The organism is Vibrio sp. HI00D65, assembly GCF_001635455.1.
GTDB lineage: Bacteria > Pseudomonadota > Gammaproteobacteria > Enterobacterales > Vibrionaceae > Vibrio.
Map to the genome: position 1 here is coordinate 230,687 of NZ_LWEH01000123.1, position 50,663 is coordinate 281,349.

36 protein-coding genes, 2 tRNA genes, 1 rRNA gene and 1 riboswitch (1 of these 40 cut by a window edge) are annotated in these 50,663 nt (G+C 44.4%); of the genes, 7 read left to right on the forward strand and 32 right to left on the reverse strand.

From position 1 onward, the window contains the following. Positions 1-1,855, reverse strand: partial view of an RNA polymerase-associated protein RapA gene (gene rapA, locus A3712_RS11155; RefSeq protein WP_063523482.1) — the 5' portion only. It extends 1,055 nt beyond the left edge of the window; only the first 1,855 of its 2,910 coding nucleotides appear in the window; its start codon is at positions 1,853-1,855; its stop codon lies off the left edge, out of view. 464 nt (positions 1,856-2,319) lie between these two features. On the opposite strand from rapA, the gene A3712_RS11160 reads away from it, so the two are divergent. Continuing rightward, positions 2,320-3,699, forward strand: a complete 1,380-nt coding sequence (locus tag A3712_RS11160) for a PhoH family protein (RefSeq protein ID WP_063523483.1) — start codon at positions 2,320-2,322, stop codon at positions 3,697-3,699. A gap of 103 nt (positions 3,700-3,802) precedes the next feature. On the opposite strand, the gene tldD is transcribed toward A3712_RS11160, so the two are convergent. The 26 genes from tldD to A3712_RS11290 all read right to left on the reverse strand — a co-directional run bounded on the left by tldD (position 3,803) and on the right by A3712_RS11290 (position 34,363). Further along, positions 3,803-5,248, reverse strand: coding sequence for a metalloprotease TldD (gene tldD, locus A3712_RS11165; protein WP_063523484.1), 1,446 nt, complete (start codon positions 5,246-5,248; stop codon positions 3,803-3,805). A 19-nt stretch (positions 5,249-5,267) separates the two neighbouring features. Beyond that, positions 5,268-6,080, reverse strand: a complete 813-nt coding sequence (locus A3712_RS11170; protein WP_063523485.1) for a carbon-nitrogen hydrolase family protein — start codon at positions 6,078-6,080, stop codon at positions 5,268-5,270. 65 nt (positions 6,081-6,145) lie between these two features. Continuing rightward, positions 6,146-10,018 (reverse strand): YhdP family protein, encoded by a 3,873-nt coding sequence (locus A3712_RS11175; protein WP_063523486.1) that lies wholly within the window; start codon positions 10,016-10,018, stop codon positions 6,146-6,148. A 10-nt stretch (positions 10,019-10,028) separates the two neighbouring features. Continuing rightward, positions 10,029-11,498, reverse strand: a complete 1,470-nt coding sequence (gene rng / locus A3712_RS11180) for a ribonuclease G (RefSeq protein WP_063523487.1) — start codon at positions 11,496-11,498, stop codon at positions 10,029-10,031. Positions 11,499-11,518: 20 nt separating this feature from the next. Further along, the gene (locus A3712_RS11185; RefSeq protein WP_063523488.1) at positions 11,519-12,121 is read right to left on the reverse strand and encodes a Maf family protein; all 603 of its coding nucleotides are present in this window, start codon (positions 12,119-12,121) and stop codon (positions 11,519-11,521) included. 7 nt (positions 12,122-12,128) lie between these two features. Beyond that, a complete protein-coding gene (gene mreD, locus A3712_RS11190) occupies positions 12,129-12,617 on the reverse strand; it encodes a rod shape-determining protein MreD (RefSeq protein WP_032498535.1) in 489 nt (162 codons plus the stop codon). After that, the gene (gene mreC, locus A3712_RS11195) at positions 12,607-13,494 is read right to left on the reverse strand and encodes a rod shape-determining protein MreC (protein ID WP_063523489.1); all 888 of its coding nucleotides are present in this window, start codon (positions 13,492-13,494) and stop codon (positions 12,607-12,609) included. The genes mreD and mreC overlap by 11 nt, the downstream gene beginning before the upstream one ends. A 94-nt stretch (positions 13,495-13,588) precedes the next feature. Beyond that, positions 13,589-14,632, reverse strand: coding sequence for a rod shape-determining protein (locus tag A3712_RS11200; protein WP_004740843.1), 1,044 nt, complete (start codon positions 14,630-14,632; stop codon positions 13,589-13,591). Positions 14,633-14,782: 150 nt separating this feature from the next. Beyond that, positions 14,783-18,508, reverse strand: coding sequence for a DUF6701 domain-containing protein (locus A3712_RS11205; protein WP_231891798.1), 3,726 nt, complete (start codon positions 18,506-18,508; stop codon positions 14,783-14,785). A gap of 58 nt (positions 18,509-18,566) precedes the next feature. Next, the gene (locus tag A3712_RS11210) at positions 18,567-18,995 is read right to left on the reverse strand and encodes a hypothetical protein (protein ID WP_063523491.1); all 429 of its coding nucleotides are present in this window, start codon (positions 18,993-18,995) and stop codon (positions 18,567-18,569) included. Continuing rightward, positions 18,985-19,725, reverse strand: coding sequence for a prepilin-type N-terminal cleavage/methylation domain-containing protein (locus A3712_RS11215; RefSeq protein ID WP_063523492.1), 741 nt, complete (start codon positions 19,723-19,725; stop codon positions 18,985-18,987). The genes A3712_RS11210 and A3712_RS11215 overlap by 11 nt, the downstream gene beginning before the upstream one ends. Continuing rightward, entirely contained in the window at positions 19,725-20,294 is a 570-nt protein-coding gene (locus tag A3712_RS11220) for a type IV pilus modification PilV family protein (protein WP_063523493.1), read from the reverse strand. The genes A3712_RS11215 and A3712_RS11220 overlap by 1 nt, the downstream gene beginning before the upstream one ends. Next, on the reverse strand, positions 20,291-20,782 hold the full coding sequence (locus A3712_RS11225) for a prepilin-type N-terminal cleavage/methylation domain-containing protein (protein ID WP_063523494.1): 492 nt from the start codon (positions 20,780-20,782) through the stop codon (positions 20,291-20,293). The genes A3712_RS11220 and A3712_RS11225 overlap by 4 nt, the downstream gene beginning before the upstream one ends. Before the next feature lie 143 nt (positions 20,783-20,925). Next, positions 20,926-21,402 carry a prepilin-type N-terminal cleavage/methylation domain-containing protein gene (locus tag A3712_RS11230; RefSeq protein ID WP_063523495.1) on the reverse strand — a complete coding sequence of 159 codons (477 nt, stop codon included), beginning with the start codon at positions 21,400-21,402 and terminating at the stop codon, positions 20,926-20,928. Positions 21,403-21,437: 35 nt separating this feature from the next. Further along, positions 21,438-22,013, reverse strand: coding sequence for a prepilin-type N-terminal cleavage/methylation domain-containing protein (locus A3712_RS11235; RefSeq protein WP_063523496.1), 576 nt, complete (start codon positions 22,011-22,013; stop codon positions 21,438-21,440). Between the two features lie 77 nt (positions 22,014-22,090). Further along, the gene (locus tag A3712_RS11240; protein WP_063523497.1) at positions 22,091-22,546 is read right to left on the reverse strand and encodes a hypothetical protein; all 456 of its coding nucleotides are present in this window, start codon (positions 22,544-22,546) and stop codon (positions 22,091-22,093) included. Between the two features lie 3 nt (positions 22,547-22,549). Then, positions 22,550-23,773 carry a type II secretion system F family protein gene (locus A3712_RS11245; RefSeq protein ID WP_063523498.1) on the reverse strand — a complete coding sequence of 408 codons (1,224 nt, stop codon included), beginning with the start codon at positions 23,771-23,773 and terminating at the stop codon, positions 22,550-22,552. A gap of 12 nt (positions 23,774-23,785) precedes the next feature. Continuing rightward, on the reverse strand, positions 23,786-25,510 hold the full coding sequence (locus A3712_RS11250) for a GspE/PulE family protein (RefSeq protein WP_063523499.1): 1,725 nt from the start codon (positions 25,508-25,510) through the stop codon (positions 23,786-23,788). After that, positions 25,500-26,645, reverse strand: coding sequence for a tetratricopeptide repeat protein (locus A3712_RS11255; protein ID WP_063523500.1), 1,146 nt, complete (start codon positions 26,643-26,645; stop codon positions 25,500-25,502). The genes A3712_RS11250 and A3712_RS11255 overlap by 11 nt, the downstream gene beginning before the upstream one ends. A gap of 2 nt (positions 26,646-26,647) precedes the next feature. After that, positions 26,648-27,487, reverse strand: a complete 840-nt coding sequence (locus A3712_RS11260) for an ExeA family protein (RefSeq protein ID WP_063523501.1) — start codon at positions 27,485-27,487, stop codon at positions 26,648-26,650. A 47-nt stretch (positions 27,488-27,534) separates the two neighbouring features. Further along, positions 27,535-29,202: a pilus (MSHA type) biogenesis protein MshL gene (gene mshL, locus A3712_RS11265; protein WP_063523502.1), complete on the reverse strand. Its 1,668-nt coding sequence runs from the start codon at positions 29,200-29,202 to the stop codon at positions 27,535-27,537. Positions 29,203-29,217: 15 nt separating this feature from the next. Continuing rightward, a complete protein-coding gene (locus tag A3712_RS11270; RefSeq protein ID WP_063523503.1) occupies positions 29,218-29,550 on the reverse strand; it encodes a hypothetical protein in 333 nt (110 codons plus the stop codon). Beyond that, the gene (pilO, locus tag A3712_RS11275; protein ID WP_063523504.1) at positions 29,543-30,190 is read right to left on the reverse strand and encodes a type 4a pilus biogenesis protein PilO; all 648 of its coding nucleotides are present in this window, start codon (positions 30,188-30,190) and stop codon (positions 29,543-29,545) included. Before pilO ends, A3712_RS11270 begins: the two co-directional genes overlap by 8 nt. Next, entirely contained in the window at positions 30,190-31,632 is a 1,443-nt protein-coding gene (locus A3712_RS11280; protein WP_063523505.1) for a hypothetical protein, read from the reverse strand. The genes pilO and A3712_RS11280 overlap by 1 nt, the downstream gene beginning before the upstream one ends. Positions 31,633-31,634: 2 nt before the next feature. Beyond that, the gene (csrD, locus tag A3712_RS11285; protein ID WP_063523506.1) at positions 31,635-33,650 is read right to left on the reverse strand and encodes an RNase E specificity factor CsrD; all 2,016 of its coding nucleotides are present in this window, start codon (positions 33,648-33,650) and stop codon (positions 31,635-31,637) included. Positions 33,651-33,811: 161 nt separating this feature from the next. After that, the gene (locus A3712_RS11290) at positions 33,812-34,363 is read right to left on the reverse strand and encodes a single-stranded DNA-binding protein (RefSeq protein ID WP_004740861.1); all 552 of its coding nucleotides are present in this window, start codon (positions 34,361-34,363) and stop codon (positions 33,812-33,814) included. A gap of 279 nt (positions 34,364-34,642) precedes the next feature. Here A3712_RS11290 and A3712_RS11295 point away from each other — a divergent pair, with 279 nt between their 5' ends. From A3712_RS11295 to A3712_RS11310, 4 genes are all read left to right on the forward strand, one after another. Continuing rightward, entirely contained in the window at positions 34,643-35,290 is a 648-nt protein-coding gene (locus A3712_RS11295) for a LuxR C-terminal-related transcriptional regulator (protein WP_063523507.1), read from the forward strand. A gap of 157 nt (positions 35,291-35,447) precedes the next feature. Next, positions 35,448-36,320 carry a UTP--glucose-1-phosphate uridylyltransferase GalU gene (gene galU / locus A3712_RS11300; protein ID WP_063523508.1) on the forward strand — a complete coding sequence of 291 codons (873 nt, stop codon included), beginning with the start codon at positions 35,448-35,450 and terminating at the stop codon, positions 36,318-36,320. A 149-nt stretch (positions 36,321-36,469) separates the two neighbouring features. Further along, positions 36,470-39,301, forward strand: coding sequence for an excinuclease ABC subunit UvrA (uvrA, locus tag A3712_RS11305; RefSeq protein ID WP_063523509.1), 2,832 nt, complete (start codon positions 36,470-36,472; stop codon positions 39,299-39,301). A gap of 95 nt (positions 39,302-39,396) precedes the next feature. After that, positions 39,397-41,160: a PglL family O-oligosaccharyltransferase gene (locus tag A3712_RS11310; protein WP_063523510.1), complete on the forward strand. Its 1,764-nt coding sequence runs from the start codon at positions 39,397-39,399 to the stop codon at positions 41,158-41,160. Between the two features lie 101 nt (positions 41,161-41,261). On the opposite strand, the gene A3712_RS11315 is transcribed toward A3712_RS11310, so the two are convergent. Then, positions 41,262-42,401 (reverse strand): pyridoxal-phosphate-dependent aminotransferase family protein, encoded by a 1,140-nt coding sequence (locus A3712_RS11315; protein WP_063523511.1) that lies wholly within the window; start codon positions 42,399-42,401, stop codon positions 41,262-41,264. Positions 42,402-42,579: 178 nt separating this feature from the next. Further along, positions 42,580-42,757: riboswitch (Lysine riboswitch) on the forward strand. A 108-nt stretch (positions 42,758-42,865) separates the two neighbouring features. Here A3712_RS11315 and lysC point away from each other — a divergent pair. Then, complete coding sequence (gene lysC, locus A3712_RS11320; RefSeq protein WP_063523512.1) at positions 42,866-44,233, forward strand: lysine-sensitive aspartokinase 3; 1,368 nt, start codon at positions 42,866-42,868, stop codon at positions 44,231-44,233. Positions 44,234-44,344: 111 nt separating this feature from the next. On the opposite strand, the gene metH is transcribed toward lysC, so the two are convergent. Continuing rightward, positions 44,345-48,022: a methionine synthase gene (metH, locus tag A3712_RS11325; RefSeq protein ID WP_063523513.1), complete on the reverse strand. Its 3,678-nt coding sequence runs from the start codon at positions 48,020-48,022 to the stop codon at positions 44,345-44,347. A gap of 168 nt (positions 48,023-48,190) precedes the next feature. Between metH and A3712_RS11330 the strand changes: the two genes are divergently transcribed. After that, a complete protein-coding gene (locus tag A3712_RS11330; RefSeq protein WP_063523514.1) occupies positions 48,191-49,471 on the forward strand; it encodes a cation:proton antiporter in 1,281 nt (426 codons plus the stop codon). Between the two features lie 801 nt (positions 49,472-50,272). On the opposite strand, the gene A3712_RS11335 is transcribed toward A3712_RS11330, so the two are convergent. From A3712_RS11335 to rrf, 3 genes are all read right to left on the reverse strand, one after another. Continuing rightward, positions 50,273-50,349, reverse strand: a tRNA-Trp gene (locus tag A3712_RS11335). 59 nt (positions 50,350-50,408) lie between these two features. Then, positions 50,409-50,485: transfer RNA gene (locus A3712_RS11340), tRNA-Asp, on the reverse strand. Positions 50,486-50,565: 80 nt separating this feature from the next. Continuing rightward, positions 50,566-50,663, reverse strand: a 5S ribosomal RNA gene (rrf, locus tag A3712_RS11345); the annotation flags it as partial.

Genomic DNA, 50,663 nt, shown 5'->3' on the forward strand with positions numbered 1-50,663 from the left:
ATGTGCCTTTCAGATAAGGAACATGAATATCGATATCACGCTGTTGACCAATACGATCTAAACGACCAATACGTTGCTCAAGCAAGTCTGGGTTGAATGGAAGGTCAAACATCACTAATTGGTTAGCAAACTGGAAGTTACGACCCTCAGAGCCGATTTCACTACAGATAAGAACCTGAGCGCCGCCCTCTTCTTGAGCAAAATAAGCCGCCGCTTTATCACGCTCTAGAATCGACATGCCTTCGTGGAATACAGTTGCACGCACACCTTCACGCTCACGCAGTGCCTGTTCTAATTGAAGAGCAGTACTTGCACGCGATGCGATCACCAGTATCTTTTCGCTACGCTTGTCTTGGATCTTTTCAATCAGCCAGTTAACACGCGAATCGAACTGCCACCAGCTTGAATCTTCACCTTCAAACTCTTGGAAGATCTCTTCAGGGTAAAGCATCTTCATCGCACGAGCTTCTGGTGCCATCTTGCCACCGATCATGCCTGATACACGCATCGATGTGGTGTACTGCGTTGGAATGTCCATCGGCAGTAAGTTAACGTTACGCTTAGGGAAGCCTTTGATAGCGGCACGTGTGTTTCTAAATAGAACACGACCAGTACCATGGCGATCCATAAGGTTATCAATCAGTTCTTGGCGAGCTAATGCTTGCTCTTCTTCGCTGCTATCACCTTCGATAACACGGAACAAAGGCTCAACATCTTGTTCAGAAAGCAGCTCTGTAATCTGATTCTTCGCGCTGTCTTCAAGTTTCACGCCTGAGAATAGTGCGGTAACAGCATCAGCGACCGGTGCGTATTGATCTTCTTCTTCAACAAACGCTTCGTAATCGTAGAAGCGGTCAGGATCCAATAGGCGCAGACGTGCAAAGTGACTCTCACGGCCCAGTTGCTCTGGAGTCGCAGTCAGTAAAAGCACGCCAGGAGTATTTTCTGCCAAGCCTTCTACCACTTGGTATTCACGGCTTGGTTTGTCCAGGCTCCACTCAAGGTGGTGCGCTTCATCGACAACCAATAGATCCCACTCACCTTCAAGTGCTTGCTCATAGCGCTTGCGGCTCTTACGTAAGAAATCTAACGAACACAGAACGTATTGCTGGGTATCAAATGGGTTATCTGATTCTGCAAAGGCTTCAATACAACGCTCTTCATCAAAGATAGAAAAGTGCAGATTGAAACGGCGCATCATCTCAACTAACCATTGGTGTTGTAGTGTTTCCGGTACCACGATCAGAATACGTTCAGCGCGGCCAGACAACACCTGTTGGTGAATGATCATACCCGCTTCGATGGTTTTACCTAGACCAACTTCATCAGCTAATAAAACACGTGGCGCATGACGACGCCCCACTTCATGAGCGATGTACAACTGGTGAGGTATTAGGCCTGCACGCATACCACACAAGCCACGCATTGGGCTCTTGTGCTGTTGGTATTGATTGCTTAGAGCGCGGTAACGCAACACAAAATTATCCATACGGTCGATTTGACCTGCGTACAGTTTGTCTTGTGGCTTGTTAAAACGAATCTGATTGCTTAAGAAGATTTCACGCAGAGTCACTTCTGATTCTTGAGTATCTTCACGTGTACCTAGGTAGGTCAGTAGCCCTTTATCTTCGATTATTTCTTCGACAGATAGAGACCAACCTTCTTGGCATTCGATGACATCGCCTACATTAAATGTTACTCGGGTTACGGGAGCATCCGTACGTGCATACACACGGTTTTCTTCTGATGCTGCAAACATTAGTGTCACTGTGCGAGCATCCATTGCTACAACGGTACCTAAACCTAAATCGCTCTCCGTATCGCTTATCCAGCGTTGCCCCAAAGCAAATGTCATGAATCGACTACCTCAATCTTATAGTTGGAATTTGGTCTTTTTAACTGATATTTGAAACAAGAACCTTACCGCTCTTGAACTAAAAATATAGCCAAAAATGCCTAGTTTGCAGCCACTTTTTAAGTGCGCTCTAGATAATAAATATCTCGAGAAAATGGTGCAGAAAAAGGTCGCTAATCTTACTCGATGCTGTGATTTAGGTCACGTCTAAAGGCGAGGATTTCATACTTTTTTTCGGTTTTCGCCAATGCAATCAAACTGTCAAAAAAACATGGTTAACCTATTGCTAGTAGATTACTGGCATTAGTAAACATGCCATATTCACCGATCACAATATGGCAATATTTATCTCGTTGAACTTTAGGTGAGCAGTTGACTATCACCAGAGTGAGAGACTAACCTTTAAGTGAGCTTAATCTACGTTCAATCGATGCAAAGCAAGCCGTACGCGGCAAGGAGATGCTATGGGCGAGACCAACCGGAAGCTATTTGTTTTAGACACCAATATCCTACTTCACGAACCCTTCGCTATATTTTCTTTCCAAGAGCACGATGTCGTTATCCCTATGACAGTGCTAGAAGAACTAGACAGAATCAAAGACAGTAAGAGGGACGTTGCAAGAGATGCGAGAATTGCGATTCGAACTCTCGAAGATTTATTCAGGGAAGCCACACCAGACCAAATATCGGAAGGCATTCCGTTCACCAAAGACATTAAGGCCTCAGGCAGTATCTCAATACTCGCCGATTACGAACTTCAAGAAAGCATCAAAGCCTTTGCCGACGACAAGGCAGGCGATAACCGAATCCTCAACGCTGTACTCTACCTTCAAAATAAACGCGCGCCACGTGAAGTGGTTCTCATCACCAAAGACATCAACATGCGTTTACGTGCAAAAGGCGCTGGCGTACGCTTCGTTGAAGATTATCAAACCGACCAACTCATCGATGATATCCAATACCTCACCAAAGGCTTCCAACAGCTCAAGGGGGCATTTTGGGATGGTATCGACAATGTGGAAAGTAAAACCTTAGCTGGCAAAACCTTCCATACGCTAGCAAGAGAGCCTTTCGAGCCTACCTTCCTCAACCAATATGTGATTGATGAAGAGAGCGACTTTGCAGCAAGAGTTGAAGAGATTAATACCGAAACCGTCACACTCAGAGACTTAAGCCGTGAACGTTTAATGAATCGCAGAGCCTGGGACATTACACCAAAGAATATTTATCAGGGAATGGCGATTGATGCGCTACTCGACCCGGATATAGACTTGGTGATCCTAACTGGCGCGGCAGGTAGTGGTAAAACACTGCTCGCAATGGCCACAGCACTTGAGCAAACCATTGAGCGTAAACAGTTCGATAAGATCATCGTCACCCGAAACACGCCTGACATTGGTGAGTCTATTGGTTTCCTTCCAGGTACCGAAGAAGAGAAGATGCTGCCTTGGTTGGCTGCCGTGACCGATACACTGGAAGCGCTGCACAAAAACGACCACTGCACCGAAGGGTCACTGAAGTACATCTGTGATAAAGCCAATATCCAGTTCAAATCGATCAACTTCATGCGTGGCCGTTCTATCCAAAATGCGTTTGTGCTTCTCGATGAGTGTCAAAACCTGACGGCTTCACAAATCAAAACCATCATCACCCGTTGTGGTGAAGGCACCAAGATTGTCTGCTCAGGTAACCTAGCGCAGATAGATTCGTCTTACTTAACCCCTGTGACTTCAGGTTTAACATACATGGTTGAGCGTTTTAAAAACTTCGAAGGCAGTGCAAATATCCACCTCAATGGCGTGGTACGTAGCCGACTGGCAGAGTTTGCCGAAGAGAACATGTAATCGATTTTTACTACTAACTCTACTTCAGAAACAAAAAAGCGCCTCACAATGGAGGCGCTTTTCAATTCTATCTTTATGCTAACGTTGCTGCAGCGGGCCTGATTTACTCAGTACCACCAACCGTTAACGAATCTAGTTTCAATGTTGGTTGACCAACACCTACTGGCACGCTTTGACCAGCCTTGCCACATACACCAACACCACGGTCGATGCTTAGATCATTACCCACCATAGACACCTGCTGCATCGCTTCGATACCAGAGCCAATCAACGTTGCGCCCTTCACTGGGTAAGTGATCTTACCGTTTTCAATCATATACGCTTCAGAAGCTGAGAACACAAACTTACCGGACGTAATATCAACCTGACCACCACCGAAGTTTGGTGCGTAGATACCTTTATCTACTGTCGCGATGATCTCTTCTGGTGTGTGCTCACCCGGCAGCATGTAGGTGTTAGTCATGCGTGGCATTGGAAGGTGCGCATAAGACTCACGACGACCGTTACCTGTAGGAGCTACACCCATTATACGAGCATTCAGCTTGTCTTGCATGTAACCTTTTAAGATGCCGTTTTCAATCAACGTGTTGTACTGACCGTTAACACCTTCATCATCGACGTTCAATGAACCACGAAGATCAGTCAATGTACCGTCATCGACAATCGTACACAGACTTGAAGTCACTTGTTCGCCAACTTTACCAGAGAATACTGAAGACTCTTTACGGTTGAAGTCGCCTTCTAAACCGTGACCTACCGCTTCGTGCAGTAGAACGCCCGGCCAACCAGAACCAAGAACCACAGGCATTGCACCAGCAGGCGCAGCAACGGCTTCAAGGTTAACAAGCGCTTGGCGAATCGCTTCATCCGCAAACTGATAAGCAACTTGAGTACCTTTGTCATCGCTTAGGAAGAAGTCGTAACCAAAACGGCCACCGCCACCAGCACCACCACGCTCACGGCGATCGCCCTTCTGAGCAAGAACACTGATTGATAGACGAACCAACGGACGAATATCGCCAGCATACGTGCCATCTGTCGCGGCAACCAGCATCTGCTCATGTACACCGCTTAGGCTCACTGATACTTCAGTCACCATAGGTTCTTTAGTACGAATGTAAGCGTCCAATGACTTAAGAAGTTCTGTTTTTTGCTGTTTTTCCCAGCTTGCTAGCGGGTTAACTGCATCATAGTAAGTTTGATTGGAGTTACGCTTGAAGGCTTGCACCTTGCCGTTTTGACCTTGCTTCGCGATACCACGAGCTGCAATCGCGCTTTGCTTTAGACCATCGAGTTGGATTTGGTCAGAGTAAGCAAAGCCAGTCTTTTCGCCAGATACTGCACGAACACCCACACCGCAATCGATATTGAAAGAGCCGTCTTTGATGATGCTGTCTTCTAGCACTAAAGATTCGTGCCAGCTTGACTGAAAGTAGATATCAGCATAATCAATTTGGCGGGTAGCAATGCTCGCCAATGTATCTGCGATATTTTGCTCCGTAAGCCCTGTTGGGTTCAGTAGCGCTTCTTCAATTTGATTAATGCTCATAGATGGCTCTTGTTTGTAATTAAAATTGATTGGTAAATCGAGTATGCTGTGTGATGGGCATATTTTGCCTAATGGATTCACAACTGGACTTGTCTATCTCGACCACCATACTTTTAGGATCTTGGTCTAACTGTGCGACCACTCTTCCCCAGGGATCAACCACCATAGAGTGTCCCCATGTTTCTCTTTGGCAAGGGTGCTTACCGCCTTGCCCTACCGCAACAATCCACGATTGTGTTTCGATTGCCCGGCATCTTAACAGTGCTTCCCAGTGCGCCTGACCGGTTACCGCAGTAAACGCAGCTGGTACCACGATGATCTGCGCGCCTTGCTTGCGTAACTCTGAATACAAGTGAGGAAAGCGCACATCATAGCAAATACTGAAACCTAAGTGACCAAAAGGCGTTTCCGTTGTCACAACTCGGTCACCTGGAGTAAAAATATCGGACTCTCGATAGCACTTATGGGCATCAGCGACGTCCACATCGAACATATGTAGCTTGTCATAGTGAGCCACTAAGCTGCCAAAATCATCAATCACCAGAGTCGTTGTAGTGACACCCTTCGCTGTACTTATCGGCATACTGCCCACAATGATCCAAATGCGATGAAGCCTAGCTAACTCAGCCAGTTTTGTCTGTAATGGGCCACTATTCAATGGCTCGGCATACTGGTGATAATCCGCTTTGCTACCGAATACCAATGCATTCTCTGGACACACGACCCATTTAGCCCCTAACGCTTTACACTTAGCTACCTCTTTGGCGAGATAATCAAGGTTACTGTCAGGGTCAGGGCCCGAAGTCATTTGAATCAAACCAACACAATCCATGTGTACTGCTCCTCCATTCATTATGATTCAGAAATCACTATTTATCTGTATATTAGGCCTTACTTTTACTCTGCCAACTTTCTTAGATTTTCTGGAAGTTGGAACTCACCAGAGCTACGAGAAAGCTCACTTACCGTTGGTGAATCCAGAGGCCCTTTCACCGAGTAATTAACCTGAGTAAAGACCTCAACAACCGGAGAAATCACAGTAGTTACCGCTAACACATACAACGCTGTTTGAGGCGTTACCGCAAACGCTGTCAGTACAGGAATACCCGATGTGATATCTGGCGTAAAGTTTACTTCTGCATCTACCTGACGAGTATTTAGGTTAGCGATGCCTTTGATTTTCATCTCACCCGCCACGGCATCCATGTTCAGGTCATTGGTCAAGAAGATACCATTTTGAATCTCGCCAGTGCCTGTAATGCTGTTAAATGCCATGCCTTTATCAAACACATCAGAGAAATCGAGCTGCATCTTACGAATGATCGAATCTAAGCTAAACAAGCCAAGTAAGCGAGCTGCCCCGCTCACATCTGAGATCATGCCTTTACCAAACTTGGTTTTTACGTCGCCATCCAGAGTATCCATCTTGATACCCCAAGGTGAACCGTCCCAGTCAAGTTGAGCTTCCAGCTCAAATGGTGCTTTTTGAATGCCCGACGTGATACCAAAGCGCTCCATCAACTCACTATTGTTTTCACCTTCAACGTCCACTTTCAGCGATGAATGACTCTTGTCACCATTCAATTCCCACCAGCCACTGACATCCGCTTTGTTGCCGCCGCTACGTACCTGAATTTTCTTCCACGCAAGGCGGTTTTCTTCTCTCGCTAGCTCAACATCCACCTTGCCAACTTTATAGCCTTGTAGCCAGAAGTCGTTCAGGGTTAGCTTGAGGTTCGGCATCACATCGTGAATCTTTCTATCCAACTCAGAGATCAGCGGTGCTTCTTGCTCTTTGCGTTGCAGCAATGATTCTTGCTTTGATTTGTCGCTCCATTCAGGAACAAACAGGTGCAAGCGATCCAACGACACGGTTAAATCATAAGGAGGCAGATAATTAATATCCCCTTCTAACTCTTGGCTCGATACTTCCATTTGCCAAGCTTGTTTATTCTTGCGTGCACTAAAGTCAACATCATTCCAAGAAATACCACCAAGAATCAGCTCTTTACTTTCAAAAGTCACACGACTTGGAGCCGGAATAGTTGGTGTGTTCATTTGGTTTAGAACAGCCGTTGATGGCTCTACTGGCTCCATGATCACCGAAAGCCAATCATCAGCATTAAACTTATCAGTACGAATCAATGCATGGTGCCCAACCACAGGGCTAATCTTATAGCCGCCTCGACCTAATACTAGGTTGGTCGCGGTTAGTTCAGGCACATCACCCGTGATATCAATTTCAGCTTGGAACTTAGTATTCGGCAACTGCAAACGTGCAGTAATCGCTTCTTGGTTACCCGATGCTTGTAGCCTCGCAGAGCCACTCTCTAATGACTTCTTCGCCAATGGATATGGATAGTCACTTGCCAGATACTTAAGATCAGACTGTAAATCCAATTGGTAAGTAAAGCCGATGTCATTCAATTGGATATCTATCTGGCTTTGCCATTGTGCATGACCAGATAAGCGACTCAGCCACTGCTCACCAATGTAAGGCTCTAAAGGCTTCACATCCCAGTCGCCTAGCACATCGATATCAACAGCGTAGCCAGGACCATCATTCTGCCCTTTGAAATCAATAGAGATGCCTTGTTTAAGTAAGTCTGCCGCTAAACCATTTGCAGTCACCACATCATTATCAAACTCTATCCGACCCGTGGTGTTTTCTAACACCATTGGTGGGGCTTCAATTTCAACATGGTTGCCGCTTAGGTCAGCGTAACCCCACGCTCTGGCTTCTTTATCAGAGTCGAATGGGATATTAAGCTGGAATTCAGAAGAGACATCACCGCTCACTTGAAGTGCGGTTAACGCAGCGCCCACCGAGTCAACCAGTGGCGAAGCTGTCATGTAATCACGCACCGCATTACCTGACGCGGTGGCCTTAGCTTCTATCTCGATATGACCGCCTTCACCCAAGTAAGGAATACGACCTGTGATTCGATCGGCAGTCACATCCATTAATTGTGCAGACCGAGAATCGAGATACATCGCATCATTCTCAAACAATAGGTCAAGTTGTAGGTCTGTAATCAGCGGCCACGCGGTATCAAAGCTAAATTTAGCGTCATCTAATCTAGCCCAAACTTGAAAAATACCATCGTGATTGGTGTACGGATAGTTATCCAATTGACCGTACCACAGCAACTTCACAGTATCAGCCTTACCCGCCTGAATCGCGGTGGAAAGGTAATCCGTCAACTCTTGTCCAAGTGCTAAGGTCGGTAGATAACGCCATGTTTCACCGACGTTATAAGCATCGACTTCACCGTAAAATGATAAGTAAGGGCTTGAATCTTTAGGAAAATCTAAGCGAAATGCACCGAGCACCTGTAAATCTGGCGTGGCTGCCGTGACTTTATCAGACCAAAGCTTCCAGCCGTTCTCATCTTGCTGCCATACAATATCAACCTGACCTTGCTTGATGTTTAAAGGGGCTTGGAAAACGTCGCCATACGGGAATACATCGTCAATAATATATAAACTGGCTTTTGCTTCTGTCATAGAGCCGAACACGCTACCAGAAACTTGGCTAAAGCCCGGTACTAAATCCCACTGCTCGACCGCAAAATCAGAAAAACTAGCCGAGTAACGTAAGCTCTCAATACCAGACTCCATCGATAGACGAATATCAGACACCGTACCGCCCGGAGACAGCACATTTATCATTTTGGTTGACTCTTCTGAGTCTGGCAGCAGCTTAATCAGCGGTGTAACTGTAGAAACATCGAGCTCGGAGACGTTAAGCTGCCAAGGACCTTGTTGCCACTTAAATACCACATCGAGTTCAGGCCACGGCGTGTCATCGGTTCTTAAATTAAGTGAGTGACCATTAACTTGCCAGCCTTCATCAATCGGAGACAACTTAAAAACGCCAGATTCAAACATCAGGTCATGCTTACCATCTTCGTTCCAGGTCAATTCTGAAGGCAGCACTTCGACATAGGCGCTGACTGGCTTGCTATTCCGTAGCGTAAGCCAGCTATTTAAGCTTATGGTCCCCTTTTCAATACCAGACTCAGCCTGTATGTAACGGGTTAACCAAGGTTTAATGGAGATGCTATCAGCGCTGACATAAAACTCACCCGTAACATCCGTCAGTGAGCCACCATCAATAAAGTTAGCACTTACTGATAAAGAATTGAGGTTAGCATCTTTTATACTTACTACGCCTTCTGCCTGGTGGTGTTTACCTGAGTTCTGCCACTTTAAAGTTTCGATATCAAGCTGACGCTCTTCATCAGAGACAGCACGATAAAAGATAGTAGAATCTTTCGCGGTGAAATCGACCAGTGTTTTTAGCAGCAGGTTATCCAGCTCTTTCATTACTCGCTTAGAGGAGCCAGAACCTTTAGGTTTATCTGTCTCGTTTTGCCCAGCAAATAGGTCAATAGATCGGATATCAAGATACATCTGGTTCATAACCAGATCAGCTACAACCGGACGCATTTGAATGAGTGATTGAATCAAGTCGAACTCGACTTCAACACGCTCAACAGAGAAGGTCACATCTTCTGCATTAGGAAGGCTAGCTTTTACACCTTGCAGCGCGATGGAGGGGTGAGTGTTACGCCAAAAACCACCCACGTCTTGAATAGAAAACTCAAAACCAGAATGTTGATTTACCCAAAGCTCAATTTCAGATTGATACTTATTTAAATTGGGTAAGGCTACACGTAGTGTAGTAACAGCAATGGCTAGCGTTACTAAGAGAGTAACCACTAACCATAAGCATGCACGTAGAATCAGAGTAACGCTTGAGCTCACAAAATTTCCATTACATCATAACGACATCAAACTGCTCTTGTATGTACAGAGGCTCAGCCTGGATTTTAACTTGTTTACCAATAAACACTTCAAGCTCAGCAAGCGCATGAGACTCATCGCCTTCTAGCGCTTCAGCAACCGCTGCAGCAGCATAAACCACAAACTTGTCAGCGTCGTAGGCACGGTTGACACGAGTGATCTCTCGAAGTATCTCGTAACAAACGGTTTCAACTGTCTTCACTCTGCCACGACCTTCACAAGCAGGACAACTCGAACACAGAATATGCTCAATGCTTTCACGAGTGCGCTTACGCGTCATCTCTACTAAACCAAGCTGTGTGAAGCCATTAATGTTGGTCTTCACACGATCTTTGTCTAGCGCACTTTCAAGGGAAGTTAGTACTCGCTTACGATGGTCTTCCGATAGCATATCAATAAAGTCGATAATGATGATGCCACCTAAATTACGCAAACGCAGTTGACGAGCAATCGCTTGTGTCGCCTCTACATTGGTGTTGAAAATCGTCTCTTCTAGGTTACGACGACCAACAAACGCGCCAGTGTTAATATCAACCGTAGTCATTGCTTCCGTTTGGTCGATGATAAGATAGCCACCAGACTTGAGCTCGACTTTACGATCCAGAGAGCGCTGAATTTCGTTCTCAGTGTCGTACATATCAAAGATAGGCTTATCACCTTCATACAGCTCAAGCTTATCAGTCAGCTCTGGCACGTATTCAGAAGTAAACTCTTTAAGGTTTTCATACTCAAGGCGAGAATCGACCTGAATCTTGCTCAGTTCCGTTCCCACAAAATCACGCAAGATACGCTGACTTAAACACAACTCACCGTACAAACGAGTACGTGCTTTATGCTTGCCACGACGTTCCAATACCTTTAGCCATAAGCGCTTCAAGAATGCCGCATCTTGTGCCAGCTCGTTCGAATCAGCGCCTTCTGCAGCAGTACGGATAATAAAGCCACCATGCTCATCACAGTAATGAGAGACGACCTTCTTGAGACGATTACGCTCGGATTCGCTATCGATACGTTGAGAAACACCAACGTGACTCGCTCCCGGCATAAACACGAGGTAACGAGATGGCAGAGTGATATCAGTGGTTAGGCGGGCACCCTTGGTACCAAGGGGGTCTTTTACGACTTGAACCACAATGTCTTGCCCTTGACGAACAAGCTCTGAAATATCGCGAACCTGAAATTGCTTCTTTTCATTTTCAGCGACACATTCAGTGTGTGGGACAATATCAGAGGCGTGTAGAAAAGCTGCTTTCTCAAGACCGATATCCACAAACGCAGCCTGCATTCCCGGAAGAACACGACTAACGCGACCTTTATAGATATTTCCTACGATTCCGCGTCGAGCGTCTCGTTCGATGTGGATCTCTTGAAGAGTTCCCCCTTCAATCATGGCCACGCGAGTTTCACTCGGGGTCACGTTCAGCAACAATTCAGCACTCATGGTGCACCTCAGATTAGTAATTATAAGAATTCTTGCAGTAGCTGGTCCGTTTCAAATAAAGGTAAGCCGACAACGGCGTAATAACTACCTTCGATTCGGGTGACAAAACGCCCACCCAAACCTTGGATCCCATAGCTACCGGCTTTATCGCATGGCTCCCCTGTTTGCCAGTATTGTTCTATTTCTTTTTCACTGAGGGGTTTAAACCATACGTCGGTAATAACGATTTCTGTTTTTTGTTTTTCTTTTGAAACCACTGAAACAGCCGTCATCACTTGGTGACGTCCATTCGCTAATTGAGTCAGCATACGCTTAGAGTCAGAAAAATCAGCAGGTTTCTCGAGCACTTGCCCTTGGCTTACCACTACAGTGTCAGAGCCAAGCACTACAGTATCAGAACCAGAAGCTACATGCTGCTTTTCAGAAGGATTCGTTGTTAATAAAGACAGCGCAGCTAGAGCTTTATCTAAAGATAGTCGCTTAACGTACTCTTCAGCGGTTTCTTGAGTGTGTTTACACTCTTCAACATCGGTGACTAAGACAGAAAACTCATAACCGAGTTGAGATAGTAATTCTTTACGACGCGGCGAACCGGATGCCAAAACTAAATGTTTCTTTTCCATCGTCTCGTTACCTCACATGCCAATGGCGACGTACGCGTCTCATCAACAAGAACATCCAAGGCCAAAGTATACAGTTTATCAATGCACTCCATAACGATAATGGATTGAAGACAACATCTTGAATCAAATATTCACCGAAGAATATCAGCACTTCAAACAATACAGTTAACGCCGCAATGATCATGGCTTGTTGCCACAGCGCCATATTACGAATGACGAGGAAGTTTAACGCAACAATGTACATCACTATTGCCATCATCATGCCTCGAATACCTAATGTCGAACCAATCAAAAGGTCCCACAAAAGGCCCAGAATCAAAGCACTACCTACGTTAACACGATGAGGTAAAGCCAGAACCCAGTAACAAGTAACCAGCAGTAACCAAGACGGCCTGAACAGGTCTAAACTACCCGGCCATGGAATAGTCTGCAGAATAAGCGCGATCAATAATGAACAGCCAATTACTGTCTTGCTTCTTAAAACGCTATTGGCCATTTTCATCCTCTAACATTGCTTGCTCTATGCTGGATTGATCGGTCTGTTTCTGTTTGTTTTCGTCAGGCCACACAAGCAGCAGATACCTAAGCTTATCAAACTCAACCACAGGTTCCGCTTTGATTAACGCAAACTCGCGTTTCGGATCGTAATCAACCTTAGAAACGTAAGCGACTGGGTAACCCTCTGGATAAACACCACCAAGGCCTGACGTTACCAAGAGATCTTCTTCCTGAATGTCAGTACTGGTTGGAATATGCTCTAGCTGGATTTCATCAATCATGCCATTACCAGAAGCAATCACACGGATATCGTTACGGATAACCTGAACGGGAATCGCATTGTTTGCATCCGTCAGTAGCAAGACTCGGCTATTGTGAGCCGCAACAAAAGTCACTTGACCAACAATACCTTTCTCGTTGATCACCGGCTGTCCTTCATACACCCCATCAATCTGACCTTTATCGATCACGACTTGATGACGGTATGGAGAGGTATCAACAGCCATAACTTCAGTAACGACTTTCTTTTCATCGCGGATAAACGGAGAGCCTAATAGCTTACGAAGGCGCTTATTTTCTTCTTGATATTGCTCAAGCAAAATAAGCTCGCTCTTCAGTCGCAAGACTTCTCGCTTCATATTATGGTTTGATTCGATCAGTCCTTTACGAGTGCTAAAACGGTCATATACACCGTCAAACATCGTACGAGGTAGGTTAGCTGCATATTGAATTGGGGCAACCATGCTGTTCAATAGATAGCGGACATTTGAGAAAGCATCTAAACGACTATCAGCCAGCATAAGGCTGGCTGATAAAATTACAGCAAAAAACAGGCGCAATTGTAGAGAGGGACCTCTACCAAAAATTGGCTTCATTCTATATTTGATCCTAGATCTACATTTGATCCTATAGACAAGGTCCTAGGCTCTTTACATAAAACTAGATAATAAAAGAGCCTAACACTAGATATTATTCTTCGCTAAACAGATCGCCGCCGTGCATGTCGATCATCTCTAGGGCTTTACCGCCACCTAGAGCAACACACGTTAGTGGCTCTTCTGCAACAACAACAGGAATACCTGTCTCTTCTGTTAGCAGGCGATCAAGGTCTTTAAGCAGCGCACCACCACCTGTTAGTACCATACCGTTTTCTGAGATATCAGAAGCAAGCTCTGGTGGACACTGTTCAAGTGCAACCATTACTGCAGATACGATACCAGATAGAGGCTCTTGAAGTGCTTCAAGGATCTCATTTGAATTCAGGCTAAAGCTACGAGGCACGCCTTCAGCAAGGTTACGACCACGTACTTCGATCTCTTCTACTTCATCACCAGGGTAAGCTGAACCGATTTCGTGTTTGATTTTCTCTGCCGTCGCTTCACCGATCAAGCTGCCGTAATTACGACGAACGTAGTTGATGATCGCTTCATCAAAACGGTCACCACCGATACGTACAGAAGATGAGTAAACCACACCGTTTAGAGAGATAACCGCAACTTCAGTAGTACCACCACCGATATCTACAACCATTGAACCCGTTGGTTCGGATACGCGTAGGCCAGCACCAATCGCTGCCGCCATTGGCTCATCGATTAGGTAAACTTCACGAGCACCAGCACCCAGTGCAGATTCACGGATAGCACGACGTTCAACTTGCGTTGAACCACAAGGTACACAAACCAAAACGCGAGGACTTGGTTTAAGTACACTGTTGTCATGCACTTGTTTAATGAAGTGCTGAAGCATTTTTTCCGTTACGTAGAAATCAGCAATTACGCCATCTTTCATTGGACGGATCGCTGAGATATTACCAGGCGTACGACCAAGCATTTGCTTAGCAGCGTGGCCAACAGCAGCGACACTTTTTGCAGAACCCACACGATCTTGGCGAATAGCTACAACTGAAGGCTCATCAAGAACAATGCCTTGGCCTTTGACATATATAAGGGTATTGGCAGTACCTAAATCAATCGATAGGTCGTTTGAAAACATGCCACGAAGTTTTTTAAACATATTCTTCGCTCATCCTGCAAGAATTAGAAGACAAAAATTGCACTAAATGTACCAATGCCTTGCTGTCACGGCAAGGCATTGAAGTATAAACATGGACTGAAATCCGTAATTTCTTACAGATTCCTAACTTAACCATCAAAAATTATATTATTACTGACCTGTTAAGCCAGTTTCACCTCGGTAGATCACTCGATCGTTACCACGGTAGATGCCGAATGTGACGACGGTTGAGGGATCTTCATCGCCTAACTGACGCCAATTGTATTGCAACCAAGGTTGATCTTCGTAATCTGTCGAACATGATATCTCATTTTCGCCCGTCTTCTTGCTTGGCTTCGAGTTGCCCATTCTTGACCATAAACGCACTTGCTCGCGCGGTGTATCTTTACCAGCAGGCGTATTTTGATCCGCGGTGACCTCTTCTTCACCATTATCGACGCTGCCACTGCCGTTAAGCGAAGCTAACGTGGTTATCGCCCCGTCACTGTGCCAAATCACTTGTTTACAAGCTTTTGAACCATCAAAGGCGCTGCGACTATCATCTTCATTAGCAACAAACTCACTGCCATCCCAGAACTCAGCTCGCAATGGAATAGTTAATGTAGTACCTGAGTTTCCACCAATATCATCTAGGGCCATTCGACCATAACGAGCGGGAGGCTGAACCGGAAACTCAACTGTATTTTTCAAAATATCAGAATCAGTAAATGACACAGGATCAACGCCGTCTACCGTTAAGCCAAAATGTGTGACTGTAGAATTAGAATCCGATGTATTAAAAGGATTATCCTTGCGGCTAACGCTATCAGAATCCGTAACTCGCTTAAGAACAGCAGCACCATCGTTCAACAACCAATGCTTGCGATCAGTAGACCAAGTACCTGCCCCTGTATCCAGTAAGAACTCGTTATCGATAGCGGTATCATCTAAAACACCAAATTTCGCCTGTAAGTCTGAATGAAAGAAACGATAATTGTTAAGCGCACTACCAACACTGCTTTCCCCAGATGCCATTGGATACACTTGATGAACAGTTGAGTCGTAAGTTTGACCTAAGTAAGCAATGTCGTTTTGATTAGCGACATGCCATTCTGGGTTCTCTTGCAAGAAGTATTTCGGATAGAAACGGCCAATGGCTAAGCGGCCATCCTCAATCTTAAATGCCTGACTGCCCAAATACACTGACTTACCAATGTCCCCACTACCAAATTGGCGTGCAATCGGAGCTTGGACAGTCAACTCAAAAGCACCCACTTCTGATACGGCCTGAGGTACTTTAATCTCTCCCTCCTTCCAAACAGCTCCTTCCGGAAGTGTCGTATTTAACAACTGTCCATCAACGCCTTGCACAGGGTATAAAACATGGTTACCCATCAACAGATCACTTTCTTGGTAATTTCTCGCAACTGAATTATCGTATTGATAAGCAACTACCGTTGTTTCAAACACCTCCCCTGCCGCGACAAATCCTCTAGAACACTGCTCAGTTGTATCCGAGCAATCCCCCTTGGTTCCCGCATGATTGTAAGCACTTAATCTGAGGCCAGCAGGAAAACTTACAAAACTCTTAAAGCCTGAAGAATCATCAATATCAGCCACACGTGCTTTAAGTTTAATTTTCCCTACTTCAGCGTATCTTATTTTAAACGCAGCGCTTCCTTTGTTATCAAAATACACATCCTTTAGCTTTGTATTACTCGTATTCAACTCGAAAGGTTGGCTCCAAAATAGCTCTCCACTCTTGCGTTTTTTCTGATAGATAAACGAAACAGGTTTTGAACGATCAACAGGTGCTACTTCATACTCGATCGACATATTAACGTCTCTTGAGAGCCCTTCTTGACTGGTGTTTTGACTACAAAATGACAAATAATTATCACCAGGACTCTGTTTGCTCGCCACAATATCCTTAACTTTTACAGCTAGAACATGACTTGAGAAAGTGACTTCACAATTGGCAACAGATAACGGTCCTCCGTTAATACGGCATCGTGCTTCATCAAAACCAGATTGAGGGATTGAACTTTTGGCAATACCCAATTTGACTTTACCAGCTCGCTCTCCTTTCAATTTAAGACGAACTTCATTATCGAATCTAACTGATGTTCCTCCTTCCCAGTTTGCGACATCACTCCCTTGCGCAGGCAACAAGTCAACCGAAAGAGCAGGCAGAGAACCATCGTTATATGCATCTCGAGGATACAGTTTAGAACAACTCTCATTTAAACAAGCCCTCAAAGTAATATCTGAGCTTTGGCAGGTACTGCCCGACCCCGCGTAGTCAAACTCAAAATGATGGATACCTTCTGTGATTTTTTGGTGCTTGTCGGCACAGACTTGAAAGTTGTCGAGATCATGGACATTGGTCAACGACCCAGTTGAAGCCGTAATAGATACACGAAAGTTTTCCGGTATGACGGATTGACCATAACGCTGCATTACATCGAATCGAGGGATCACTGTTTGCCAGAGGTTAGTATCTCCAACCATGCGCTTTACTGTCACGAACACTTTCCCAGAGTCTCGGGAATCAATGATCATTTTATAGCGATGTGCTTGCCCTTTACGCCCATCTAAATTGCCCAGGCTATGATTACCTTTTATATAACGATACCCAGCGACCCAATTACCAGCTGCATCCTGTCGCCCAGAACCTCGTAGCGCGACATTATTGGGGGTAAAACCAGGACCTATATCGGTTCCACCCGAGCGAGCATAGTTACCATACTCATCAATACCCAAGCCAAGCCACCCCCCAGCAAAGCCCTGAATCCCGGGTTTGAGCCCGTAACCCAAAGGGCCGCCAAAAGCCCCCGTTTGCGGTGGAACACTCGCATCAGAAAGTACCAACGCTAGGCCATCGGCACCGCTACCAGAGTGAGCATAATGATCAAATTCCACTTCCAAATAGTTATCGTCTGATGGAAACAGATAGTTATAAACAGCGGCCGTAGCTTGATCGTACCTCAATGAATTCATTCTAAAGCGACCATTTTCCACATGCGGTTTAATGCTATTTTTATAAGCAACGATCGACCAATTGTCGGTATTACTCGAGCTGAATGTTTCTTTTGGCAAATATTCACAACGAGCAGGCTGTATTTCTTGGTCTTCAATCACACTCTGATCACTGACGGTCAACATTTGAGTATTCACCCTGCCACTGATCACAGAGCCATTATTGAGGCTTACATAAGACTTGGCGTATACATACCCTGATATTTTTGACTGTTGCTGAGATGACCAACTGTAATTTAACTCAACACCATTTCGAGAAACCAATATCAGTTGAGCTTTAGAATCTGCATACTCAATCTGTGAGCCATTTAACTGGGCTGTTTTTTTCACGTGGATTTTGACATGGCCGTGTATGATGATCCGCGAGCCGTCATGCATACCTAGATCTTCAATCCAATGCTCACCATCAAAAAAATGAATCACAGAAGCTTCATGAAGCACTAAGCTTTTTATTTTATGCTCAGAAGCCATAAAAGCAGCATGACACCCCTTAAAACCTGTAAAGAATTTCACGTCTGGTGAATAAATGTTTTGCGGAGCAGTACAACTAACACTGTCACGACCACTGGCCTTTTGAAATGGCTTTAATTGCAATGCTGGGTATTGCGTATAACTTATCGAACAAGCTCTACGGCCGCCATATTGATCGTCGCATGAGGTAGAGGGCATATAGTTAAAGCCACGACAGAAATGCAAATCGAGGCCTTTTGTTCCTTTGATGGTGGCATCATTGTAGACAAAAAGCTGACTCGCATTTCTTGATAAACTACACTGTATACCTCTATTCGCATGTCCCTGCACAACATTTGGAAAGTGCTCAATACCGATTTCATCGTAAGCGTACGAAGGTGTAGCCACACCTAATACCACAACACACAAAAAGAAAAAAATCACCGAGGGAAAGCGAATGAATATACTAATCACGAAGCCATACCTCTTGAATACGCTGCACTTGGTTGATACCCGACCCACAGATTGCTGTGGATTCAATTTTGAAAAAGCCTACCCCATCTAACATACCGATCTCTCGACAAGTTAATTGTTCGATAGAACAGATGGTCGACATACCACTACTCACTTGATTAGCATTTAAGCTACTGCACACTGTACTTACACTCGTTGAGACTGCAGGCGAAACGATTAATGGATAGACTTGAGTAAGTGCCCACTCATTTGCTGAGTGTGCTAAGAACCAAGCCTGGTTTCCAAGCTGCTTGCGCGTCAATGTATCGTGATTTGACCATTGAACTTGCATCAGAGAAGTCGCAAGAAAGCCCATCACCACAATAACAAATACTGCGACGACCAAAACACTGCCTTGTTGAGTTGATTTTCTATGGTGCATTGAGTACCTGCACATCTTGTTGGTAAACACTTACTTCACTGTTTTGTTCAAGAACAAGATCGATGTGTATAACACCGCCTCTTTGCAAACTTGGCTCTTCATAACGAAAATTACTTTGAGCATAATTAATACTGTCTGCAACAGTGACTCCATTACGTTGAATTAAGCCTTGATTTTGAATAGTGTCATTCACTAAACAGTAGCTAACTGCAGCATTACCATCATAAATATAATGGCGTTGAGCAATAGATCGACTGCTAAGACTAACACCGGAAGCAGTAAACACATTATTAGCGGAAGCTAAACCGGAGACTGCAATTCGCTTAGTTGAACCAGCTCCCAGTTCAGAATTGGTGGTTGGATTAATAATTAGGAAATCGTTTGTATCAAGTATTGGCCTGTCTTGTCCGATAATAAAATTCAGCTCATCAGACGCTTCATCAAAGTGATAAAAGCCCGAATACTTAATAGCGTAAAAAGTGAGGCATTTCTGAGCAAAAGCCGAAGCAGGCATAATGCTCGTATCAAAACTGTTAGGAACTGCGTGGCTTATCTCGCGCGACATTTTCTCTACAACAAACTGCCCTTTTACTTGCACCTTTTGTCGTTCGATAGTGTCGACATACCCTTTCATTCCGTATTCAACAAAACCAGCAATCGCTAGCCCAATCACGGCAACTACAACGATCGTTACTATCATCTCTATTAGAGTGAAACCACGTTGCTTCATTAGTAGTTCCCCTTGTAAGCAATAACACTGTAGCGATTGTTACCACCAAATATCTGTATCTCAACACGCTTCATCGTGCCAATCGTATTGTCATCAATTCCATCCATATTGGCATCGTAAAAAACAGACACTTCGACCCGAAAATTGGCATAGCTGCCCTCAATATTTTCATCTAGGATATTAGCAAGCGGATATTTTACAAGGGAAATACAAGCTGACTCTGTGGTATCTGTATACCAACATCCAATATAGTCATCGACGTCATTAAAAGCAGCAGGTGTTGCTTCAGAACCATCAACGCCGAGCTCCCCCGGAGCAGAGCAAGCTACTGCACCCGCATCACCACAACGTATGATTCCACCATCAAAATCACTATTTTCATCAAAACTACGAGCCAATATTTGATTCATCAAACTTTGCCCTAACGCGACTGAGCGGTTTTGATACTGTTGGTCAGCTGAGCTTGCCACTTGTGGTGTTAAAAAGCTGGTAATTGTGACCATCGCAATACCTAGGACGATAATCACAACAATACTTTCAATCAGAGTAAATCCACGTGAGCGAATCATAGACAGGCTCCTTCACGCACATAGCCTTGAGAATTAATACAGACTTGGACGCTATTGCTCGAAGTGATTGAGTTAATCGTAATATTTACCCCAGCGCTTACTGAAGGATTCCCTAATAGGTCAAAATCGATAATCGTATTGGCAGGAGAAAATGTAATATCCGACTCTCGAACATAATCACTGCGCGCATCGGCTTGTGATTTTTGAGCGCTATTCGATAAATTTAAACTGCATGCCGAAAGCGAACCTAAGCAGTCACTATTGATCGCAAGACGGAAACTATCATTAGCAGAAGAAACGTTTGATTGCATTCGATTAACTTGAATTTGACGAATGACGGAAATGGCTTGCTCTTGCGCAGAAAAAGTAGAAAAGCTAGAAGTACCAACGAAGCGACTTGCGGCAAAAGTGGAAACAATACCGAGAATAATAATAACGATTATCAGCTCTACCAGAGTAAAGCCTTTAGGTATGGGACTGCTATCCATCATTAGCCTCTAACTGCCTAGCGAATACCAATTATATAAGATAACGAAGTTTACGATCTTATGTATATGAATAGTTTTAACACTTATGTGTTTTGGATAGAAAAAAGGCCAGCAGGTGCTGGCCTTTACATTCTAAAATAAAATTAACACGCGTTAGTATCAGGAGAAGTAATTACCGGAGCTCCTGTAGCACCTTGAGTCGTATAAGTGACAACACAAGTTGAATTTGTCGCAGTGTCACCAGCAAAACCATACACAACAGTTGCAGCAGCTTGACTGACATGACTAGGGATTAAGTTGAAATCCCCACCAACAGCCAATCCATCAACAGCGCGACCAATACCATCAGCTGAAGCTTCTGGGTAACCAAATACTAGGTTAACACCACTTGCACTTGAAGCAGCAGTTACAGTCGGTTGAGTTTCTTGACCATTGATAGCAGCAGTGCCATATACTATGCCAGCAGCTCCAGCCATAGCGCCTTTTAAACCTTGAAGTGATGCTGAACGGGCATCTGATTGAAGGTTAAGGAAACGTGGTGCTGCAGTTACAGCAAGAATACCCAGAATAACAATTACCACCACGAGTTCGATTAGGGTGAAACCGCCTTGTCTTTTCATAGTTAAGCTCTCTCTATGTTTTATTTTACGCAGACTTACTGCAAAGTTACGGTCACACGACCAGTTTTAATTTCGTAAACAAATTCATGCTCGGTACTACCCTCTAATTGAACGTAGGTACAGGTTGCATCACCAGAATTTGCTTGCGCTGAATACTTGTAGTTTGAGTTGTTCGCGATATCTACAATAGGACCTACTTTCGGTGGGTTTTGCAGCAAATTTTCCATCAACTCAGAGCATGCTTTATCTGAAATAGTTTGTGGAGCTGTGCCCGATTTATTATTCAGAGTCCATGGGTATCCGTCTCGGAAGCCAGTCTCAAGATTGCTACTGTTCTTCGAACGGGTTAACCAAAAATCAACACCATCGTAATTAACGGTGTTGTACCTTTCGGAACCGATCGTCTCTGAGGGTCTAGCTTGTGCTTCCCACTGTGCTCTCGCCGACAAAACGGCGGTTGCAAAACCACCGGCTACACCTTCAATACTGGATTTCTTGGCTTCATCCGTCACATCGAGAAAACGAGGCAACGCAGCGACCGCCAATAGCCCCACTACAACGATCACGATCACTAACTCAACAAGGGAGAAACCCCTTTGATTTTTAAGCATTTCTACCGACTCGCCTTATTATTAATTTGCATTATACATCCACCGATTTCTAACACCAGATAAATACGTCAAATTATCTACAAAGCCAAAATATTGGCTGTAATATTGAATCTTTCGTTCTTGAGTAGGATATCTATATGATATTTATCGCCATAATGATAAACACAATGAAACTGCATGTTATCACTTTGGTCTTCAACCCTCGGCGAGTTTAACCCCAGAATGCTCTTCGGTGGATATAATTGATCTAGCCAATAATGACAGTCTACCTTCGAGCCCTGAATCGGTATTACCCACCCTGTTCTGCTGTAGTTTTTGGAGGGTTCCGAGTCGCTTTCTTGCTCTACACCTTTTAACAAATATTGTTGTTTGAACAGATTTGCTTGCTCAAGGATGCGCTTACTCGCCACGATTAATGCCGTATTAGTCGCTTCTTCTTCTACTGACTCCCATGCAGAAAGCAGCCCTATAATTAGAAAAAGAATCACCACAGTCCAAATAACAAAACGTGAACGTTGTAGGTTATTTAGCATTCCTTAGCCTTTGATCGCATCGAGCATTCCCCACATCGGTAAGAAAATACCGAGAGCAAGAATCAACACCATGCCCGCCACTATGGTTAGCAAGATCGGTTCAATTCTGGCGGTTAAAGTTTTCAGATCATAATCGACTTCTCGATCATAATAGTCAGCCACTTCAAGCAATAGCTCATCGATACGACCAGTTTCTTCACCCACCGAGATCATTTGTATCACCAACGGTGTGAAAATTTCGCTGTTAATCGCCGTCGATGAAACCGTACTACCCGCTTCGATAGCCGATTTCATCGCTTGCACCCGCAGCTCTAAAAAGCGATTATCCAGGGCTTCAGCCGATAGCGCTAAAGATTGGTTGAGCGGCACACCTGCTTTCAGCATCAACGCAAAGGTACGCGAAAAGCGTGAAAGCAATGCTCGGTTCACGACACCACCGATGACAGGTATCTTTAAGCGAACTCTGTCCCACTTCTCTAGGCCTTTATCCGTCTTTACCCAGGCTTTAAACGCAAAGATAAGACCAAAAATCACGCCGAGCATGATTCCCCAGTAATTCACAAAGAACTCAGACATACCGATTAAGATACGAGTCGGCAGTGGCAAATCGACACCAAACCGTGCAAACATACTGGAGAACTGTGGAATCACCTTGATGTTAAGTATGAATATCGCGATCAAAATAAAGCTAATCACGAAGGTTGGGTAGCGCATCGCGGTCTTGATTCGCTTTCGAGTCTCGACTTCTTGTTCGTAGTAACCCACTAATTGCAGCAAGGCTTGATCAAGACGACCTGTATTTTCACCAACCCCTATCATAGAGACAAACAGCGGGCTAAACACTTTAGGGTGCATCTGCATCGATGCCGCCAGTCCACGACCATTGGTTAACTCTGCAACCACCTCTTCAAGCGCAGCTTTCAACTGCTTATTCTCACAGTTTTGGGTCAGGCCTTTCATCGACCTTAATAGCGGAACCCCTGCTTTGGTTAAGCTGTATAACTGACGGCAGAACAGCACTAGGACCTCAAGTGGTACACGCGGCGAGAATAGAGCCGATACATCCATATCCAATACGGAACCGCCACTTTTACCAAGCTTAAGCGAGGTTGGGATTATCCCCTTACTCATCAAGCTTTCAGCGGCAAGATCTTCGTTATTCGCGTCTAATTGGCCACTTACTTGGCTGCCATCAGAGCTGCGACCTACATAACGATACGTTGGCATAGCGCTCTACCCCTACAGATAAATTGGGTCAGTTGAACCAGACGCGTCACCTTCGCCGAGGTTCATTATCTCGTCGAGGCTCACGACACCTTGCAAAGCCAACTCCATCGCAGATGCTAATAGTGGTTTGTAGTTTTCAGACTGTCTTGCGGTTTGAGCAAAACCTACCGCATCGTTAGCTCTCAAAGCATCCATCATGTTGTGCTCAAGCTCCAACATCTCGAATACACCGATACGCCCACGATAACCGGTTAAGTTGCAATTCTGACAACCACGACCTTTCATGAAAGGCACGTCGACCTGATTAGGGAAACGAACACTCAGCCATTGTTTGCGCGCTTCGTCCAACTCATCATCAACTTTACAGTCGGTACACACTTTACGAACCAATCGCTGTGCCACGACCGCACGAACCGCACTCGCGACTAAGTAGCCTGGCGCGCCCATATCCATCATACGCAATGCACTGTCTACCGCATCATTGGTGTGAAGTGTACTTAGCACTAAGTGACCAGTAAGGGCTGCTCTCAAACCAATCTGAACGGTTTCTTGGTCACGCATCTCACCAATAAGGATGATATCAGGATCCTGTCGAAGGAAAGTTCTGAGGATAGTAGAGAAGTCGAGATTGATTTTAGGGTTTACCTGAACTTGGTTCACACGAGGGAGGCGATATTCCACAGGGTCTTCCGCGGTAATGATCTTTTTAGCCGGCTCGTTCAATTCACTTAACGCGCCATAAAGAGTGGTTGTTTTACCTGAGCCCGTAGGGCCAGTAACTAGTATCATTCCGTGAGGGCGACGCAATTGTTTACGCAGACGAACCAGCAGATCATTCGGTATGCCCGACGCTTCCAATTTACGTAAGCCGACAGATTGATTGAGCAGACGCATAACCACAGATTCACCGTGCTGTACTGGCATGGTCGACATACGAATATCAACAGATTGACCTTTGGCTCTAATATTGAAGCGACCATCTTGAGGAAGACGTTTCTCTGAGATATCCAGGTTTGCCATCAGCTTTAAACGCAATACCAGCGCTGGTGCGATATTGACTTCGTTTAAAAGAGTTTCATGCAGCACGCCATCAATACGTTGGCGAATACGCAATACATTGGTCTCCGGCTCTATATGGATATCGGAAGCATCAACTTGAATCGCATCTTCAAACAGTGAGTTAATCAGCTTCACCACTGTCACTTCATCACTGTCGTCCTCTGCAATATCAAAATCAAAGGCTTCACTAACTTGGTGCTCAGCATGAAGCTGCTCAGCAAATGAGGCGATCTCTTTCGTCCTACGATAGTAGCGATCAAACCCATCGACCAGTTGTTTTTCAGGCGCGATAACAAACTCAAGTACGTAATCGCCTAATTGACCAAGCAGCGATTCTTGGGCAAACAGATCCGCAGGGTCACTCATCGCCACACGTAGAGTCTCATCTTGACGACCAATGACTAAAGCTCGAAGGCGGCGAGCATGTACTTCAGGTAAGAGCTGTACCGCTTCAATATCAACGTTCGCTCGGCTTAAATCAATAAGAGGAATAGCAAGCTGTTGCGATAGAAAGCTCAACATTTGCTGCTCAGATAAGAAACCAAGTTCGATCAATGTATCACCGAGCTTACGACCACTACTCTTTTGAGAGGCAAGTGCTTGATCAACATGGGCCTCGGTGATGATGCCTTCCTCAACAAGCAAATCACCAAGCCTTTTTCTTAATCTAATCTGCATGGCTGCTCTCCTCTAAAACAGTGATTATTTTCAATCGGTCACGAACAAAGCTTTGTGATTGTGATGAGATACCGACTCGAGTTAACGCACCTTGGTATGATTGTTTTGCTGCAGTAAAATCTAGCTGTCGCTCTTGCTGTATCGCTAAACCTAACCACCAGCGAGCGTTCTCAGAGTCAATCTCGACCAGCTTTTGGTAACTCTCCAGTGCAACCTCTTCTTGCTGTGACTTTTGGCTCAGCGCAGCACGCATTGCTAAGTATGCTTGGGTTGGATGTGGAGGCATGTGTATCAGAGGGCTTAACGCTGCTTCTGTTTGGTCCACTTTCACCAACAATTTAGATAAGCCTAAACGTAACTTTTCACTATTAATGTTGAGCTTAATGCCCGACTGAAGAAGCTCGTAAGCTTTACGACTATCACCTTTACCGAAATAGAGAATAGCGAGCTTTTGACGAACATCCTCATTTCTTGGTGTATAACGAAGTGCTTCGTTATATCCCTTCAATGCACCAGTAAGATCATTGGCATCCAGCGCTTTCTGAGCTCGCCCTTGAGCATTTACAGAAAGTTGCTCTGGGGTCAGTTCTACTTGCTCTATCAGTATTCCACTATTTTCTGAGTCTTTGGGTTCATCAGAAATAGAAGCAGGGCTGCTCTTCGCAACACTCGCAATCAGGGTAGGCTCAAGCGCTTGTGGCGTATTTGCTTTTGTTGTTATTAAAGGTTTAGCTTGCGCCTGAGGTTTTGTTATTTGTGGTGTTTTAACCGCTGAATCCACAACTGGTGCCTGATTTCGAGAGCTTGTTTCTGGGCTTACTTGAGTTAGATAAGAAGAATCGACAGTCACTAACTTCTTCGTTGGCGATGACGGAGCTTGAGTAACAATTGCTGGCACTTCTGCCAAGCTATCTACAACAGAAACCTGAACCTGCCTAACTCGAGTAGAAATTGAGTTATCGACCGTTGGGCCCTGTGATATCGCCCAACCGCCCATGGCCAAGCTCAGAGTAAAACCTGCAGCGACCCACACCAATGGTGAACGCGTTTTTACCTTAGGCACGACCGCGGCTTCTATTGCTATCGCTGATTTTTTCTTGGCCAATTCAGACAAGGCGTTATTAATGGCGCTCATAGTTAATTCCAACCCCAAAATATTGGCTTTTTAAATTTAGGCTTACATACATCGTATGTTTCGTGCATAGCAGCAAATAGATGTTGGTTTTCAACCGTTTTTTTATCTTCGCCAAATGAAAGTAATAAGGCTTTATGGCACAACTGATTAATCAACCTTGGAACCCCTAGAGAAGAGCGCCAGATTGCTTTTTTATGATTCAAACTAAATAGATTTTGATTGCCACCCGATTTAGCTATTCGGTTATCGATATAAGCCACCGCTTCGTCAAGGTTAAGCGGTCTTAGTGTTGAGCCAAACGTGATTCTTTGACGAAACTGCCTAAAATGATAGGCTTCTAAGCGGGTATCCAATTCAGGCTGTCCGAGTAACACTATCTGTAATAATTTCTTATCTTCTGTCTCTAAATTACCGAACAACCTTAGTGTTTCGAGCGCCTCATCCGATAGAGCTTGAGCTTCATCAAGTATCGCGACGACTCTAAGCCCCGAGCTGTGTAACTCAATCAATTTATGCTGAATGCTATCGACTAAGCTCGCTTCGTTTTCAACCACAACATCAAGCTCTTTCGCAACAGCATGACGCAAGTCGGTTCCGGACAAAACTGGGTTTGGCAAGTAAATTAATGCGGTACAGTCTTTTAGGTGATTGACCAACATCCGGCAAACCATTGTCTTACCGGTGCCTACTTCTCCAGTCACCTTGATGACGCCCTCTCCCATTTCTAGCGCCGAAATGACCGTTTGAATCGCCTCAAAATGCGGGGCTAATCCGTAAAAAAAATCGGTATTCGGCGTTAAAGTAAATGGCAGCTGTTCAAAACCAAAATGAGTTTGATACATAGGTTCGCCCAGCTTAGTAAAGCGCTGCCAGCTTACAAAGTGCGCATTTACTCTTCATCTGGGAACCATTCCTGAAGTAAATTACGAGAACGCTCCAGCTCAGTTTGCCAAGTATTCACACCCACAACCGTCGGTTTAAGCAAAATGACAAGCTCAGTCTTTTGTGTCAATTGGTTGGTGTTGCGGAATAAGTGCCCTAAAGCTGGAATATCACCTAAGAATGGAACTTTAGAAGTCACATCACTGGTGCTGGATTTCATCAAACCGCCAATAACCACCACATCACCATCTTGTGCACGAATCACCGAGTCAGACTCACGAATAGAACTTTTCGCTAGCGGAAGCTGCACGACCCCTGTAGTTAAACCAAGGTTAAGCTCTTTAATTTCTTCGTTGACCTCGATAACCGCAGGGTGGACATGAAGAAACACATTGCCTTTATCATCAATCTGAGGGGTCACATCCAAGGAAATACCTGAGAAAAATGGTGTCAACTCGACTTCAGGAACCACATTAGCATTATCACCACTCCCGACTGCGCTTGATAACTCAGTCACGTAGTATTCGTCAGTACCGACTTTGATCACCGCTTTTTGGTTATTTGCAGCTGTGACTCTTGGACTGGAAAGCACATTGAGGTCGCCTTGAGTATCCATAAAGCTCAATACCGCCTCGAAGCTACCACCAGAAACAACGAGATTAGATTGGCCCCCCAAAGCAAGACCAATTGGATCCATCCCTGGTAATGAACTTGGGATAATAGTACCTGCCGCATCCTTGACGATAGACCCCATACCAATCGTGTAATTGGTTCCGTTCGACGAGAACATTTTCGTCCAGTTAATACCTTGCTGGTAGCCATCACTCAACGTCACTTCCATGATTTTGGCTTCAAGGATAACTTGGCGTTGCAAGCGCTGTTGGGAAACACCTAAGAACTCGCGAACCTCACGAATTTCATCAGGGAAAGCACGGACTGTAATCACACTCGCTTGAGGTGTTACGACAACACTTTGCCCGTTTCCAGAACCAATTAGGTGTGCAACCGCAGCTTCAAGCTGTGGCCAAAAGTCACTTTCAGATGTGGTCTCAATCTCAGTACCACCGTTCGAGGTAGAGTTTGAATTATTTGAAGAGTTAGATGAATTCGACGAATTTGAGTCAGAACTTGAAGAGCTCGACGAAGTATTATCTGAATTGGAGATCGTCCCCGTCGTTATCGTAGTCAATGAGCGACCAGCACGTTTAACCTGTAAGTAGTCGACAGGGATCGTCACAGTGCGAAGGCCTGCAGGGTAGACTTGAATCACTTTGCCGCGCTTTTCAATATCGTAGCCATACATGTCCTGAGCTACAGCCAGCACCTCATCTAGCGTCACATCCGTTAAGTTCAGCGTAAGCTTTCCAGACACGCTAGGATGAATCGCTGCACTGTATTCTGTGCCTTTCACTAAACTGGCAAAGAAGGTTCTCGCTTCGACACCTTTTGCTTGAATACGGAAACGCTTTACGGTTTCCACCACAGGAGACATAGCATCAGTATTAAGCTGAGGCATAAGGTCATCTTGTACAGACAAAGGCAGTTCATGAAGCGCCTTGCTGTTCGCTTCATTAATAGATTCGTTTAAAGACTCTTTTATCTCAACAGGATCACGATGCCCCATCGAACAACCGACCAAAGATAACACTAGGATTGCTACTACAAGTTTACGCATGTCTTCACTCAAACCTTAATTATTCTTAATATCTAAAGAGAACATCTCTAATTTCCACTGCTTAGAGCTTCTCTGCAGAGTGACGTATTCTGAATCTATTTTCTTAACTCGATACCCTCTTATCATCTCCCCTTGAGCAACAATTTCACCATTGAGAATGGCGTAGCAAGGCGTATCCGCTTTACACACGATACTTTCCAAAGAGGGTAAACGATAATGAGTTAGCGCTTTCTTCGCCGGCGCTGTTTTTTGCTGAGGTGTCATCCAACCCAGAGGAGCGGTTGGATCTTGCTCTGCCGACACCAGTGAGCTGGCAAACAATAGTGACAACAATAGAGTTCTAACCACCAATAAACTCCTGTCTGGTACCTAGTGTGTAAACCTCAAATATAAGCCGAGCTTCCGGGTATTCTTCTACTGTGTATTCAAATGTACGCCAATAGTAGCTCACAGGAAGAGATTCAAGCGCCTCGAGGTAAGCTGCAATATCAAAGTAACTGCCAGTTAATTCCATTCTCACCGGGTGAAGAAAATAACCTGAATATTCACTGGTCTCTTTGTTGTTCGAAATCGCTTCTGGCTTGAGTGACTCCAACGACGCCAATTTCAAGCCATTACCTGCATTAAGTACACTTTCGAGCAATTGCGACATTTGGGATGGCGAAATCAACCCATCAACCATTTCGGCAAGTTCGAGAGACAGTTCTTGACTCTCTCTCATCAGTTTTTTGTATTCGAGGTTGATCTCTTTATCAGGGTCTTTGTTCAATTTAGCTTGCAGAACAAGTAACTCACCTTGCTGCCTTTGATTCGACTGAGTCAAATTCGTCATCTTGGCGTTTTTAGCTTGCAACTCGAGGTATGCAGGCTCCACCAGTAAGGTAAATAGCAACATGGAGAGGCCAACGAAACCACACACGAAAAGCAGCCACTTCTCTCTTAGGCTAAATGCAAGAAACTTATCGCTAAGCTGATTCCACTGCTGCATTACTTGCTCTCCCTACGAGTACTTAACTCAAAGGTCACCACATCTTGATCATTACGACCTATTTTCAGTTTTTCAAAAGAACGACCAACAAGATTAAGCTCATTTTTAAATTGGCCAATCCAGTTAGGGACGACATTAGCATTACGAGCTAAGCCACTCATATCTAGCGTGTCATGGGTCATATAGATGTGCGAAAGTGAGATGTCATTTCGGCCTAATTGAGCTAAGGAGTTCATGACGCCAGAATACCCGACTTGCTGAGATTCATCGTATTGCCCAACCGCCTTTAAAGCCTCTTTTTTTGCTTGAGTCTCACGTTTGAGACGCTCAACTGCCGCTACTTTATCAGGGGAAGCTTTATGTTGAGTTAGCTTACTATTCAATTGGTTAAGCTGCTTGTTAAGCTGATTCGAGTCTTGTTGTAACACTGTTAATTCAGTATCTAGATTGGAAGCTTGATAGTTCATCACAAAGTAACTGCCAAGTAGTAAAGAACCAACCACTCCCCAACTCGCAGCGACATTCGCTAAAGTAAAATACTCTTTTTTAGGTTTTAAATGCTCAGGGTAGAGGTTGACGTTGAACGTCTCTTTTTTAGCCGCAAGTTGAACCAACAAGCTTTCAGAGTTTTCACGCTCTCCTTCAACAAGCAAAGAGACCGATGAACTCAACGTGTTGTTTAACGCACTTTGTAATTCAGCTTCATCTTCTTCATCACAACAGATTTTTAATTGATGAAGCTGCGTACCTTTAATTTGAGAAGACAAATAATCAATAGAGCGTTGAAGCTCCAAGGCAAGGCCATCTAATTGCAGAGCACTGGACGCCACTCCAGTTAAGGGGGACACAACACTACGAATGGTTCTTTGGAAACAAACGGTATGTTCAACAAACGCACCCAATTTAAAGTGCGAGTTAGTACTGCGTTGTAAAAGAATAAAGTTCGACAGTTCACCAGCACTATAACCCCAGATTTCGTCTTCTGGCACTACGCCTTTGAGCTCAATTTGCGCCGAGATCGTAATATTAACCAGCTTGTCCAATAGCTTTTTCGGCAATACATACACTTGTAGCTTATTCGAAGTTGGTAGAGCAACCGCACTCGCGGTGATCTCCGTAACTCTCTCCGCAACAAGGTCTTTGAGTAGAAATGGTAGGGCTACCGACCATTCGTTTTCTGGGATGTCCGGCTTATCAAGCTGATGGGTTTGGTAATAGTTGGTACTAACAATAAGTTGAAGAGTATTGCTGGTAAACTCCCCACTATTTAACGACTTTTTCAGCGCACTTTCCCAGTCACCATTAACTAAAGGAATACTGGTTACTTGGGATTCTTGCCCTGTCGATGAAATATAGACAGCATCGTTGCCCAGCATGACAACTTGAGTGTTGCCATCGCTTTTGCTTGGCTTTAATTTGTCTACAATCGCTTTAAAATTCATACTTAGCTACTACTCTTACGCCATCGATTTCTTCGACCAATTTTTACTAACGATTCAGTTTTCACTGACTTTGAGTCTTTATTAGGCAAAGGGATAATTTGTTGTTCTTTGTCGAAATACCTTCCCTGATAGCCGTTTATACCTATTTCTATCAAAGTGTTCTTTTCTTGTTTTGTCTCAACTCCCACCGCAATTACTTGAGTTGGGGCGTCACCACATGCCCCGACTAAACTACGGACAAACAGCTGATTCTCATGCCGTTGATCGATTCTCTTAATCAAACTTCGATGAAGCTTTATATAGTCAACCTTCAGGTCCTTGATGTAATGAGTGCTGACAATAGTTCGCCCAGCTTGACCAACAATGATTTTGCACCCCAGTCCGCGCAGCATCTTAGCCACTGGCCTCATATAATCAAGATGGGCAATGAGATCCCCCTCAGAGAACTCAAAAGCGAGTTGCGAACGATGCTGTGCAGAGAGCTGCAGCAATTCACTCCTAAACCATTTAAAATGTTGCTTACTCGCAAATGGCGTGACATTGAGGTTAATTGAATAATAAATAGGTTGAGTTGATTCTTTTAATGATTTCAACACCACCTTCAAAACCGATTGATCCATTTGAGCTTGATAACCCACTTGCTCTACCGCAGGCATGAATCGAGAGGATTTCAATAAGCCTCTCTCTGGGTCCTGAATTCTAGTAAATATTTCTCTATGTAATTCATTAACTTGACCCAGCTCTGACATAAGATAACACCGCTGGCCAAAGATTACTAAATTATCAGGAAGCAACGCTGTATCAAGCAGCGTCCTCCAGCGAACGCTACCTCTATCAAGATCATTTTTGTTTTGTTTCGGGAAGCGGCTCCAGTTATTAATACGCTCCAATTGCGCACTTTTTAATGCCGTTTCTGTTTCACTCATGATTTGGCTGTGACGTTCACCTTCGGTGTACATGGTTACACCGATATGGCACCAATTATCTGACTCTAAAGGCTCTGGTGGCGTTAGCTTATCAAGTTGTCTTAAACACTGGGCTGCCAGTGTTGCAATATCTTTAGCACCTTGATGCGGAATAAATACAGCAAAATCGGCTTCGTAATAGCGAGAAAAAATTACATCTGGATATCTCTGAACGATATTCGATAAAATTTCACCAACCTCAATAATAAAATCATCTGTAACTTGTTTATCATTATCATCACGTACCTGTTCCCACTCATCGATACGTATCAATAACACACCACCACGAGCGCCACTTTCATGCAGTGCCGATTCGAGCTTGTTGTCAAACAATACTCTGTTGGCAGTGCCTGTGAGTTTATCTAAGAAGGCATGGGTACGAATAAAGGTATCAAAGCGACTACGCTCTTGCCGAGCGTCTTTTAACTCTTCAATAAGAACATCGAGAGCTTCACTCGCAGTAAAAGGCCACTCTCGCTCATCACCTTTTGCATGAGCTTCAACCTGACCAGCAAGAATCATCCTTCCACGCTCTTCCAGCATTTCAGACCCCATCAATTGCTCCTTTAACCATCGAACGCCACGAGCTAAACAGAAAATGATCAAAGTGACCGCTAAAGTGATCGACCACATCGCCTCTAATGAGTAGCTATATCCAATGTAAGGAGGCAAAGCCTTAAATTCAATTTGGTAACCGGTATTTCGCTCTAATACATAACTTTTTAGATACAAGCGGCTAGGATCAATCTGTGGGGAGGTGTCTTTGAAACGATAGACAATGCCGGTCTTATTTGTCAGCTTCATCTCAACAATGTTGCTTGCTTGCAACATCTTAGGCATCCAACGTTGCATTGAATATGCGGCGTCAGGATCTTCCATTTCCTTATCTACGACGTCGACAATACCCTCCAAATAGTGGTCTAAATACTCTTGTCCGATACGCTTAAATGATAGGGTGCCACCAATAAAAAGAATGAACATCGCACTGATCACTATCACAGTGACAAATGCGACCAAACGGGTGCTCAATTTTAGTGTGGGGGTATATCTCATGAATAAAGAAATCCTTTTCAACTCACATTACACCGTATTACTACTTATACTATAAATTGAGATTGTTAATAAAGCGTTAAGAATTATAGGCAGCAAAAAGCCGCGATTATCGCGGCTTTTTCCAATTTAATAATGCCTTTATAATATACTAAAAACAGGGCTTAAAATGGGATGTCATCATCAAAATCCATCGGAGGCTCATTATATTGAGGTTGAGCCTGCTGAGGAGCTTGTTGAGGTGCTTTCGGCTGCTGTTGAGCTGGGGCGCTGTATTGCTGCTGTTGCGGCTGCTGAGGTTGACCCCAACCGCCTTGCTGTTGCTGGCCACCCATGCCGCCTTGAGCTGGTGCGCCACCTTGAGCACGACCGCCTAGCATTTGCATTACGCCGTTAAAGCCTTGAACCACAACTTCAGTTGTGTAGCGATCTTGACCGCTTTGATCTTGCCATTTACGAGTTTGCAGTTGACCTTCAATGTAAACTTGAGAACCTTTACGTAGGTACTCTCCAGCAACTTCAGCTAACTTGCCAAACAGAGCAACACGGTGCCATTCTGTTTTTTCACGCTGCTCGCCAGTTGCTTTATCACGCCATGACTCTGACGTTGCAATGGTAATGTTCGCTACTGCGCCGCCATTTGGCATGTAACGAATTTCTGGGTCATTACCTAGGTTACCCACTAATATAACTTTGTTAACTCCACGGCTAGCCATGATTTGCTCCGTCTAAATTCATAGTCTCAGAAAATTTTTAGCGCACAAGAATAGCATGCTTTTCTGCTGTGATAAATCGCATTCCTATTCTCACTTCACGACAAAGAATAAAAACGTAACAAATCATGATATTCAGAGCGATGTTGCTTTTTTCTCCACTGATAAACCACTCATTTACTTTAAGAGTTGATATTCAACGCAAGTAACAACGATGGTGCTAGAGAAGCAAAAGTCTGCATGACAACGTGAAACCTCATTAAATTTAGACATGGAGTTTCAATGAGAAAGTCTCGATACGCTCGCACTTTACACTTTATGTGCATCGACCCAAGTGATACTTACTTACACGTAAAAGAAATAGAAAAACACCTGTCTATTATCTTGTACAAGATGACGCCAGGCGACTTAATGTTAGTAGACAGAAAGCAGAGTAATCGCATTCTTCTTGTCGACTATAAGCAAGTGCCAGAGCTATTAGCAACCTGCCCTAACTTGACCGTGATGTGGAAAAATCATGAGATCATTTTGTTCAATGTCCCCCAGCAACTACCGACATCAGAGCTTTTGATTTTTGGTGTGTTAAAAGGGCTGTTTTATAACACAGATAAAAAAGACAAAATTGCTCATGGTTTACAAGAGATAATCAATGGCGAAAACTGGCTACCAAGAAAGGTTACCAATCAATTGCTGTTTTACTACCGTAATATGGTCAATACCAACACAACGCCTACTAATGTTGATCTCACTATTCGCGAGATCCAGGTCATTCGTTGCCTCCAATCCGGCTCATCGAACACACAAATAGCTGACGACCTATTTATCAGTGAGTTCACCGTGAAGTCCCACCTCTATCAAATATTCCGCAAACTGGCGGTAAAAAATAGAGTCCAAGCGATCGCATGGGCAAACCAGAACCTGCTTGCATAATTGATCGGCTTCTTAAAGTAACGATAATTTTGAGGGAAGCTCTGGTTAGCCATACGGATTGTTGCTGAATTTTCGACAAAATTTGTGCTAGAGTTGCCCTCAGAAATATCAACCGCTCAGGTTGAATCAATAATTATTATAGATAAAGGGTCTTACGATGATCAAAAAGTGCCTTTTCCCGGCAGCTGGCTACGGTACACGCTTCTTACCAGCAACCAAATCAATGCCGAAAGAAATGATGCCAGTAGTCAACAAACCACTGATTGAGTACGGCGTTGAGGAAGCCATCGAAGCTGGTATGGACGGAATGTGTATCGTAACGGGTCGTGGCAAGCACTCGATCATGGATCACTTCGACAAGAACTACGAGCTTGAACACCAGATCAGTGGCACCAATAAAGAAGACCTTCTGGTTAATATTCGTGAAACAATTGAAGCTGCAAACTTTACCTATATTCGTCAACGTGAAATGAAAGGTTTAGGTCACGCTATCTTGACTGGTCGCGAACTTGTGGGTGACGAACCATTTGCAGTAGTACTTGCCGATGACCTATGTGTGAATGAACAACAAGGCGTGTTGGCGCAAATGGTAGCCCTTTACAAACAGTTCCGCTGTTCTATTGTTGCGGTTCAAGAAGTACCTGAAGAAGAGACGCATAAGTACGGTGTTATCTCAGGTGAAATGATCAAAGACGATTTGTTCCGTGTTGATGACATGGTGGAAAAGCCAGAGCAAGGCACCGCACCAAGCAACCTAGCAATTATTGGTCGTTACATCCTGACTCCAGATATCTTCGAACTGATCGAGCAAACGGAGCCTGGTAAAGGTGGTGAGATCCAAATCACCGATGCGCTGCTTAAACAAGCAAAAGCAGGTTGTGTATTGGCATACAAATTTAAAGGTCAGCGTTTTGACTGCGGTAGCGTAGAAGGCTACATCGAAGCAACAAACTACTGTTTTGAAAACTTATACAAGAAAGACCAGCAGCAAGTTGAGTTAGGCAAACACGCAACACAGAAAGAAGCATAACTACTGACCGGTAAGTAACATTTCATACGATGTAAAGGGCGGCTTTAGGAGTCGCCCTTTTTAATTACTGTTTTTTTATCCAGTAAAACTTTGCACAAATCTCACTCTATGTAATACTTTAGCCACTAAAAATTACATGGTCTGTTGAGATGGATAAAATAGAAATTAGAGGCGCTCGTACGCATAACCTCAAAGACGTAAACCTCACCATCCCTCGTGATAAGTTGATTGTTATCACAGGTCTTTCTGGTTCAGGTAAGTCATCACTTGCGTTTGATACCCTCTACGCAGAAGGACAACGCCGTTATGTTGAGTCTCTGTCTGCCTACGCTCGCCAATTTCTATCCCTTATGGAAAAGCCTGATGTCGACCACATCGAAGGCTTATCTCCCGCTATCTCGATAGAACAGAAATCAACGTCTCACAACCCTCGCTCAACGGTCGGCACAATTACAGAAGTGTATGATTACCTGAGACTCCTTTACGCGCGAGTCGGCGAACCTCGCTGCCCAGAACACAATACACCGCTTGCCGCACAAACCATCAGCCAAATGGTAGACAAAGTACTTGAGCTACCTGTTGGCTCAAAGATGATGCTGTTAGCACCAATCGTTAAAGAACGTAAAGGTGAGCACGTAAAAACACTGGAAAACTTAGCGGCTCAGGGCTTTATTCGCGCGCGTATTGATGGTGAAACATGCGACCTATCCGATCCACCAGCACTAGAGCTGCATAAAAAGCATACCATTGAAGTCGTCGTTGATAGATTCAAGGTTCGTCCAGATCTTCAACAACGTTTAGCCGAATCTTTCGAGACCACTTTAGAGCTCTCTGGTGGTATTGCCGTTGTCGGTTGGATGGACGAAACGGATCAAGAAGAGATCGTATTCTCTGCTAACTTCGCTTGTCCCAAGTGTGGTTACAGCATGCAAGAGCTTGAACCTCGCCTATTCTCATTCAACAACCCAGCAGGTGCATGTGGCACGTGTGATGGCCTTGGAGTTCAGCAGTACTTTGATCCGAGTCGAGTGATCTTAGATGAGAATCTTAGTATTGCAGATGGAGCCATTAAGGGCTGGGATCAAAAGAACTACTACTATTTCCAGATGCTAACATCGCTCTCGGAGCACTATGGTTTCGATCTATTTGCACCCTTTAATTCTCTACCTAAGAAGACTCAAGAGATCATTCTCAAAGGTTCAGGTCGCACTGAAGTTGAATTCAAGTACATCAATGATCGTGGTGATATTCGAGTCAAACGTCACCCATTTGAAGGTATTTTGAACACGCTGGAGCGCCGTTACCGTGATACGGAATCAAATGCAGTCCGTGAAGACCTTGCTAAGTACATCTCAACGAAATCATGCTCGAGCTGTGACGGTACTCGTTTAAGATTAGAGGCTCGTAATGTCTTCATTGGCGATACTACATTGCCTGAAATCGTTGAACTGAGCATTGCTGAAGCATTGCAATTTTTCCAAGAGTTGAAGTTAGACGGTCAACGTGGACAAATCGCCGATAAGGTAATGAAAGAGATCAATGATCGCCTGCACTTCTTGGTTAATGTCGGCTTGAACTACCTCAACCTATCACGCAGTGCTGAAACCCTATCTGGTGGTGAAGCGCAACGAATTCGTCTCGCAAGTCAGATCGGTGCAGGCTTAGTGGGAGTTATGTATGTATTGGATGAACCATCGATTGGCCTCCACCAACGTGACAATGAACGACTGCTACAAACCTTGGTTCACCTAAGAGACTTAGGCAATACAGTGCTTGTCGTTGAGCATGATGAAGACGCGATTCGCTGTGCAGACCATGTGATCGATATCGGCCCTGGTGCTGGTGTGCACGGCGGCCACGTCGTCGCAGAAGGCACGATGCAAGATATCATCGACAACCCGCACTCGTTGACTGGTCAGTACTTAAGTGGCGTAAAAGAGATTGAAGTACCAAAACAACGAACGCCGATCGACAAGAAGAAAGTCGTCGAGATCATTGGGGCTACCGGTAATAACTTGAAAAATGTCACAGCGACTATCCCTGTTGGCCTATTCAGTTGTATCACAGGAGTATCGGGGTCAGGTAAGTCGACACTGATTAATGATACCTTCTTTAAGATTGCTCACACCCAACTCAACGGTGCAACGACAGCAGTACCGGCACCTCATAAGAAAATTAAAGGCTTAGAGCATTTCGATAAAGTCATCGATATTGACCAAAGCCCTATCGGTCGAACACCAAGATCAAACCCTGCAACCTATACAGGGATCTTCACACCAATTCGTGAGTTATTTGCGGGTACACAGGAGTCACGTTCGCGCGGTTACAAACCGGGTCGCTTCAGCTTTAACGTACGTGGCGGACGCTGTGAAGCCTGTCAGGGCGATGGTGTTATCAAGGTAGAAATGCACTTCCTACCGGACGTTTATGTGCCGTGTGATGTGTGTAAGGGCAAGCGCTACAACCGTGAAACACTAGAAGTTCGCTACAAGGGTAAAACCATTGACGAAGTACTGGAAATGACCGTAGAAGACGCACGTGAGTTCTTTAATCCGGTTCCAGTAATCGCACGTAAACTGCAAACTCTCATGGATGTTGGTCTGTCTTACATCCGCCTAGGGCAAGCCGCCACGACCCTATCTGGTGGTGAAGCTCAACGTGTTAAATTGGCGCGAGAGTTGTCGAAGCGAGATACAGGAAAGACTTTATACATTCTGGATGAACCAACAACAGGCCTTCACTTCCACGATATTCAACAGCTATTAACCGTATTACATCGATTGCGTGATCACGGTAATACTGTTGTGGTCATTGAACACAACTTGGATGTCGTGAAAACCGCAGACTGGATACTCGATCTCGGCCCTGAAGGTGGTCAAGGTGGTGGTGAAATCGTTGCAGAGGGTACACCTGAAGATGTGGCACTAGTCGAAGGTTCACATACCGCACGCTTCCTTAAGCCTATGTTAAATTTGAACTAGGTGTAAAATAGCGTCCTGCGGACAGACAGAAAAATGTTAAAGTAACGGAGCTTGTTTCAAAGGAACAAGCTCCGTTTGTATAAGGTTAGGAATTTATGGCAACAATACACACTAGCGGAACCCAGCTAGAGCATCAGGTTACTCCGCTACCTCTCAACAAAGCATTCCTTGCTTCACTAGCTGTTGTGTTCTTACTCGCCATGCATTTTTTCATGCCTAACCCTGGAGGTTCGGGCCTTGCTCTATCATTTAATCCGACGACTTGGCTGGCTCTAAGCTTCACTTTAGCCATTGGCTTTTATCAACTAGCGACCAATCGAGTAGTCAAGTATTCCAAGTTAACCATAGGTTTACTGATAAGCTGCGTGATACTTACATTACCTATTCTATACAGCAATGCTTCACCACAAGGGGCTTCAGTGCGATTACTTGGCTTATGGGGTGGCTTTGCCTTATTCGTGGTTCTTCAACAATTCAAATTCAGTAATAAACATAAACAGCGCATGCTGTGGTTCATCGTACTTGCTGTCGTCATACAGGCATTGTTTGGCTATGTGCAATATTTTTTGCTGGAGCCTGGTAACTTATTTGGTTACAACACTGAAGCTAATCGTCCTTATGGAATCTTCCAACAACCAAATGTGATGGCCAGTTTTTTAGCGACGGGTTTCGTCCTTTCTGCTTACCTATTAGCGAGGCAGCCAGCCAAGTACAACCACAAGGTTAGTGAATCGTTTTTACTCTACCTGACACCAACTTTAACGGTACCACTGCTGATCATCATCGCATCACGCACAGGTTGGTTAGCAGCATTTATTGGGTTCGTGTGTATTCTGCCTTACCTCTACAATTTTTCGACCAAAAAACGCTTCCACGGATGGTGTGCATCCGTTGCTATCGGTATCGTGATTGCGTTTTCAGTAATCAGCCTTAGCACGACAGATAGCTTAGCAAGTAAAAGAACGAATCTAGAAAGCCCGCGCGCTTACACCTTCCCGCAAACATTACACATGTTGGTGGAGAAGCCATTTACTGGTTACGGATACGGAAAATTTGAATCAGAGTACACCCTCTATACCGCTCGTCAGCACCAACTCAATTCAAACTATCATCCGGGGCTTCCAGCAATGGATCATCCCCACAATGAGTTTCTATTCTGGGGAGTTGAGGGCGGCATTGTACCTATCATAGGAATATTGATTGCCGCGGTATTAGTATTGTCGCGTATCTCGAGCTCAGCGAAAGGAACACGCTTAGCTTTACTGGCGCTATTCATACCGATACTTTTACACTCTCAGCTAGAGTACCCGTTCTATCACTCGGCAATACACTGGATAACCTTTATCATATTGATTTATTGGGTCGACCAGCGCGCTTCACGTCATTATCAGCAGCCGTTCAGTATCATCAGTAAAACCTTATTTAGAGTGACCAGCTTAGTGTTACCCATTCTGGTGAGTGTTTACATGTTGAGTGCACTACATACCAACTATGTACTGACGACATTTGAGCAAACTAAACCTAAAAATCCAGATATCCTCAAACAAGTCACCAATCCTGTGGTTTGGAAAGATCGCTACGATTGGGATATATACAGCACTTACCTAAACATTGGTCTTTATAAAGGCGATCCTAGCCTTATTCGGCCCTATGTTGATTGGTCACTAGAGATAATAAAGAGTAAACCAAGACCAGCGTTCTACAGTAACCTGATCCTTGCTTATCAAGGGTTAGGGGAAGAGAGCAAAGCAGAACAAATCCGTAGCGAAGCAAAGTTTTTATTTCCAGACAGAGACTTTTCACAAGTTCAGTACAAGAAAGTATCTCAAGCAGACAGCAATGTTTCATCCGTAAAATAGCTAGGGACTGGCGAGCAATAACTCTTACACCTTACCTCCAGAACAAATACAAAAAAGCGCACGATCCTCGTGCGCTTTTCTTCGGAACTAGTCTAATTTGATTATTTAAGTACGTCTTGCAGTGCTTTAAGACACAACGCGACATTCTCTTTACGAGCACCGTAGCCCATCAAGCCGATACGCCAAGCCTTACCAGCCAAAGAACCAAGCCCGGCACCAATCTCAAGGTTATACTCTTCTAAAAGCTGTAATCTGACTTTCGCTTCATCGATTCCTTCAGGGAAGTAAAGAGCATTAAGCTGTGGTAAACGGCTCTCTTCATCAACAACGAACTTCAGCCCTAATGCTTCGACGCCTTCTTTTAATTCTTGATGCATGGCGTGATGACGAGACCAAGCATTATCCAAGCCTTCATTTTTCAATAGCACGAGAGACTCATGCAGTGCATAAAGACTATTGACTGGTGCCGTGTGGTGATAACTACGCTTACCTTCACCGCTCCAGTAACCTAATACTAGACTCTGATCCAAGAACCAGCTTTGTACCGGTGACTGACGTGCTTTCATTTTATCAACAGCATGCTGAGAGAAAGTCACTGGTGATAAACCAGGAACACAAGACAAGCATTTCTGACTACCAGAATAAACCGCATCGAGCTGCCATTCATCCACTAGCAGTGGAACACCGCCTAACGAGGTTACCGCATCAACAATCGTCAGTGCATCAAACTGGCGAGCTACCGCAGAGATTGCTTGAGCATCCGATAATGCACCAGTAGACGTCTCAGCATGTACAAACGCAACCGCGACTGCATCTGGATTTTCTGATAATGCTTGCTGTACTTTTTCGACGGAAACAGGTTTACCCCATTCGTCGTCAACAAGAATTGCTTCGCCACCGCAGCGCACGACGTTCTCTCGCATACGTTCGCCAAACACGCCATTGCGACAGACGATGACCTTTTCACCAGGCTCAATCAAGTTAACAAAACAAGTTTCCATGCCAGCACTGCCTGGTGCTGATACAGCAATCGTAAACTCATTCTCTGTCTGAAAGGCATACTTAAGAAGTTGTTTAACCTCATCCATCATTGTAATAAAAAGTGGATCGAGGTGACCAATGGTTGGTCGACTCAATGCTTGAAGCACTTGAGGTGAGATATCAGAAGGCCCTGGCCCCATTAACGTTCGATGTGGTGGATAAAAGCTATCGATAATAAAAGTATTTGTTAAGTTAGACATGTAAATCCCTTACGTTAATGGTGTTGATATTCCACCCTAAAGCAAATCGAACATGTCAGCAATTAGCCTTAGGTCTTGAGGTCAAACCACTGTCACATAATTGTTAAAATTATTTTTTATAATTATCTCAAGTTACCAATTGACATTGTGAGCGCAAACACGTTCAATGAAATGGCTATCTAGCAGAAGAGGAGCACTGCCCAGGCAGGTGTTTTGTGGAACCGCATTTCCAATACAAAGCATTTATGGGGAGCAGTGCCGAGATAATAAAAGGATGCAGGACCTTTATTATCGGTTGAGCGGGCTGAATCCCGGCAACTGTCACCATTTCTATATGGTGAAGGGCTTCTGAGGTTACTATTCACATAATTTCTCTCTTTTTGCTCTAAAACTCTCTTCGAAAAACATTGGACGTTGGATTACCCAACCGTAATTTTATTTTAGGAAGTCGTGGGAGATATATCGTGAGTGCATCTAATGTAGCTGGTTCTTTTAATGTCGCTAAGTTTGGTGGTACAAGCGTTGCCAACTTTGAAGCAATGAGCCGTTGTGCTGCCATTATTGAAAACAACTCAAATACCAAGTTAGTCGTAAGTTCTGCGTGTTCAGGTGTAACCAATTTGCTTGTCGAACTGGCAAACGGTGTTCAAGACAAAGCTCGCCGTCAGGAAGTGATGACCCAGTTGACGGACATCCACAATGCAATTCTTGATCAACTTACTGACCCAATCAGCATCGAAAAAGAAGTTCACTCCATTCTTGATGACATTGCGAGTGCTGCTGAGGCCGCATCATTTCAAACAAGCACTAAGCTAACCGATCACTTGGTCGCATGTGGTGAATTGATGTCGACACACCTTCTTGCTCAAATCCTTCGTGAACGCGGTACATCGGCGGTTCGTTTCGATATCAGAGAAGTGATGCGCACCAATGATGACTTCGGAAAAGCAGAACCTCAGCTTGAAGAAATTTCAGTATTAGCGAAAGGGAAACTGATTCCACTGTGTCAACAACAAGTTGTAGTAACACAAGGCTTTATTGGTGCAGACAATGACGGCAATACAACAACCTTAGGTCGTGGTGGTAGTGATTATTCAGCTGCGCTTATTGCAGAGTCAGTACAAGCGATTGGCTTAGAAATTTGGACTGATGTTCCAGGTATTTACACCACCGACCCTCGTATCGCACCTAAAGCATCTCCAATCCCAGAAATCAGCTTTAGTGAAGCCTCTGAGATGGCAAACTTTGGAGCGAAGATCCTCCACCCATCGACTCTAGTGCCTGCACTACGTCACCAAATTCCGGTATTTGTCGGCTCTTCAAAAGCACCAGAATTAGGTGGAACTTGGATTCGTCAGCAGGTGGAAAGCTCTCCACTGTTCAGAGCCCTTGCTCTTCGCTGCAACCAAACCATGGTTACATTGCGCAGTGCAAATATGTTTCATGCTTACGGCTTTCTTGCAAAAGTATTCGAGATCCTTGCTAAACATAAGATCTCCGTCGATCTGATCACTACCTCGGAGATCAGTGTTTCACTTACCCTAGATCAAACGGATACGTCAGGTGGTGCACCTGAGTTACCAGAAGCTGCACGCCTTGAACTAGAAGAGCTTTGTTCAGTCGATGTTGAACACGATCTTTGTTTAGTGGCATTGATTGGTAATAACATGAGCGACAGCAAAGGCTACGCTAAGCAAGTATTCAGTACCCTGGAAGACTTCAACCTACGTATGATTTGTTACGGAGCAAGCCCTCATAACTTATGCTTCCTGCTCAATGAATCCGTCTCTAAACAGGCGATTCAAAAGCTGCATCAAGAGCTATTCGAATAAGGCGGTTGTGAATTAATAAGAGTTAAGCACTCAAAATATAGGTACAAAAAGGGTTGCGACTAAGCAACCCTTTCTCTTTCTAGTTTTACGAATAACTCGCTAATTTAATAACTAGTTAATATTTGGACCTAGCCACTTCTCAGCTTCCAACATATCCCACCCCTTACGGTCAGCATAGCTGTCTACTTGGTCCTGTTGAATCTGAGCAATCGCAAAGTATCGAGAATCCGGGTGAGAGAAGTACATCCCAGACACTGAAGCACCTGGCCACATCGCGTAACTAGAGGTCAGTGACATATCGATGGTTTTCTCAACATCCATTAACTCCCACAAACTGCCCTTCTCAGTGTGCTCTGGGCAAGCTGGATATCCAGGAGCAGGACGAATACCTTGGTATTTCTCTCTAATCAAATCATCGTTAGATAAATTTTCATCTGGGGCATAACCCCAAATGTCCTTTCTTACCTCTTGGTGCAGATACTCAGCAAAAGCTTCTGCTAGTCGGTCAGCCACGGCCTGAATCATGATGGCATTGTAGTCGTCACCATTAGCCTTATATTCATCCGCTAGCTCCCGCTCACCAATACCACCTGTCACTGCAAAACCACCAATCCAGTCCGCTTTACCACTTTCTTTTGGAGCAATGTAGTCTGACAGACAGTAGTTAAAACCTTTAGGCTTCTCTGTCTGTTGGCGAAGGTTATGCAGAACTTTTAGAACTTCGGTACGAGACTCGTCGGTATACACCTCAATGTCATCACCAACACTGTTGGCAGGGAACATCGCACACATACCCCGGGCTTCGAGTAGCTTCTCTCTCTCTACACGATCAAGTAACTCGTTCGCATCTTTGAATAAACGTTTTGCCTCTTCGCCCACTTCTTCATGGTCAAGAATAGCTGGGTACTTACCGACTAATGACCATGTCATGAAGAATGGCGTCCAGTCGATGTAGTTACGCAGTGTTGCCACATCAAAATCATTGAATACATGCACACCCGGTTTAGCTGGTACTGGCGGAGTATATGTACCCCAATCAATCGCCACTTTATTTGCGCGAGCTTGCTCTAGAGTCACTGGCTTAGTACGAGGCTTCTTACGGTTATGCTGATCACGAACGCGCTCATAGTCTAAGTCCAACTTCTCAACGAAGGCAGGTTTTAGTTCTTCAGAAAGTAGTGAGGTACAGACGCCAACTGCACGAGAAGCGTTGTTAACGTAGACCACAGGTTCTGAGTAATTCTGCTCAATTTTAACCGCAGTATGCGCCTTAGATGTCGTAGCGCCACCAATCAATAATGGTAACTTAAAGTTTTGTCGTTCCATTTCTTTGGCAACATGAACCATTTCATCAAGAGATGGAGTAATCAGACCCGAAAGGCCAATAATATCGACATTCTCTTCTTTCGCGACTTTGAGAATCTTTTCACATGAAACCATCACACCTAGGTCTATGATGTCATAGTTATTGCACTGAAGAACAACGCCAACAATATTCTTACCAATATCATGAACATCGCCCTTAACTGTCGCGAGAAGGATCTTACCGTTACTCGCGCCGACTTGTTTGGATGCATTGATGAACGGTTCTAAATGGGCTACTGCTTGCTTCATTACACGAGCTGATTTAACAACTTGAGGGAGGAACATCTTACCTGCACCAAATAAGTCGCCAACCACGTTCATCCCGTCCATTAACGGGCCTTCAATCACCTCAATTGGACGAGCTGAATTAACACGCGCTTCTTCAGTATCTTCAACGATGAAGTCAGTAATACCTTTGACCAAAGAATGCTCTAAGCGCTTTTCTACAGGCCAAGTACGCCACTCTAGCGCTGATTTATCTTCAACTTTACCAACAGCTCGTTCTAGGTACTCGGTTGCCATATCGAGCAATCGCTCCGTCGAATCATCACGGCGGTTTAGTACAACATCCTCAACAGCATCACGCAGATCTTCTGGCACGTTATCGTAAATTTCCAGCTGACCAGCATTTACGATGCCCATATCCATACCATTTTTAAAACAGTGGTATAGGAATACAGCATGGATTGCCTCACGAACGTAGTTGTTACCTCGGAATGAGAATGACACGTTCGATACACCACCTGAGATCATCGCATGAGGTAGGTCACGCTTGATATCCTCTACCGCACCAATAAAATCAACTGCATAGTTGTTGTGCTCTTCAATCCCCGTCGCAACCGCGAAGATGTTCGGGTCAAAAATAATGTCTTCAGGTGGGAAGCCAACCTCATCAACAAGAATGTTGTAAGCATTGGTACAGATCTCGACTTTACGTTCACGTGTGTCTGCCTGACCGACTTCATCGAAGGCCATTACGATGACGGCAGCACCATAACGGCGAACCAATTTAGCTTGCTCGACGAACTTTTCTTTGCCTTCTTTTAGAGAGATGGAATTAACAATGCCTTTACCCTGAATACACTTCAGGCCAGCTTCAATAACCTCCCACTTTGATGAATCGACCATCACTGGGACTTTTGAAATCTCTGGCTCAGAGGCACATAGATTAAGGAATTTAACCATGCACGCTTCAGCGTCTAGCATCCCTTCATCCATGTTGATATCGATGATCTGAGCGCCATTTTCGACTTGTTCACGAGCAACGCTCAGCGCTTCATCATAAAGCTCCTCTTTAATCAAACGTTTGAAGCGTGCAGAACCAGTAACGTTAGTACGCTCACCAACGTTTATAAACAGAGACTCTTTAGCAATGGTCAGAGGTTCTAAACCGGATAAACGACATGACACAGGTAGATCTGGCAATTGGCGAGGAGTTATACCTTCAACCGCTTCTGCCATTTGGCGAATATGCTCTGGCGTAGTACCGCAACAGCCACCAATCAAGTTCAAGAAGCCACTTTCAGCCCACTCTTTAACGTGTTCAGCCATGTCTTCAGGAGAAAGGTCATACTCGCCAAACGCGTTAGGTAAACCTGCGTTAGGGTGAGCGGAGACATAGCTCTCTGAAATACGGGACATCTCACCAACATACTCACGCAACTCATCAGGCCCTAATGCACAGTTCAATCCAAACGAGATAGGTTTAACATGACGAAGTGCGTTATAGAAAGCCTCCGTTGTCTGGCCTGAAAGTGTACGACCTGATGCATCTGTAATGGTACCGGAGATCATGACAGGTAAAGTGACACCCACTTCTTCGAAGACAGATTCAACCGCAAAGGCACAAGCTTTGGCATTGAGTGTATCGAAGATAGTTTCAATAAGAATAAGGTCTGAGCCACCTTTAATCAGTGCACGAGTCGATTCAGAGTAAGCCTCGACTAATTCATCAAAGCTCACATTACGATAGCCTGGATCATTAACATCTGGAGAGATAGAGCAAGTACGGTTTGTTGGACCTAATACGCCTGCAACAAAACGAGGTTTTTCAGGAGTCTTTGCAGTCCATTCGTCGGCGGCTTCACGTGCTAGCTTGGCTGCTGCAAAGTTAATTTCTTCACTAAGGCTTTCCATATCGTAGTCGGCCATAGCAATAGTTGTAGCGTTAAAAGTATTGGTTTCAAGGATATCAGCCCCGGCTTCCAGATATTGCGAATGAATACCTTTGATAAGCTTAGGTTGTGTCAATACCAAAAGGTCATTGTTGCCCTTTAAGTCACTATGCCAATCCGCAAAGCGTTCACCACGATAGTCTTGCTCTTCCAATTTATAGTCCTGAATCATAGTGCCCATACCACCATCAATCAGTAAAATTCGTTGCTTCAACAGAGCGTCAATCTTTTGCCTTACATTACTTCCCACGGTACAACCTCATTCCTTTAATTATATTTCCATCCTATCACACATTAAAAAGGAGTCTAGACGTCTAAATGAGGAAATTGATTACCAAGTCCTGACAAAAAGTGTTTGCTATTTGAGCATGAGACAACGAAAATTCACCTTCATACTTTGTTACATGTTGGTACCCCAATGTCGGTCTATTACACTTTATGCTTCTTGTCTGCCGCAGCCATGCTCATTGCCTTCGTTAATAGCAAAATTGGTAAAATGCAAACAACCATCGCCATCACAGCTGGCTCAATGATGCTCTCCCTTCTAATTATCATTGCGGGCCAAAACAACTGGTTTCAATTGGCCGAAATTGCCTCCGAAACGGTTGCCAGTATCAATTTTGAAGACTTCCTACTCAAAGGGATCTTGGGCTTCTTACTATTTGCTGGCGGTTTAGGGATAAAGCTACCAAACCTAAAAGACCAAAAGTGGGAGATCACAGTACTTGCGCTCGGTGCTACTCTTTTCTCGACTTTCTTTATTGGTTTTGTTCTTTATGGATTTTGTCAATTCATTGGCATCCAGTTCGAGCTTATTTACTGTTTACTGTTCGGTTCTCTTATCTCCCCTACCGACCCAATCGCCGTTTTAGCCATTGTAAAGAAACTCGACGCGCCAAAACGAATCTCTACTCAGATTGAAGGTGAGTCTCTATTTAACGATGGTTTTGGTTTAGTAATCTTCGTCACTCTGTTCACCATTGCGTTCGGAACAGAGGCACCGACAGTAGGCAGTGTAACCATGCTGTTTATCCAAGAGGCCATTGGCGGCATAGTTTATGGCTTTGCTTTGGGGCTTATATTCCACTATTTAATCAGCAACACTAATGACCACTCAATGGAACTACTATTAACAATAGGTGTGCCAACCGCAGGTTATGCTTTTGCAGAAGTACTTCATGTATCAGGACCACTAGCTATGGTGGTATCAGGTATCATGATTGGTAATTGGACTCGCTTTATCGGCTTCTCAAAAGAGAGTGAAGATCACCTAGACCACTTCTGGGAGCTAGTAGATGAGTTTTTAAATGGCGTATTATTCTTATTGATTGGTATGTCGATGCTACTATTCAAATTCCACCAAGAAGACTGGATCTTAATGGCATTCGCCGTTCCTCTAGTATTGAGTGCACGCTACCTAAGTGTTTTCTTGTCATACATTGGATTTAAACGCTTTAGAACTTATAACCCGTGGTCAATTAAGATTTTAACTTGGGGTGGCTTACGTGGTGGCTTAGCGCTAGCAATGGCTTTATCAATCCCTTCAGGTATCTGGGTAATTGAAGACAAGGCGATAGATGTTAAAGAGATAATCCTCGTTATGACCTATGCCGTAGTAGTGTTCTCGATTCTAGTTCAAGGCTCAACGATCACGCCAATGATAGAAAAAGCCAAACAAGCTGAAAAAGAGTTAGATTAACAATCATATAATAAACAGAGGCCACTTATATAAGCGGCCTTTTTTGCACCCGTTCTTTACCAACGTTTCTACCTTAGGTTATCTCATATCCCATCAGCGCGAGAGAGCCCAATACAACGGCTAAACTCCTAGGATTATCTAATCGAACTACAATTTCAGTTGCAAAGATTCAGTACCATACCTTTTCCGAAAGAATTAGATCTGGTTCGAAAAATACCGAAACTATGAGTAGTAACTTAAAAAGTAGTGGATCAACTACTTAGCAAAACTATTTACCCGGTTGTTTTGAAGCAAACTAAAAGCGTCTTACGGCTAGAGGGGACTCAGGTCATGCTTAAAGACCTGACGATCCTATTTACAGAGCAGCTAGAAGCTTGCGAGCTAACCTATTGATAAATCTCTCTTCTAAAAAACTACAAGCCAGCTTCTTATTTATATTAGACTCAATAGCAACAGAAAGCTCATAGCTATCTCAACACTTACTTTATTTATCGTTGGAGAGACCAACCAAATTAAAAGGCGAAACGCACCGGAACTTAAGCTAAAACCAGAACATTATAGATTGGAAGGTGGAGCTAACCAGAGATAGCCTCCATTATCTAGGAATAACCTTGCAGCAGAACAAGCGTAAAGCCCCTGCACATCTTCATATAACGCTTGAAATATTCAGCTTAAAACAATCATTCAGCTTAAAAAAATCGCTGCTGCAGTAAGTTGTGGAAATAAGTGGCGCTACCGATAGCACTAATTCGTACCTAGAAAGCAAAAAGGCTCTAGCATTTCTGCTAGAGCCTCTTAATGTGGCAGGGGTGGAGAGATTCGAACTCCCAACACGCGGATTTGGAATCCGCTGCTCTGCCAATTGGAGCTACACCCCTAAAACTTTTTGTACTTTAGATTCGAAAAAACCTCGCATTAAGCGAGGTCATCGAATAATTGGCGGAGTGGACGGGACTCGAACCCGCGACCCCCGGCGTGACAGGCCGGTATTCTAACCAACTGAACTACCACTCCGCAGTGGACTACTTGTCGTCGCTGACAAGTCGTTCATAACACTTTTGTCTTCACTTTTGAAAAGTGAAAATAAATTTGGAGCCTGGCGATGTCCTACTCTCACATGGGGAAGCCCCACACTACCATCGGCGCTATTGTGTTTCACTTCTGAGTTCGGCATGGAATCAGGTGGGTCCAC

What these genes read in the sequence shown, in the direction of transcription:
- A3712_RS11160 (WP_063523483.1), top strand. Translation starts at nt 2,320, where the DNA reads ATGGGCGAGACCAACCGGAAGCTATTTGTTTTAGACACCAATATCCTA.
- tldD (WP_063523484.1), bottom strand. Translation starts at nt 5,248, where the DNA reads ATGAGCATTAATCAAATTGAAGAAGCGCTACTGAACCCAACAGGGCTT.
- A3712_RS11170 (WP_063523485.1), bottom strand. Translation starts at nt 6,080, where the DNA reads ATGGATTGTGTTGGTTTGATTCAAATGACTTCGGGCCCTGACCCTGAC.
- rng (WP_063523487.1), bottom strand. Translation starts at nt 11,498, where the DNA reads ATGAGTGCTGAATTGTTGCTGAACGTGACCCCGAGTGAAACTCGCGTG.
- A3712_RS11185 (WP_063523488.1), bottom strand. Translation starts at nt 12,121, where the DNA reads ATGGAAAAGAAACATTTAGTTTTGGCATCCGGTTCGCCGCGTCGTAAA.
- mreD (WP_032498535.1), bottom strand. Translation starts at nt 12,617, where the DNA reads ATGGCCAATAGCGTTTTAAGAAGCAAGACAGTAATTGGCTGTTCATTA.
- mreC (WP_063523489.1), bottom strand. Translation starts at nt 13,494, where the DNA reads ATGAAGCCAATTTTTGGTAGAGGTCCCTCTCTACAATTGCGCCTGTTT.
- A3712_RS11200 (WP_004740843.1), bottom strand. Translation starts at nt 14,632, where the DNA reads ATGTTTAAAAAACTTCGTGGCATGTTTTCAAACGACCTATCGATTGAT.
- A3712_RS11210 (WP_063523491.1), bottom strand. Translation starts at nt 18,995, where the DNA reads ATGCACCATAGAAAATCAACTCAACAAGGCAGTGTTTTGGTCGTCGCA.
- A3712_RS11215 (WP_063523492.1), bottom strand. Translation starts at nt 19,725, where the DNA reads ATGAAGCAACGTGGTTTCACTCTAATAGAGATGATAGTAACGATCGTT.
- A3712_RS11220 (WP_063523493.1), bottom strand. Translation starts at nt 20,294, where the DNA reads ATGATTCGCTCACGTGGATTTACTCTGATTGAAAGTATTGTTGTGATT.
- A3712_RS11225 (WP_063523494.1), bottom strand. Translation starts at nt 20,782, where the DNA reads ATGGATAGCAGTCCCATACCTAAAGGCTTTACTCTGGTAGAGCTGATA.
- A3712_RS11230 (WP_063523495.1), bottom strand. Translation starts at nt 21,402, where the DNA reads ATGAAAAGACAAGGCGGTTTCACCCTAATCGAACTCGTGGTGGTAATT.
- A3712_RS11235 (WP_063523496.1), bottom strand. Translation starts at nt 22,013, where the DNA reads ATGCTTAAAAATCAAAGGGGTTTCTCCCTTGTTGAGTTAGTGATCGTG.
- A3712_RS11240 (WP_063523497.1), bottom strand. Translation starts at nt 22,546, where the DNA reads ATGCTAAATAACCTACAACGTTCACGTTTTGTTATTTGGACTGTGGTG.
- A3712_RS11245 (WP_063523498.1), bottom strand. Translation starts at nt 23,773, where the DNA reads ATGCCAACGTATCGTTATGTAGGTCGCAGCTCTGATGGCAGCCAAGTA.
- A3712_RS11250 (WP_063523499.1), bottom strand. Translation starts at nt 25,510, where the DNA reads ATGCAGATTAGATTAAGAAAAAGGCTTGGTGATTTGCTTGTTGAGGAA.
- A3712_RS11255 (WP_063523500.1), bottom strand. Translation starts at nt 26,645, where the DNA reads ATGAGCGCCATTAATAACGCCTTGTCTGAATTGGCCAAGAAAAAATCA.
- A3712_RS11260 (WP_063523501.1), bottom strand. Translation starts at nt 27,487, where the DNA reads ATGTATCAAACTCATTTTGGTTTTGAACAGCTGCCATTTACTTTAACG.
- mshL (WP_063523502.1), bottom strand. Translation starts at nt 29,202, where the DNA reads ATGCGTAAACTTGTAGTAGCAATCCTAGTGTTATCTTTGGTCGGTTGT.
- pilO (WP_063523504.1), bottom strand. Translation starts at nt 30,190, where the DNA reads ATGCAGCAGTGGAATCAGCTTAGCGATAAGTTTCTTGCATTTAGCCTA.
- A3712_RS11280 (WP_063523505.1), bottom strand. Translation starts at nt 31,632, where the DNA reads ATGAATTTTAAAGCGATTGTAGACAAATTAAAGCCAAGCAAAAGCGAT.
- csrD (WP_063523506.1), bottom strand. Translation starts at nt 33,650, where the DNA reads ATGAGATATACCCCCACACTAAAATTGAGCACCCGTTTGGTCGCATTT.
- A3712_RS11290 (WP_004740861.1), bottom strand. Translation starts at nt 34,363, where the DNA reads ATGGCTAGCCGTGGAGTTAACAAAGTTATATTAGTGGGTAACCTAGGT.
- A3712_RS11295 (WP_063523507.1), top strand. Translation starts at nt 34,643, where the DNA reads ATGAGAAAGTCTCGATACGCTCGCACTTTACACTTTATGTGCATCGAC.
- galU (WP_063523508.1), top strand. Translation starts at nt 35,448, where the DNA reads ATGATCAAAAAGTGCCTTTTCCCGGCAGCTGGCTACGGTACACGCTTC.
- uvrA (WP_063523509.1), top strand. Translation starts at nt 36,470, where the DNA reads ATGGATAAAATAGAAATTAGAGGCGCTCGTACGCATAACCTCAAAGAC.
- A3712_RS11310 (WP_063523510.1), top strand. Translation starts at nt 39,397, where the DNA reads ATGGCAACAATACACACTAGCGGAACCCAGCTAGAGCATCAGGTTACT.
- A3712_RS11315 (WP_063523511.1), bottom strand. Translation starts at nt 42,401, where the DNA reads ATGTCTAACTTAACAAATACTTTTATTATCGATAGCTTTTATCCACCA.
- A3712_RS11330 (WP_063523514.1), top strand. Translation starts at nt 48,191, where the DNA reads ATGTCGGTCTATTACACTTTATGCTTCTTGTCTGCCGCAGCCATGCTC.